This window comes from Nocardia sp. NPDC046763, from assembly GCF_040645495.1.
In the GTDB taxonomy this organism is placed as follows: domain Bacteria; phylum Actinomycetota; class Actinomycetes; order Mycobacteriales; family Mycobacteriaceae; genus Nocardia.
The window spans coordinates 1-56,797 of sequence record NZ_JBEYYI010000039.1 but is presented as its reverse complement, the minus strand read 5'-3'; the positions used below and the strand labels follow the sequence as shown (position 1 = coordinate 56,797).

At 66.7% G+C, this 56,797-nt stretch carries 54 protein-coding genes and 3 pseudogenes; 32 read left to right on the top strand and 25 right to left on the bottom strand.

The features are described 5' to 3' along the window. Positions 1 to 42 precede the first annotated feature (42 nt). Positions 43 to 330 (bottom strand): hypothetical protein, encoded by a 288-nt coding sequence (locus ABZ909_RS39465; protein WP_357010786.1) that lies wholly within the window; start codon positions 328 to 330, stop codon positions 43 to 45. Between the two features lie 187 nt (positions 331 to 517). On the opposite strand from ABZ909_RS39465, the gene ABZ909_RS39460 reads away from it, so the two are divergent. Beyond that, positions 518 to 952 carry a hypothetical protein gene (locus ABZ909_RS39460; protein WP_357010837.1) on the top strand — a complete coding sequence of 145 codons (435 nt, stop codon included), beginning with the start codon at positions 518 to 520 and terminating at the stop codon, positions 950 to 952. 3 nt (positions 953 to 955) lie between these two features. Here ABZ909_RS39460 and ABZ909_RS39455 read toward each other — a convergent pair whose 3' ends face one another. Further along, positions 956 to 2,098 (bottom strand): serine hydrolase domain-containing protein, encoded by a 1,143-nt coding sequence (locus ABZ909_RS39455; RefSeq protein ID WP_357010785.1) that lies wholly within the window; start codon positions 2,096 to 2,098, stop codon positions 956 to 958. A 66-nt stretch (positions 2,099 to 2,164) separates the two neighbouring features. Continuing rightward, positions 2,165 to 3,568, bottom strand: coding sequence for an MFS transporter (locus ABZ909_RS39450; RefSeq protein WP_357010783.1), 1,404 nt, complete (start codon positions 3,566 to 3,568; stop codon positions 2,165 to 2,167). Between the two features lie 100 nt (positions 3,569 to 3,668). Between ABZ909_RS39450 and ABZ909_RS39445 the strand changes: the two genes are divergently transcribed. Then, positions 3,669 to 4,145 (top strand): helix-turn-helix domain-containing protein, encoded by a 477-nt coding sequence (locus ABZ909_RS39445; RefSeq protein WP_357010781.1) that lies wholly within the window; start codon positions 3,669 to 3,671, stop codon positions 4,143 to 4,145. Here ABZ909_RS39445 and ABZ909_RS39440 read toward each other — a convergent pair. The 3 genes from ABZ909_RS39440 to ABZ909_RS39430 form a co-directional block, all read right to left on the bottom strand. Then, the gene (locus ABZ909_RS39440) at positions 4,078 to 4,452 is read right to left on the bottom strand and encodes a Tn3 family transposase (RefSeq protein WP_357010835.1); all 375 of its coding nucleotides are present in this window, start codon (positions 4,450 to 4,452) and stop codon (positions 4,078 to 4,080) included. The two genes, ABZ909_RS39445 and ABZ909_RS39440, sit on opposite strands and share 68 nt — an antisense overlap. 1 nt (position 4,453) lies before the next feature. Continuing rightward, a complete protein-coding gene (locus ABZ909_RS39435; protein WP_357010779.1) occupies positions 4,454 to 5,563 on the bottom strand; it encodes a winged helix DNA-binding domain-containing protein in 1,110 nt (369 codons plus the stop codon). A 249-nt stretch (positions 5,564 to 5,812) separates the two neighbouring features. Then, positions 5,813 to 6,979 (bottom strand): thiolase family protein, encoded by a 1,167-nt coding sequence (locus ABZ909_RS39430; protein WP_357010776.1) that lies wholly within the window; start codon positions 6,977 to 6,979, stop codon positions 5,813 to 5,815. Between the two features lie 186 nt (positions 6,980 to 7,165). Here ABZ909_RS39430 and ABZ909_RS39425 point away from each other — a divergent pair, with 186 nt between their 5' ends. Both ABZ909_RS39425 and ABZ909_RS39420 read left to right on the top strand, forming a co-directional pair. Further along, a complete protein-coding gene (locus tag ABZ909_RS39425; protein WP_357010833.1) occupies positions 7,166 to 7,837 on the top strand; it encodes a YoaK family protein in 672 nt (223 codons plus the stop codon). Between the two features lie 71 nt (positions 7,838 to 7,908). Beyond that, on the top strand, positions 7,909 to 8,496 hold the full coding sequence (locus ABZ909_RS39420; RefSeq protein WP_357010774.1) for an HdeD family acid-resistance protein: 588 nt from the start codon (positions 7,909 to 7,911) through the stop codon (positions 8,494 to 8,496). Positions 8,497 to 8,570: 74 nt separating this feature from the next. On the opposite strand, the gene ABZ909_RS39415 is transcribed toward ABZ909_RS39420, so the two are convergent. From ABZ909_RS39415 to ABZ909_RS39395, 5 genes are read right to left on the bottom strand one after another with little or no spacing between them, the layout of a single operon-like run. Continuing rightward, the gene (locus ABZ909_RS39415) at positions 8,571 to 9,449 is read right to left on the bottom strand and encodes a phosphoribulokinase (RefSeq protein WP_357010772.1); all 879 of its coding nucleotides are present in this window, start codon (positions 9,447 to 9,449) and stop codon (positions 8,571 to 8,573) included. A gap of 42 nt (positions 9,450 to 9,491) precedes the next feature. Then, on the bottom strand, positions 9,492 to 10,568 hold the full coding sequence (locus ABZ909_RS39410) for a class 1 fructose-bisphosphatase (RefSeq protein WP_354832763.1): 1,077 nt from the start codon (positions 10,566 to 10,568) through the stop codon (positions 9,492 to 9,494). Positions 10,569 to 10,584: 16 nt separating this feature from the next. After that, positions 10,585 to 11,679, bottom strand: a complete 1,095-nt coding sequence (locus ABZ909_RS39405) for an AAA family ATPase (RefSeq protein WP_357010770.1) — start codon at positions 11,677 to 11,679, stop codon at positions 10,585 to 10,587. Between the two features lie 25 nt (positions 11,680 to 11,704). Then, positions 11,705 to 12,127 (bottom strand): ribulose bisphosphate carboxylase small subunit, encoded by a 423-nt coding sequence (locus ABZ909_RS39400; protein ID WP_357010768.1) that lies wholly within the window; start codon positions 12,125 to 12,127, stop codon positions 11,705 to 11,707. A 16-nt stretch (positions 12,128 to 12,143) separates the two neighbouring features. Continuing rightward, positions 12,144 to 13,592, bottom strand: a complete 1,449-nt coding sequence (locus ABZ909_RS39395) for a form I ribulose bisphosphate carboxylase large subunit (RefSeq protein ID WP_357010766.1) — start codon at positions 13,590 to 13,592, stop codon at positions 12,144 to 12,146. A 123-nt stretch (positions 13,593 to 13,715) separates the two neighbouring features. Here ABZ909_RS39395 and ABZ909_RS39390 point away from each other — a divergent pair, with 123 nt between their 5' ends. Next, positions 13,716 to 14,591, top strand: a complete 876-nt coding sequence (locus ABZ909_RS39390) for a LysR substrate-binding domain-containing protein (RefSeq protein WP_357010764.1) — start codon at positions 13,716 to 13,718, stop codon at positions 14,589 to 14,591. Between the two features lie 306 nt (positions 14,592 to 14,897). Further along, entirely contained in the window at positions 14,898 to 15,845 is a 948-nt protein-coding gene (locus ABZ909_RS39385; RefSeq protein ID WP_357010831.1) for a redoxin family protein, read from the top strand. Here ABZ909_RS39385 and ABZ909_RS39380 read toward each other — a convergent pair. Further along, positions 15,800 to 16,690, bottom strand: a complete 891-nt coding sequence (locus tag ABZ909_RS39380; RefSeq protein WP_357010762.1) for an IclR family transcriptional regulator C-terminal domain-containing protein — start codon at positions 16,688 to 16,690, stop codon at positions 15,800 to 15,802. The genes ABZ909_RS39385 and ABZ909_RS39380 overlap by 46 nt on opposite strands. A 170-nt stretch (positions 16,691 to 16,860) precedes the next feature. Here ABZ909_RS39380 and ABZ909_RS39375 point away from each other — a divergent pair, with 170 nt between their 5' ends. The 3 genes from ABZ909_RS39375 to ABZ909_RS39365 all read left to right on the top strand — a co-directional run bounded on the left by ABZ909_RS39375 (position 16,861) and on the right by ABZ909_RS39365 (position 20,648). Then, entirely contained in the window at positions 16,861 to 17,853 is a 993-nt protein-coding gene (locus tag ABZ909_RS39375; protein WP_357010760.1) for a hypothetical protein, read from the top strand. Between the two features lie 566 nt (positions 17,854 to 18,419). Then, positions 18,420 to 20,186, top strand: a complete 1,767-nt coding sequence (locus ABZ909_RS39370) for an MFS transporter (RefSeq protein WP_357010758.1) — start codon at positions 18,420 to 18,422, stop codon at positions 20,184 to 20,186. Positions 20,187 to 20,285: 99 nt separating this feature from the next. Further along, positions 20,286 to 20,648, top strand: coding sequence for a MarR family transcriptional regulator (locus ABZ909_RS39365; RefSeq protein ID WP_357010756.1), 363 nt, complete (start codon positions 20,286 to 20,288; stop codon positions 20,646 to 20,648). 193 nt (positions 20,649 to 20,841) lie between these two features. Here ABZ909_RS39365 and ABZ909_RS39360 read toward each other — a convergent pair whose 3' ends face one another. Beyond that, positions 20,842 to 22,347, bottom strand: a complete 1,506-nt coding sequence (locus ABZ909_RS39360; protein WP_357010754.1) for an FAD-binding protein — start codon at positions 22,345 to 22,347, stop codon at positions 20,842 to 20,844. Positions 22,348 to 23,495: 1,148 nt separating this feature from the next. Here ABZ909_RS39360 and ABZ909_RS39355 point away from each other — a divergent pair. Beyond that, entirely contained in the window at positions 23,496 to 23,981 is a 486-nt protein-coding gene (locus tag ABZ909_RS39355) for a hypothetical protein (RefSeq protein ID WP_357010752.1), read from the top strand. A 324-nt stretch (positions 23,982 to 24,305) separates the two neighbouring features. Beyond that, positions 24,306 to 25,094 (top strand): class I SAM-dependent methyltransferase, encoded by a 789-nt coding sequence (locus tag ABZ909_RS39350; protein WP_357010750.1) that lies wholly within the window; start codon positions 24,306 to 24,308, stop codon positions 25,092 to 25,094. Between the two features lie 178 nt (positions 25,095 to 25,272). Here ABZ909_RS39350 and ABZ909_RS39345 read toward each other — a convergent pair whose 3' ends face one another. The 3 genes from ABZ909_RS39345 to ABZ909_RS39335 form a co-directional block, all read right to left on the bottom strand. Next, a complete protein-coding gene (locus ABZ909_RS39345; protein WP_357010748.1) occupies positions 25,273 to 26,103 on the bottom strand; it encodes a dienelactone hydrolase family protein in 831 nt (276 codons plus the stop codon). A gap of 81 nt (positions 26,104 to 26,184) precedes the next feature. After that, the gene (locus ABZ909_RS39340; protein ID WP_357010746.1) at positions 26,185 to 26,616 is read right to left on the bottom strand and encodes a CBS domain-containing protein; all 432 of its coding nucleotides are present in this window, start codon (positions 26,614 to 26,616) and stop codon (positions 26,185 to 26,187) included. Between the two features lie 223 nt (positions 26,617 to 26,839). Continuing rightward, entirely contained in the window at positions 26,840 to 28,021 is a 1,182-nt protein-coding gene (locus tag ABZ909_RS39335) for an FHA domain-containing protein (protein ID WP_357010744.1), read from the bottom strand. 208 nt (positions 28,022 to 28,229) lie between these two features. Between ABZ909_RS39335 and ABZ909_RS39330 the strand changes: the two genes are divergently transcribed. The 15 genes and pseudogenes from ABZ909_RS39330 (at position 28,230) to nuoN (ending at position 44,737) form a co-directional block, all read left to right on the top strand. Beyond that, positions 28,230 to 28,649, top strand: a complete 420-nt coding sequence (locus ABZ909_RS39330) for a hypothetical protein (protein WP_357010743.1) — start codon at positions 28,230 to 28,232, stop codon at positions 28,647 to 28,649. Between the two features lie 328 nt (positions 28,650 to 28,977). Beyond that, positions 28,978 to 29,358, top strand: coding sequence for an NADH-quinone oxidoreductase subunit A (locus tag ABZ909_RS39325; RefSeq protein WP_033090134.1), 381 nt, complete (start codon positions 28,978 to 28,980; stop codon positions 29,356 to 29,358). 74 nt (positions 29,359 to 29,432) lie between these two features. Next, positions 29,433 to 29,987 carry an NADH-quinone oxidoreductase subunit B family protein gene (locus ABZ909_RS39320; protein WP_326311010.1) on the top strand — a complete coding sequence of 185 codons (555 nt, stop codon included), beginning with the start codon at positions 29,433 to 29,435 and terminating at the stop codon, positions 29,985 to 29,987. Beyond that, complete coding sequence (locus ABZ909_RS39315) at positions 29,984 to 30,733, top strand: NADH-quinone oxidoreductase subunit C (protein WP_357010741.1); 750 nt, start codon at positions 29,984 to 29,986, stop codon at positions 30,731 to 30,733. Before ABZ909_RS39320 ends, ABZ909_RS39315 begins: the two co-directional genes overlap by 4 nt. Continuing rightward, positions 30,733 to 32,064 (top strand): NADH dehydrogenase (quinone) subunit D, encoded by a 1,332-nt coding sequence (gene nuoD / locus ABZ909_RS39310; protein ID WP_357010739.1) that lies wholly within the window; start codon positions 30,733 to 30,735, stop codon positions 32,062 to 32,064. The genes ABZ909_RS39315 and nuoD overlap by 1 nt, the downstream gene beginning before the upstream one ends. After that, the gene (gene nuoE / locus ABZ909_RS39305; RefSeq protein ID WP_357010737.1) at positions 32,061 to 32,777 is read left to right on the top strand and encodes an NADH-quinone oxidoreductase subunit NuoE; all 717 of its coding nucleotides are present in this window, start codon (positions 32,061 to 32,063) and stop codon (positions 32,775 to 32,777) included. Before nuoD ends, nuoE begins: the two co-directional genes overlap by 4 nt. Then, on the top strand, positions 32,774 to 34,096 hold the full coding sequence (gene nuoF, locus ABZ909_RS39300; RefSeq protein WP_357010735.1) for an NADH-quinone oxidoreductase subunit NuoF: 1,323 nt from the start codon (positions 32,774 to 32,776) through the stop codon (positions 34,094 to 34,096). Before nuoE ends, nuoF begins: the two co-directional genes overlap by 4 nt. After that, positions 34,093 to 36,564, top strand: a complete 2,472-nt coding sequence (locus ABZ909_RS39295; RefSeq protein ID WP_357010733.1) for an NADH-quinone oxidoreductase subunit G — start codon at positions 34,093 to 34,095, stop codon at positions 36,562 to 36,564. Before nuoF ends, ABZ909_RS39295 begins: the two co-directional genes overlap by 4 nt. 88 nt (positions 36,565 to 36,652) lie before the next feature. Then, a pseudogene (gene nuoH / locus ABZ909_RS39290) lies at positions 36,653 to 37,870 on the top strand (NADH-quinone oxidoreductase subunit NuoH); the annotation flags it as partial. After that, positions 37,847 to 38,422, top strand: a complete 576-nt coding sequence (gene nuoI / locus ABZ909_RS39285; protein WP_357010829.1) for an NADH-quinone oxidoreductase subunit NuoI — start codon at positions 37,847 to 37,849, stop codon at positions 38,420 to 38,422. The pseudogene nuoH and the gene nuoI, both read left to right, overlap by 24 nt. Next, positions 38,419 to 39,294: an NADH-quinone oxidoreductase subunit J gene (locus ABZ909_RS39280; RefSeq protein ID WP_357010731.1), complete on the top strand. Its 876-nt coding sequence runs from the start codon at positions 38,419 to 38,421 to the stop codon at positions 39,292 to 39,294. The genes nuoI and ABZ909_RS39280 overlap by 4 nt, the downstream gene beginning before the upstream one ends. Beyond that, positions 39,291 to 39,590 (top strand): NADH-quinone oxidoreductase subunit NuoK, encoded by a 300-nt coding sequence (nuoK, locus tag ABZ909_RS39275; protein WP_357010729.1) that lies wholly within the window; start codon positions 39,291 to 39,293, stop codon positions 39,588 to 39,590. The genes ABZ909_RS39280 and nuoK overlap by 4 nt, the downstream gene beginning before the upstream one ends. A gap of 19 nt (positions 39,591 to 39,609) precedes the next feature. Next, the gene (gene nuoL / locus ABZ909_RS39270) at positions 39,610 to 41,481 is read left to right on the top strand and encodes an NADH-quinone oxidoreductase subunit L (RefSeq protein ID WP_357010827.1); all 1,872 of its coding nucleotides are present in this window, start codon (positions 39,610 to 39,612) and stop codon (positions 41,479 to 41,481) included. A gap of 29 nt (positions 41,482 to 41,510) precedes the next feature. Next, entirely contained in the window at positions 41,511 to 43,127 is a 1,617-nt protein-coding gene (locus ABZ909_RS39265; protein ID WP_357010727.1) for an NADH-quinone oxidoreductase subunit M, read from the top strand. Next, positions 43,124 to 44,737 (top strand): NADH-quinone oxidoreductase subunit NuoN, encoded by a 1,614-nt coding sequence (gene nuoN, locus ABZ909_RS39260; protein ID WP_357010725.1) that lies wholly within the window; start codon positions 43,124 to 43,126, stop codon positions 44,735 to 44,737. The genes ABZ909_RS39265 and nuoN overlap by 4 nt, the downstream gene beginning before the upstream one ends. 49 nt (positions 44,738 to 44,786) lie before the next feature. On the opposite strand, the gene ABZ909_RS39255 is transcribed toward nuoN, so the two are convergent. The 3 genes from ABZ909_RS39255 to ABZ909_RS39245 all read right to left on the bottom strand — a co-directional run bounded on the left by ABZ909_RS39255 (position 44,787) and on the right by ABZ909_RS39245 (position 47,221). Further along, on the bottom strand, positions 44,787 to 45,332 hold the full coding sequence (locus ABZ909_RS39255) for a hypothetical protein (protein ID WP_357010723.1): 546 nt from the start codon (positions 45,330 to 45,332) through the stop codon (positions 44,787 to 44,789). A gap of 394 nt (positions 45,333 to 45,726) precedes the next feature. Next, positions 45,727 to 46,392: a peroxiredoxin-like family protein gene (locus ABZ909_RS39250; RefSeq protein WP_357010721.1), complete on the bottom strand. Its 666-nt coding sequence runs from the start codon at positions 46,390 to 46,392 to the stop codon at positions 45,727 to 45,729. A gap of 187 nt (positions 46,393 to 46,579) precedes the next feature. Continuing rightward, a complete protein-coding gene (locus ABZ909_RS39245; RefSeq protein ID WP_357010719.1) occupies positions 46,580 to 47,221 on the bottom strand; it encodes a TetR/AcrR family transcriptional regulator in 642 nt (213 codons plus the stop codon). A gap of 160 nt (positions 47,222 to 47,381) precedes the next feature. Here ABZ909_RS39245 and ABZ909_RS39240 point away from each other — a divergent pair, with 160 nt between their 5' ends. Beyond that, entirely contained in the window at positions 47,382 to 48,089 is a 708-nt protein-coding gene (locus tag ABZ909_RS39240) for a hypothetical protein (protein ID WP_357010717.1), read from the top strand. Between the two features lie 27 nt (positions 48,090 to 48,116). Here ABZ909_RS39240 and ABZ909_RS39235 read toward each other — a convergent pair whose 3' ends face one another. After that, the gene (locus tag ABZ909_RS39235) at positions 48,117 to 48,821 is read right to left on the bottom strand and encodes a VIT family protein (RefSeq protein WP_357010825.1); all 705 of its coding nucleotides are present in this window, start codon (positions 48,819 to 48,821) and stop codon (positions 48,117 to 48,119) included. Between the two features lie 260 nt (positions 48,822 to 49,081). Here ABZ909_RS39235 and ABZ909_RS39230 point away from each other — a divergent pair, with 260 nt between their 5' ends. Continuing rightward, entirely contained in the window at positions 49,082 to 49,402 is a 321-nt protein-coding gene (locus ABZ909_RS39230) for a hypothetical protein (RefSeq protein ID WP_357010715.1), read from the top strand. A gap of 478 nt (positions 49,403 to 49,880) precedes the next feature. Here ABZ909_RS39230 and ABZ909_RS39225 read toward each other — a convergent pair whose 3' ends face one another. The 3 genes from ABZ909_RS39225 to ABZ909_RS39215 form a co-directional block, all read right to left on the bottom strand. Beyond that, positions 49,881 to 50,708: an alpha/beta hydrolase gene (locus ABZ909_RS39225; protein ID WP_357010713.1), complete on the bottom strand. Its 828-nt coding sequence runs from the start codon at positions 50,706 to 50,708 to the stop codon at positions 49,881 to 49,883. A 98-nt stretch (positions 50,709 to 50,806) separates the two neighbouring features. Beyond that, entirely contained in the window at positions 50,807 to 51,358 is a 552-nt protein-coding gene (locus ABZ909_RS39220; RefSeq protein ID WP_357010711.1) for a carboxymuconolactone decarboxylase family protein, read from the bottom strand. Between the two features lie 88 nt (positions 51,359 to 51,446). After that, positions 51,447 to 51,905, bottom strand: a complete 459-nt coding sequence (locus ABZ909_RS39215; RefSeq protein ID WP_357010709.1) for a hypothetical protein — start codon at positions 51,903 to 51,905, stop codon at positions 51,447 to 51,449. Between the two features lie 15 nt (positions 51,906 to 51,920). On the opposite strand from ABZ909_RS39215, the gene ABZ909_RS39210 reads away from it, so the two are divergent. Next, positions 51,921 to 52,046, top strand: coding sequence for a heme-binding protein (locus ABZ909_RS39210; protein WP_357010707.1), 126 nt, complete (start codon positions 51,921 to 51,923; stop codon positions 52,044 to 52,046). Positions 52,047 to 52,053: 7 nt separating this feature from the next. Here ABZ909_RS39210 and ABZ909_RS39205 read toward each other — a convergent pair whose 3' ends face one another. After that, positions 52,054 to 52,536, bottom strand: a complete 483-nt coding sequence (locus tag ABZ909_RS39205; protein WP_357010705.1) for an NUDIX hydrolase — start codon at positions 52,534 to 52,536, stop codon at positions 52,054 to 52,056. 583 nt (positions 52,537 to 53,119) lie between these two features. Between ABZ909_RS39205 and ABZ909_RS39200 the strand changes: the two genes are divergently transcribed. The 3 genes and pseudogenes from ABZ909_RS39200 (at position 53,120) to ABZ909_RS39190 (ending at position 54,867) form a co-directional block, all read left to right on the top strand. Beyond that, positions 53,120 to 53,275 (top strand): hypothetical protein, encoded by a 156-nt coding sequence (locus tag ABZ909_RS39200; RefSeq protein ID WP_357010703.1) that lies wholly within the window; start codon positions 53,120 to 53,122, stop codon positions 53,273 to 53,275. A 244-nt stretch (positions 53,276 to 53,519) separates the two neighbouring features. Then, a pseudogene (locus ABZ909_RS39195) lies at positions 53,520 to 53,742 on the top strand (IS30 family transposase); the annotation flags it as partial. A gap of 26 nt (positions 53,743 to 53,768) precedes the next feature. Continuing rightward, positions 53,769 to 54,867, top strand: a pseudogene (locus ABZ909_RS39190) (ADP-ribosylglycohydrolase family protein). 524 nt (positions 54,868 to 55,391) lie between these two features. Here the strand turns inward: ABZ909_RS39190 and ABZ909_RS39185 are convergent. Continuing rightward, entirely contained in the window at positions 55,392 to 55,979 is a 588-nt protein-coding gene (locus ABZ909_RS39185) for a hypothetical protein (protein ID WP_357010701.1), read from the bottom strand. Between the last annotated feature and the right edge of the window lie 818 nt (positions 55,980 to 56,797).

Below are 56,797 nucleotides of genomic sequence, written 5' to 3'. Positions count from 1 at the left end.
CGCTGGTGAGTTTGGTGCCGCGTTCGACGCAGCGGTGGACCGTCACATCGGGGCGACGGAACGAGAAGGCCCCGTCTCGCCTCCTCCTCGTGAAATGAACGTCGACATCGATGAGACCCGCAAGCAGGGGGCGTCGGGCTTCGCCGCTTCGAGATGATTGGCAAGCCGCCGAGCGACATCGCTGTGTTCCGCACTGCCGCACTTGGAGCGTATGACGTTCCCGTCGATGATTTCGATCAGTGTGCGCAGGGTGTCCGGGAGCTCGTCGTACTGCTTCTCGGTGAGCCCCAGCGCCCCGGGATCGTCGGCCCACATGGGCAATTCGGTCACCGGCAACCTCACTCGAAACGGGATGTCAGGGCAAGGTCACCGTACGCGCCGGATCCCGGAACCCCGGGGATGCTCGGGCGCCGTACTCGGCTCATGGCGGTCGAGTCATAGTGCGACGCGTTATGGTTCTGGCCAGACACGCGGACGTGATGGAGGGAAAGTGGCGGGGCAGGTCGAGGCGGCGGCGGTGAGCGTCGGGCTCGGGATCGACACCCGGGTTACATTGGTGGCAGCGGGGTTGCTGTTCGTTTTGGCGCTGCTGCTGGGGGTGTGGAAATACCAGCAGGTCCGTGCTTCTCCGGATGCGAGTGCACATGTGTACGTTGATATCGCACATCGGGCGACACTGCTGTACTCGTTCGCAACGCTGCTCCTTGCGGTATTCACCGAGCTGAGTGCCTGGTCGACGGCGGTGAATCTGACTGCGGATCTGGTGATTATGTTCTTCTTCGTCGCGGCGATCGCGACGTACATCTATCACGGGTGGCGACGCGATACCACGAATCAGTTTCATGGACAGACCGACAAGCTCGGCACTCGAATCTCGATGGGGTTGCTGATCGTGGGTGAGGTCGGTGGATTCCTGGTGCTGTTCAGCGGGTTTCTCGCCGGGCAGTTTTGACGGCTACGGACACAGCGCATCGCCTACCAGGCCGGTGATGTCCGGCTCGGTGTCCGGGGAGTCGTTCATCGCGATGGTCACGGCGCGGCCCTCCCGGGTGGCGCCGGAAATGGTGAGGTAACCGGCGATCTCGCCGACATGGCCGAAGTACTGTGCGCCGCAGGGAAGTTGGATCGCGCCGATGCCGAGACCGTAGTCGAGGGCGCTGTCCGGGGAACGGGGCGGGATTGTCAGCATGTCGTGCAGCTGCCCGTCGGCGACGATCTTCCCGGCGAGCAGGGCCATGAAGAAGCGGTTCAGGTCATTTCCGGTGGAGATCAGTCCGCCTGCCGACCACCCCACCGACGGCTCGGAGCGGGTGACGTCGGTGGGGTGGTCGCCGACGAGGGTGTAGCCCTGCGGGTGCGGGCCGCGGAAGCCGGTCTCGCCCGGGCCGGGCAGATAGGTGTCGGCGAGCTGATTCGGCGTGGTGATGCGGCCCGCTAATTCCTCGGAATACGTTCTGCCCGTCGCCTTTTCGACCAGCATGCCCGCGACGATGAAATTGGTATTGGTGTACTTGAACCGCTCCCCCGGCGCGAACTGCGCGGGTCGGCGCAGCGCGATCGCGATCTCCTCGGCGGGAGTGAAGGTGCGGCCCCCGGCCGCGGCGCGCACTTCGTCGAGTTCGGGGTCATCGGAGAGCTCCGGCAGTCCGCTGCGGTGTTGCAGGATCTGGCGCACCGTGATCGAGCGCCCGTCCACCCCGGTGCCGCGCAGCAGTCCCGGCAGGTAGCTGTCCACGGGTTCGTCCAGGCGCAGCTTCCCCTCCGCCACCAGCTGCATGATGAGTGCCGCCGCAAAGGTTTTGGAGATACTGCCGACCCGCACCTGCTGCGGCGGGGCCATCGGAATCGGCGCCCGGCTGATGCGGTCCCCGACCCCGGCGGTGAGGGTGATGGTCTGGCCGTTCTCGGTGAGGGTCGCGATCACCCCGGTGGTCCCGGCCCGCACCAGCCCGTCGATGTCGTCGCGAATCCGCTCGACTCGCTTGGGCGACACCGCCATCGGGGTGGTGGAGACCAGCTGCGGCACCGAGGTCGTCACACTCCCGCATCCCGCGGCCCCCACCAGCGCCAGCACCGTGACCGTCAGCCCGATTCGCATATCTCGATGGTAGGGACGACCGCGGACCGGGACATCCGGACAACCCCTGAGACCGTCCCTGAGAATCTACCCGGATACCGGCGCGGCCTTCGGAATTCGCGCTGCCAAGCCCAGCACACCGGCTGCCAGCGAAGCGCCGGCGATTACGTACCAACCGTGCTGGAAGGCGTCGAGGGTCGACCGGGCGCCGGAGGGTGTACCCAGCACCGCCACCAGAACCGCCACACCCACGGCCATTCCGAGCTGCCGCGCCATGCTCAGCACCGCCGACCCGGTCGCGAACTGCTGTGACGGCAGCCCTGCCGTCCCGGCCGCCACACTGGTCGGCATGGTCAGGCCGACGCCCAGACCGGTCACCAGCATGCCGCCGAGCAGCCCGGTCGGATAGTCCGGCTGCAGCGTGATCGCCTGCGCCCACCAGACGATTCCGGCCGCGAACGACACCCCACCCAGCGCGAGCACCGGCCCGACACCGATCCGGGCGATCAGCCGGCCCGCCGACACCGCCACCAGCGGCACGATCAGCGGCCCGGGCGCGATCCCCAGCCCGGTCCGCAAGGCCGACCATCCCCACACGTTCTGCATCCACAGCACCGCCGACAGCAGCATCCCAGCGAACGCGATATTGAACAGCAGCGAATTGCCGAGCATGAGCGCGAAATTCGGCACCCGCAGCAGTCCCGGATCGACGACGGGACTGTGATGGCGGCGCGACGAGACCACGAACGCCACCGCGAACACAGCGGTCGCCGCGAATGCGCCGATGACACCGGGCGATCCCCACCCCCAGTCCTCGCCCTTGACGACGGCCAGAATCAGCGACGCCACCGAACCGATCAACATGAGCGCGCCGACCCCGTCCGGCATCGATCCGCCCGTGCCATTCGGCCGTGGCAACAGCCGCGCTCCCAGCACCAGCGCGATGATCCCCAGCGGCACATTCACCAGAAACACCCAGCGCCAATGCAGTTCGACCAGCAGTCCGCCGATCACCGGCCCCAGCGCCGCGCCCAGACCGCCGAACGCCACCCACAGTCGCACCGCCGTCGCCCGACGCTCGGCCGGTGTCGCGGCCAGCAGCAGGCCCAGCGAGGACGGTGTCAGCAATGCCGCGCCCGCCGCCTGCAGGACCCGGAAGGCCACCAGTGCACCGGTATTCCACGCCACCGCGCACAGTGCCGACCCCAGCACGAAGACGCCCAGCCCGGTCAGGAACGCGGTCTTGTTCCCGTTCCGGTCACCCAGACGTCCGGCGGGAACCAGCAGCGCCGCGAACACGATCGAATACGCGTTGAGCACCCACGACAGTCCCGTGATCCGGGCTCCCGAGAAGTCCTGCGCGATCCGCGGCAGCGCCACATTGACGATGAACAGGTCCAGGCTGGACAGCAGCACCGCCACCGCGACGATCCCGAGCACCACTCGCGGATCGACGGCCCGCCGCTCCTCCTGCACGACAGCGGTGTTCATCGTTCTTCCCCCTGCGTCCGGCCGTCGGCCCGAGTGAGTTTCTTCATGAGACGGACCATAGGCGAGTGAGTCTCTTCAAGCAACCGACTATGCTGGGGTCATGCGGCGAACCAGCTTCGAGGACATGAACTGCTCCATCGCCCAGTGCCTGGAGGTGGTGGGCGAATGGTGGACCCTGCTCATCGTCCGTGACGCCCTCTTCGGCATCACCCGCTTCGACGACTTCCGCTCCCGCCTCGGCATCGCCCGCAACGTCCTCACCCAGCGCCTGGAACACCTTGTTGCCCAAGGCATCCTGGATAAGACGCCCTACCAGGACAACCCGGTCCGCTACGACTACCTGCTCACCGACAAGGGCCGTTCCCTCTGGACGATCCTGGCCGCCATGCGCCAATGGGGCGACGAATGGGCCGCCCCCGACGGCCCCCCGATCGAATCCGTCCACAAATCCTGCGGCCACACCATGACCGTCCAACCCGTTTGCTCCGAATGCGGCGATCACCTCACCGTCAAGGACCTACGCCCCCAACTGGGCCCCGGCGCACATGACCCATCCCTGCTGCCCGGTCGTGACTGAGGCGGACTCGGTTCGGAACAGGGGAGCGAGGTTCGGTGCGTGCGCACATGCGCGATCCCGACCTGTCACCGGAATCCACCAGTACCGTGACCCGGCAGCGGCAGCCCACCGATTTTTGTCCGATTGGGGCCTGGTCATTGGCCGGTTTCAAGTCCGGCTCCCCGGCTGCGGGCCGGTACAGCTTCACCTTGTTGATCAGCTTGATCCGCGGCGGCCTCTCGAACCCCAGCAGCTTCGTGATTCCGAACTCGATCTCCGATTTACCGTGCCGGTTGTCTGAAGCCGACCACGGTGCGCCACAGTCGATCTCAGGCAGAACGGACTGTGTTCACCGGCTGGCCGGTGGCCTCGGCGATGCGGGGTAGTTCGGCGGTGATCTGGGTGATGGGGACGGGTGTGCTGTCGAACATGGACACGGTCAGGTCGCCTTTGTCGAGGTCCCAGGTTCCGGTGATCCGGCCGCCGGTCAGGACGAGTGGGGAGATCCAGCCTGCGGTGCGGCTGACCTTGGCGCGGTGGTCGCCGGGAAGGAGGGCGGTGTCGCCGGTGCCGGGGCCCAGGACGTACTGGTCGAATTGGCCGAGGAGGTGGACTGCGGAAGTTGGTTTGGTCCTGGCGAGTTCGTCGAGGTGGGCCGTGAGGAAGTAGCCGGGGCGGCCCTCGACTTCGATCTCCGTCAGCTCCTCACCGAGGTTCGAGAACCAGCGGCGCACAGTTGGTTTGCTCAGGAAGCCACGTATCAGCCAGGTATTGAAGATTTCCGGGGTGGCGGGGCCGTAGGCGCCGAGGTAGGCACGGATGATGGTGGGCGCGGCGGCATCCGGGTCGGGGATGCCGGACCAGCCGGGGATGACGTGCGCGGGATTGGTGAAGGTGACCGACGTGCCGCGGGCCGGGCCGTGGCACAGTGCGCCCTGCCAGGCCAGGGGCTTCAGCATCGAACCCCAGCCGGAGCGCAGATGGTCCTCCAGCGGCTGGAATCGCCGCTCGGCGATCAGCTCCGTGACCAGTTCGTCGCGAGTCAGCACGCGCCCGTCGAGAATGTCACCGACCGCCTTGACCAGCGCCGCCACATCATCCGGTGTCGCCCCGGAAGCCCTGGTCCACGCGGGCTTCTCCCACGTGCGTGCCGAGGCCATGAGCGACAACGCCGCGGCCCCCTGCTCCGGAGCGAGCGCGTGCAGCGTGCCACGCATGGCCCAGGTCTTCATCAGCGCGCCCTCCCCCAGCGCCGCCACCACCGCACCGGGCCCACCCGCCGAACGTCGCAGCGCCACAGCGGTTTCCGCCGCCGACGTCACCTGCGCCTGCACCCCGCACAGCCGCTCGACCACGGCCACGGCATCGCCCTTCGTCCGCGGATCCACGAACTGCCGCCGCACCCGCCAGCTGAACACCTGATCCCACGAAACCCGCACAACGCCTCCCCCGCACCCGCTCCGTACGCCAGCCGCACGACGGCCCCAGCTTACGGCCGACCCCCGACACGATCGGCCATCTCCGCTGCGCCGCCGCCCTTCCGGCGCAACGTCCTCCGAGGCCATCCTGTCGGACACGACGCGTGGGAACCGCTCAGCTGATTGCGGCCGAGCGGTCTAGGTCATCCTCGATGCTGCCGTTCGGCCGGCGGCGACAACGGGCCTGCGGCACCGATTCGGGCACGGGTCTCAGAGGCGTTCGATGATGGTGGCGTTGGCCAGCCCGCCCGCCTCGCACATGGTCATGAGGCCGTAGCGGCCGCCGGTCTGTTCGAGGTGGTTGAGCATGGTGGTGAGGATGCGGGTGCCGGAGGCGCCGAGGGGGTGGCCCAGGGCGATGGCGCCGCCGCGCGGGTTGAGCTTGGCCGGGTCGGCGCCGAGCTCGTGTGCCCAGACCAGCGGCACGGGTGCGAACGCCTCGTTCACCTCGTAGACGTCGATGTCGTTGATGGACAGTCCCGCTCGCGCCAGCGCCTTGCGGGTGGCGGGGATGACGGCGGTGAGCATGAGCAGCGGGTCGTCGCCGGTGACCGCGAAGGAGTGGAAGCGGGCGCGCGGCTTCAGGCCGAGCTGGGCGGCCTTCTCCTCACTCATGATGAGCGCCGCCGACGCGCCATCGGTGAGGGGCGAGGAGTTGCCGGGGGTGATGGACCATTCGATTTCGGGGAACCGGGCCTTGAACTCGGCATCCACGAAGGCGGGCTTCAGCCCGGCCAAGCCCTCGACGGTGGTGCTGGGCCGGATGGTCTCGTCGGCGGTGAGCGATCCCGCCGGGACCAGTTCGTTGTCGAAGCCTCCGGATGCCGCGGTGGCGGCGGCCAAATGGTGTGAGCGCGCGGCGAATTCGTCGAGCGCGGTCCGGTCGAACTTCCAGCGCGCGGAGATCACCTCGGCGGAAATGCCCTGCTGCACAAGCCCGTCCGGATATCGGTGCGCGATCGGCCCGCGGTTGGCGTCGCGGCCCTGGGCGTTGGAGAACATCGGCACCCGCGACATGGATTCCACGCCGCAGGCGATGGCGATGTCATAGGCCCCCGCGATGACGCCCTGCGCCGCGAAATGGGCGGCCTGCTGAGAGGATCCGCACTGCCGATCCACCGTCGTGGCGGGCACCGCTTCGGGGAAGCCGGCCGCGAGCACCGCGGTGCGGGAGATATTGAAGGCCTGCTCGCCACTCTGCGTGACGCAACCGCCGATCACATCGTCAACCAGCGCGGGATCGATCCCGGTGCGCTCCACCAGGCTGCCCAGTACGCCCGAGAGCAGCGTCGCCGGATGCACATCCGACAGGCCGCCACCGGTTTTCCCCTTCCCGGAGGGGGTGCGGACAGCGTCGACGATGACGGCGGAGGTCATGACTTCTCCTTGTTCCCACTGGGCATTCCAGTTGCGAATTCCGGTTAACATAAGCACTGTACCGCACCAACGGCGCGGCGTCACCGGCGCGGATTTTCACCTCCGGGCCGGCCTGTTGTGGATTGCTAGCCTGTTGCTGTGACTGCGGCAGGCAAGCAACCCCACGAGCCCTTCTGGGATCTCGAGATGCGGCTGTCGGCGGTGCTGTCGCTGCTGGCGGGATTCATCGGCGCGGCCGCGTACACCCACTCGGAGGGCTATTTCATCACCTTCATGACCGGCAATACGGAACGCGCGATTCTCGGCAACTTCGTCGGCGACTACATCCTCGCCATCGGCGCGGCCTCGATCATCGCCTGCTTCCTGGCCGGTGTGTTCATCGCCTCGATCTGCCGCCGGTACTGGTGGACCAACCATCCGCACGGCGCGACCATGCTCACCACCGGCGCTCTGCTGCTCGCGGCCATCGCGGACGCCGTGCTCGCCGAGCGCATCATCGGCTTGGTCCCGATCCTGTTCGTGTCCTTCGGCATGGGCGCGCTCAACACCTCCTTCGTCAAGAACGGCGAGGTCTCCATTCCGGTCAGCTACGTCACCGGCACCTTGGTGAAACTCGCGCAGGGCATCGAGCGGCACGTCTTCGGTGGCGGCACTGTCCGTGACTGGCTCGGCTATGCGACGCAATATGTTTCGTTCAGCACGGGCGCGCTCATCGGTGGCCTGGTGTCGCTGGTGGTGAACGGTTCCTCGATGCTCAATGCCGCGGTCGTCGGTTCGCTGCTGGTCGCCGGATATACCTGGCGGGCCGACATTCGCTGGGTGCGGCGCATCGCGCGCCTGAGCGCCGACGACGATTGAGTCATGTCACAGCCGCGCAACACTTGGCTAATTGAACGCAAACGGCACGAACTGGTCATATTCTGCTGAACATGACAACCAGCAAAGAGGGAGTTTACGAAGGGCCGGTTCATGCGCTGGCCCGCAGTGCGTGGCAGTCGATCCTGGTCACCGGCCTTCTCTCGGTGGTGCTGGGCATCCTGGTGCTGGTATGGCCCGGACCCACCCTGGTCGTCGCCGGTGTCCTGTTCGGCATCTACCTGCTCGTATCCGGTGTTTTCCAGCTGATCGCGGCCTTCGGTCTGCACATCAGCACCTGGATGCGCGTGCTGTCCTTCATTACCGCCATCCTGTCGTTCATTCTGGGTTTCTTCTGCTTCCGGAACGAGTTCCAGGCCATCGGCCTGCTGGCGCTGTGGATCGGCATCACCTGGATCTTCCGCGGCACCGCGGTACTGGTGGCCGCGATGTCCGATGCCGCCCTCCCGGCCCGCGCCTGGCAGATCCTGTTCGGCATCCTGCTCATCGTCGGTGGTGGTCTGCTGATCGTGGAGCCGTTCCGCTCGATCACAGCCCTGGTCGTGGTGGTCGGCTGCTGGCTGATCGCCATCGGCGTCTTCGAGGTGATCTCGGCCTTCCAGGTGAAGAGCCGCGCCAAGGATCTGCCCACCGCCGTCTGACCGGTTCGATCCGCGTAACCCACGGCGGTCGCCATCCCCGGGCGGCCGCCGTTTCTCGTGCGGCACAACCCGGATCAGCGCAGCCGCTTGGGCCGCTTGTCCATCAGCCGCAGGATCAGCGGCGTGAAGATGAGCTGCATCGCCAGGTCCATCTTTCCGCCCGGCACCACGATGCTGTTGGGCCGCGACATGAACGAATCGTGCAGCATGGACAGCAGATACGGGAAGTCGATGACCTTCGGATCGGCAAAGCGGATCACCACGAAACTCTCGTCCGCGGTCGGAATGGTCCGGGCGGTGAAGGGATTCGAGGTGTCCACCGTGGGCACCCGCTGGAAGTTCACATAGGTCCGCGAGAACTGCGGGCAGATGTGCTTCACGTAGTCGGGCATGCGCCGCAGAATGGTGTCGATGATGGCCTCGCTGGAGTAGCCGCGTTCGGTCTTGTCGCGGTGCACCTTCTGAATCCACTCCAGATTGATAATGGGAACAACGCCCACCAGCAGATCGGCATAGCGGGCCACGTCGACCCCATCGCCGATCGCCGCCCCGTGCAGGCCCTCGTAGAACAGCAGATCGCTGCCCGGGGACAGCTCCTCCCACGGAGTGAACGTGCCCGCCGGCTGCCCGAAGGGTTTGGCCTCGTCGTCATCGTGCAGGTAGCGCCGCACCGCGCCCACACCGGTCTCCCCGTACTCGCGGAACAGCGACTCCAGTTCGGTGAGCAGGTTCGCCTCCGGCCCGAAGTGCGAGAAGGTCAGGTTGCGCTGCTGTTCGGCCTCGGCCATGGCCAGCTTCATCTCGTTGCGGTCGTAGCGATGGAACGAATCCCCTTCCACGATGGCCGCGCTGATTCCCTCGCGGCGGAATATCTCCTGGAAGGTTCGCGTGACGCTGGTCGTCCCCGCACCGGACGACCCGGTGATCGCGACCACGGGATGTTTGACCGACATGGCACCTCCTCGATTGCCGGACAACAGCTTTCACCCGGCCGCTCAGTGCCGGGACGCGCGGAACAGGGAGCGGGAACCGAAAAGTGAAGCGTCGAAACTGGGCCCCTCCTCTGGTTCGCGGTGATAGCGCTCGATCCGCTCGACCTCGTTGCGGGAGCCGAAGATGAACGGGATTCGCTGGTGCAGCTCCTCGGGCCGCACATCGAGCACCCGCTCATGCCCGGTGCTGGCCGCGCCCCCGGCCTGTTCGACGATGAAGGCGATCGGATTGGCCCCGTACAGCAGCGAGACCCGGCCCGGGCGTTCGGGATTGCGCGTATCGCGCGGATACATGTAGAGCCCGCCGCGGGTCAGGATGTGGAAGGTGTCGGCCACCAGTGACGCGACCCAGCGCATATTGAAATCCCGTCCGCGCGGGCCGTCCACGCCTTCGAGACATTCGTGGACATAGCGGCGGACGGGGCGTTCCCAGAACCGCTCATTGGCGGCATTGATCGCGAAACCGGAAGTGTCGTCGGGGATTCGCATGCGCGGATGGGTGAGGACGAACGCGCCCACCTCGCGGTCCAGCGTGAACCCGTCCACCCCGTTGCCGGTGGTGAGCACCAGCATGGTCGCGGGCCCGTACAGCGTGAACCCGGCGCACACCTGCTGCACGCCCGGCTGCAGGAAGTCGGTGCCGGCGGCCTCGCGCCCGTCCTCCGGAGCGCGCAGCACGCTGAAGATCGTTCCCACCGGCAGATTCACGTCGATATTGCTGGATCCGTCCAGCGGATCGAAGGCCAGCAGATACTTTCCGCGCCGGTACTCGGTCGGCACCTGATGGCACTCGCGCATCTGTTCGGACACCAGCGCCGCCAGCGGTCCGGTCCACTGGCTCTCGGCCACCATGATGTCGTTGGCGATGGCATCCATCTTCCGGTGCACGGTGACCGGCAGATTCTCGGCATCGGAAGCGCCCAGGGAGCCGACGATCGCTCCCCGGGTCACTTGATTCCCGATGATCTTGGTTGCGGTGGCGAGCACGTTCAGCAGCGCCGAGAACTCCCCGGACGATCCGGGATGCCGGTGCTCCTGCTCGATGGTGTAGCGGGTGAGGGTCTTCAATCCTTCGGGCACAATCGCTCTCAATTCGTCATGGAGGGGCCCCCTCGTCGGCGAGGGCGTCCGCGAACACGCTGCTGCCGAGGACATCGCTGTCCGTCAGGGTGATCAGATCCGTGCGACCGACCGGCCGGTGCAGTTCGACCAGGCGTTTGGCCTGCCGCAGCCGGCAGCGTTCGAGGGCATTGCGCACGCTGCGGGCATTGGCGAAGCGGGGGCGGGCCATGCGCAGCTTCAGATAGCGCGAGAAAGCCTGTGCGGCTTTCGGATCGAAGCGGAAGTTCTCCTGGCGCACCATGAGTTCGGCGATGGCCATGAGCTCGTCGTGGGTGTAGTCGGGGAACTCGATGTGGTGGGCCACCCGGGAGGACAGGCCGGGGTTGGCGGAGAAGAAGGTCTCCATGCGGTCCGGGTAGCCGGCGAAGATGACAACCAGGCTGGTGCGCTCGTTCTCCATCTCCTGCAGCAGGATCTCGATGACCTCCTGCCCGTAGTCGCGCTCGTTCTCGGGGCGGAACAGGTAGTAGGCCTCGTCGATGAACAGCACTCCCCCGGCTGCCTTCGCCAGGGCCTCCTTGGTCTTGGGTGCGGTGTGACCGATGAACTGGCCGACCAGATCATCACGGGTGACGGTGTGCACCTTGGGTTTCCGGATGTACCCGAGGGCGTGCAGCATTTCGGCCATGCGCAGGGCGACCGTGGTCTTCCCGGTGCCGGGCCCGCCGGTGAAGCTCATGTGCATGGTCGGGCGGGTAGCCTGGAGCCCGAAACGCTGACGAGCGCGATCGATCAGCAGCAATGCGGCGATTTCCCGCACGCGGCGTTTGACGTTCGCCAGACCCACCAGTTCCGCGTCGAGGCGGGCGAGAGTGTCCTCGACGTCCTTGCCCGCGACATCCGTCGACAGATCCAGCAGGGCGTCGTCGGCCAGCATCTCAGGTGGGCCGGAAACGGGGCGGTGCAGGTGGTCGGCCGCCGAATCCTCCGGTCGGGGAGGACCATCGGCGGCCGTACCGCGCACCGGTGCGGGGCTCGTGACCCCGGGCCGATGCATCTGGAACCCGCCCGCCGGGCGGCCGGCTGCAGGCTGCCGGCCGCCCGGTATCGCGGGGCGTTCCGCGCTCACGATATCCTCCCGTTCCGAAAGCTGTTCAGCCGCCGTACCTTTGGCCCGGACGGTCGTCGAGTGCGTAGGCGTGGAAGCCGTAGTGCTGGCGGCGATCGTCGCACTCGGTGCGGTCGAGGCGGAAACCGGGCTCGTGGGCGGGGCGCTGTACAAGGAAGCTCAGCGCCGTGGTCTGCCGGCCATAGGAGGCGTCGTAGGCGTTCACGCGAATGTAGCAGCGCGGGAACGTGGCCCGGCAGGCGTTGATCTCAGCGAGCACCCCGTCGGGCTCGTCCAGATCGAACAGCGGCAGACCCCACATCTCCCAGTAGTTGTTACGCGGGTGCGGATCGTCGGTGTACTCGATGGACACCGGCCAGTTGTTGAGCAGGGCGTAGCGGACCTGGGCGGCGATCTCGGCGTCGTCGAGGTCCGGCAGGTGCGAGAAGGTGCCTTGGCGCAGATGCATGGGGATTCCTCGACTTTCAGCGGGAGGCCGTCGGGACGGCGTCGGGGGCGTCGGTGGAGGTGTAGTCGAAGGTGACGTCACCCCAGGTGGCGAGCGCGACATCGAGCGGGCGGCAGATCTCGGCGGCGCGGCGCAGCACGTCCGGGCCCTCCTTGAGCAGATCGCGACCCTCGTTGCGCGCCTTGACCACTGCCTCGAGAGCGACGCGGTTGGCCTCCGCGCCCGCGGCGATGCCCAGCGGATGCCCGATGGTGCCGCCGCCGAACTGGAGGATGGCGTCGTCGCCGAACAGGTCCAGCAGCTGATGCATCTGGCCGGCGTGGATGCCGCCGGAGGCGACCGGCATGACACCGGGCAGGCTGGCCCAGTCCTGGTCGAAAAAGATGCCGTTGACGGGGTTCATCGGAATGTGGTTGTCGCGCAACGTGTCATAGAAGCCCTTGACCGTGTGCGGATCACCTTCCAGCTTGCCGATGACCGTACCCGCGTGCAGGTGATCCACGCCGATCAGCCGGCACCACTTGGCCAGGACCCGGAAGCTGACGCCGTGGGTCTTCTGCCGGGTGAAGGTGGAGTGCCCGGCCCGATGCAGGTGCAGCAGCATCCCATTGCGCCGCGCCCACTTCGACATGGACTGCATGGCGGTATAGCCGACCGTCAGGTCCATCATGATGATGCAGCTGCCGAGCGATTTCGCGAATTCCGCGCGCTCGTACATGTCCTCCATCGTGGCGGCCGTGACATTGAGATAATGCCCCTTCATTTCTCCGGTTTCGGCGATGGCGCGGTTGACGCCCTCCATCGCGAACAGGTAGCGGTCGCGCCAGCGCATGAACGGCTGCGAGTTGATGTTCTCGTCGTCCTTGGTGAAATCGAGTCCACCCCGGCAGGCCTCGTACACCACGCGGCCGTAGTTGCGGGCCGACAGGCCGAGTTTCGGTTTCACCGTGGCGCCCAGCAGCGGCCGGCCGTATTTGTTCAGATGCTCCCGTTCCATGACGATTCCGTGCGGCGGACCCTGAAAGGTCTTGACATACGCCACGGGAATGCGCATATCCTCCAGCCGCAATGCCTGCAGCGGTTTGAAACCGAATACATTGCCGATGACCGAGGAGGTGAGGTTCGTGATGGAACCCTCCTCGAAGAGATCGAGATCGTAGGCGACATAGGCGAAATACTCGCCCTTGCGCCCGGGCACCTCGTCGACGCGGTAGCACTTGCCCTGGTAGCGCTCGTGCGCGGTGAGCCGGTCGGTCCAGACCACCGTCCAGGTGGCCGTGGACGATTCACCCGCCACCGCCGCGGACGCCTCCACCGGATCGACGCCCCGCTGGGGCGTCACCCGGAAGACCGCCAGGACATCGGTGTCCTTGGGCTGATAGTCGGGAGCGTAGTATCCCATCGACGCGTACGACTGCACACCCGGATCCCACCGGCTGCGCTGATCATCGACAGATCCGGCCATCATTCCTCCTGCGAACCGGGTTGGGCGACTTGTGATTCCCAGGATGACGGCGCCGTTAACGACAAACAATTCGATTGTTTCTGTTCTCGCTCAACCTTTTCGTCAAGTTTGCTACCGTTGAGTATGGGTACGGTGAGCGCGGTGCGCATGGAAACCTTTCTCGCCGTTGCCAAGCACTCCAGCATTCGCCGCGCGGCGGCACAGTTGCACATCACCGAAGCGGCGGCCTCCGCGGCCGTAGCACACATCGAGAAACAACTCGGCGCGAAACTCGTCGCCAAATCCGGGCGGGGTATCGCGCTCACCGAGGCCGGGCGGGTCTACGCCGACTACTGCCGCAGCATCCTCGGTTTGATGAAGGAGGCGCACGCCGCGGTCCAGGAAGCCGAGACCGGCCGGTTGCGTATCGGCGTGGTAGCGACCGCCGGCGAATACGTGCTGCTCCGGCTGCTCGCGTCCTTCCGCATCCGGTATCCGGACATCGAACTGGGTCTGTCCATCCAGCCCCGCGACGTGCTGTACCTCGAATTGACCCACCACGAAACCGATCTCGTGATCGCCGGCCGCCCACCCCGCGACGCCGGGCTGGTCACCCGCGCCCGCCGCCCCTGTCAGCTGGTCGTGGTCGGCGCACCCGACGCCTGGCCGGACCCCTGTGAGGCCACCTGGCTGCTCCGCGGCAAAGGCTCCGGAACCCGCGACACCACCCTCGCCCTCTTCGACCGCCTCCAGATCCGCCCGCCCTCACTGACTCTCGGCACCCACGGCGCGGCACTGGCCGCCGCCCGGGAGGGACTGGGCATCACCCTCATCCACTCCGACGCCATCGCCACGGACCTCGCCGCTGGTCACCTGGAGGTCCTGCCGGTCGACGGCACCCCGCTCAACCGTCCCTGGCACGTCGTCACTACCCGTACACCCGCGCCGGCCGCTCGCCTGTTCCTGTCCCACATCACCGATCCGGACCGGGTCGGCGACAAGGCATTTCGCGGAGTCTGACCGCTGCTTCGAGCAGGAAGTGCTGACCGCCCACAGGCGGGTCACCAACCCATGCGGCTGTTGCCGGCCCAACAGACCCGACCGTCGCCATTCCGCACGCACGATAGCCACTCCGCCCATTCCCACCGGCGCCATTCGAAGACCGTCCGCATCGTCTCCCGGTCGCACCCGTGCGAGAAGCGCCCACCGCGTGACTGGATCGCCTGGCGACCTCTGCGCTACGCCCACGCCGTCGCTCTCGACTCATGGAGGCGGTCCATCGGCGCGCTTGACCTTGTCCCCGGGGACAGGGTTTACCGTCGGCGGGTGAGAATAGGGCAGGTTGCGCAGCTGGCGAAGGTGAGTCCGAAGGCGGTTCGACGCTACGAGGCAATGGGTTTGATCACACCGGGCCGTTCCGGCAACGGCTACCGCGAGTACTCCGAGCGCGACGCGCGGCTCGTGCGTGAGATCAAGGAGTTGAGCCGACTCGGGATTCCCGTCGATGAGACGCGGCCGTTTCTCGAGTGCCTCGCCTCGGGCGGAGAGCTTGTCGATGATTGCCCGGCGTCACTGGCGGAGTACCAGCGGGCCATCGATGAAATCGACTCGCGCATCACCGCATTGACTGAACGCAGGGGCGCGCTGGCGGCTCGATTGCGCGATGCCGCCTATCGCCACAGTCGGGTCACGCCGCCGGTGACCGACCTGCGAACACTGCCCGCGGACCTGCCGGTGCCCGAGGACGACGGCGCGGCGGCACACCTGCCCGGCACGAAACTGCCGGCGCTCGTACTCGACTGCACCGACGGGACCAAGGTTGATCTGGCCGCCTTGCCTGCGGGGCGGACGATCATCTACCTGTATCCACTCACCGGCCGGCCCGATACCGACATACCGCTCGGGTGGAACGAGATCCCCGGCGCACGTGGCTGCACCCCGGAGGCGTGCGGCTTCCGCGACCATCACAGTGAATTGCTGGCCGCCAGCGTCGCCCAGGTGCTCGGGCTGTCCAGTCAGGACACCGAATATCAGCGCGAGGTCGTCGACCGCCTGAACCTTCCGTTCGGATTGCTCTCCGACACCTCTTTCCGCCTGGCAGCCGAACTATCGCTGCCCACCTTCGAGTCGGGTGGCCGCGACCTCTACAAGCGTCTGACTCTCGTGATCCGGGACGGGGTCATCGAGCATGTCTTCTACCCGGTGTTCCCGCCGGACCGGCACGCGGATCAGGTGCTGGAGTGGTTGGCCGGGGTCGCCTCCGCTCGAGGCTGAAATTTCGGGATCTGTGGCACGGTGCCGGTATAGCCGCGGGTATAGCTGCACCACCACTCGTGAGTGGCATCGCCGGACGCGCAACGTTGACGGGTACGTGATTCGTCTTCCAGCTGCTTGCTCAGGGTGTGAACGTGAGCCGCGAGGCGACGGGCGATGTCGCCGTTGTGGCCGATCAGGCCGAGTGCGCCGGTCATGTTGCCATTGGCATCGCGAACGACGGCTGCCGAGCAACTCCAGCCCTCGATGACCTGTTCGGCCTCGGTGGCCAGGCCGGTGTCGCGGGCCTGGTTCAGCAGATATCGCAACCTGTTCCGATCGGTGATCGAGTATCTGGTCAGCGGGCGACAGCCCACGCCGAGCACATACTCGGCCTGGTCGGGATGGTGTGCGATCTGCAAGCGCCCGGCCGCGGTGAGAACAAGGCTGGTACCCAGGGCGGACATCGTGGGCCACCCCGAACCGGTGATCACCGATCCGTACTCCTGGCCGAAAACCGTTCCAGTAATGACCAATTCACCGTTGTGAACGGTCGCGAACCACGCCAGTTCGCCACGTGAGCGCAGGTGCAACTCCTGCAGGTACGGCTGGACGGTAGCCACCAGACCCAGGTTCAGCGCCGCGTGCATGCCCTGCTGGATCAATCGCTTGCCCGGTAGGTAGCCCTCCGGAGTGCTTGCCAGCATCTGGCGAGCCACCAAATCGTCGGCGATGCGCCGCACGGTCGATTTCGGAACCCCGGTCCGGCGGGTGAGTGCCGCAAGGGAGATCGGAGCGCCCGCGGCCTGTGTCACGGCATCGAGAATCGCGACCGCACGCCCGATCACGGTGTGATCATCCGTCATTGCTGTCCCCGAATTCGCAGGTCAACACAGCATAACAAGTCCAGTTGTCCGACATCGCCGATTGTTGTGCCACTCAGTGGCACGACCGTGGTGCATCTGCTCCGGCTCTCGATGCATGCTGGATCGGGGGTTCGAACCGGTGCTCGGGTTCGATACACAAGGCAGAGGAAATGACCGAACCTATTAAGATCAATCCACTGGACCCGAACCTCATCGTCAAATCGTGGTCATTGGCGGGCCGCGGTGAGCTGCAGGGCTGGAGCCCGGTCGGCGACCAGCAGTCAGCCAACGGCGGAATTTGGCAGGACTTCGATGAGGGGATGATGTGGGAAAAGGGGGACAAGATCGGAATACTCAGCGGGATGATACTCGACAAATACCGGGAATCCGGCGGTCCAACGGGTTTCCTGGGATTTCCGATCGACATCCGGGAGGCACCGACGCCCGACGGTATCGGCAGTTTCGTTCATTTCGAATACGGCGGTATCTACCTATACGTCTCCAGCATCGGAAACCTCAAATTGCCCGCGGTCCACGAAGTGCACGGCGCCATCTGGAAGAAGTGGTCCGACCAGGGGTGGGAGCAGGGTGATCTGGGCTACCCGACGTCGGACGAGCAAGCCGGACCGCGCGGCATCGGCCGAGCCAGCAGCTTTCAGCACGGTTGGATCTATTGGACTCCGGCCTCCGGCGCATTCGAGACCGTCGGCGGGGCAATTCCGGACCAGATCACCATCCCTTCCCGAACGCCGGGACAAGACGCCCTCGTTTTCAAAGACAACACTCCCGTGGGCGGTTGGGCCACGGTCACGCTCAATAGTGACGGCACATTCACATTCGCCGGACACCTCCACGATTCGGGCTTCCCGGATTACCAGGTGTCAGCGTCGTGCGCGGTGATCGCAATACACACCGGCACCGCATTCGTCCTCCAGCACAGCGGTTCGGTTTCCGGGGACAGCAGCATCCTCAGCGGATCGCGCGACATGGATTGGAATGACCACGGATCGAATCCGAATCTGACGGCGGCATGGCTCGATCTCAACGGCGCTAAAGAGGTGACATGGCGTCTCGACGCGAACACAACCCTGGCGAATTGGATCGAAATTATCAAAGAGGCGTACCCGTACGTGCAAACCGCCATCACCCTGGTCGGCCTCTGAACGGGACCAGCAGAATATAGGAGATCGAAAGAGGTCCTCAGCCGCAGTGGCTGAGGACCTCTCGTCATACAGCGGGTCAGCTTCGTTCGGGACCCGTCGACAATCTTCGGCTCGGGCACGGGCTGGGCGACGGCTTCGGTGGCGGGCTGAGCGTGCAGGCATTTTCGGTGGCCGCGAACCACCCGATCGACGGTGTCAGTGAGGTTGTAGCGCAGATGAAAGCGGTCGGCGACCTGGATGGCGTCCGGCGCGCCCCACCGGGCACCATCGGCATAACCGCCCGCACGGTCGCGGCAGATTACTAGATCCGTAGCGTCGGCCCGTGGCGGTCCCCTGCTCGATGCTCAGGTCGGCCAGATGCGGCAGCAGAACCTGAAGTGGAACGAATCGGCCAGAGGCTCGAGCGTCAGCGAGCCAACCGCGCAGTGAACCCACTTCGAACATCAGTGCAGTCGACTTCGAGCATCGACACGATTCCGGCGAGTGAGCCATCACACGATTTCGTTAGTTAGCGACATGCAACTATATTTAGGCGCTGTTCGTTCGTCGACTTGCGGGAGGCTCTGATGGCTGCGGCCCCTACCACCGGTTTGGATGCCGGTGACGTCCAGACCATTCGGAGACGCCTCCGGATCGAGCATGATCACCCCAAATACAAGTGGGTGGCGTTGTCGAACACGACGCTGGGCATGCTCATGGTGACGATCAACTCGTCGATCGTGACGATCTCGCTGCCGGACATCTTCCGCGGGATCGGGCTGAATCCGCTCGAGCCGGCCAATGTCAGCTACCTGCTGTGGCTGATGATGGGGTTCCTGCTGTCCTCGGCCGTGCTGGTGGTGATGTTCGGGCGGCTCGGCGACATGGTGGGGCGCGTCAAGATCTACAACTACGGGTTCGTGGTGTTCACCATCGCGGCCGTGGCCGTGTCGTTCGATCCGTACACACACGGCGGTGGCGCGGTGTGGCTGATCGCCTGGCGTGTGATCCAGGGTGTCGGCGGCGCCATGCTGATGGCCAATGCGGCCGCGATCCTCACCGACGCGTTTCCCGCCGACCAGCGCGGATTCGCGCTGGGCATCAATCAGGTTGCGGCCGTGGCCGGTTCGTTCCTGGGTCTGCTCATCGGCGGCGTGCTGTCGCAATGGGATTGGAAGGCCATCTTCTGGGTGAGCGTGCCGTTCGGCATTCTCGGCACCATCTGGTCGTATCGCTCGCTGCACGACAATGGCCAGCGCAGCCCGGGCTCGCTGGATCTGCCGGGCACCATCACCTTCGCGCTGGGTCTGACCGCACTGCTCACCGGCATCACCTACGGCATTCAGCCGCACGGGGATTCGAAGACCGGCTGGACCAACCCGTGGGTGCTGGGCGCAGTGATCGGCGGCATCGCGCTGCTGGTGGTGTTCTGCGTGATCGAGACCAAGGTCGCCCAGCCCATGTTCAATCTGTCGCTGTTCAAGAACCGGGCGTTCGCGTTGGGCAATGTCGCCGGGCTCATGTCGTCGCTGGGTCGTGGCGGTCTGCAGTTCATGCTCATCATCTGGCTGCAGGGCATCTGGCTGCCGCTGCACGGGTTCTCCTTCGAGCAGACCCCGCTGTGGGCCGGTATCTACCTGCTGCCGCTGACCGTGGGATTCCTTGTGGCAGGACCGGTTTCGGGCAAGCTGTCGGATAAGTACGGGGCGCGGCTGTTCGCCACCGTCGGCATGCTGATCACCGGACTGACGTTCGTGCTGCTGGTGGTGTTGCCCGTCGACTTCGACTACTGGGTCTTCGCGCTGGTCATCGCCCTCAACGGCCTCGGCTCGGGCATGTTCGCCTCGCCGAACACCGCCGAGATCATGTCGGCCGTGCCCGCGGCTCAGCGCGGTGTCGCCTCGGGCATGCGCGGCACGCTGTTCAACGGCGGTATGGCGCTGTCGATCGGCCTGTTCTTTTCGCTGATGATCGTGGGTCTGTCGAATACGCTGCCGGACGCCATGAATTCGGGTCTGCAGCAGCAGGGTGTGCCCGCGCACTCGGCGCAGGCGATCGCCGACCTGCCTCCGGTGGGCAGCCTGTTCGCCGCATTCCTGGGCTACAACCCGATCAAGGAATTGCTCGGTCCCAGTGGCACTCTGAATCAGCCCGGCGTGCACGGCGATGTGCTCACCGGCCAGGAGTTCTTCCCGCACTTGATTTCCGGCCCGTTCCACTCGGGTCTGGTCGTGGTCTTCCTGGGAGCCGCGATTATGATGCTGATCGGCGCGGTGGCCTCGTGGTTCGCCGGTAGCCCCACCGTCTCGGACGAGGCTGCCGAACTGCGTGAAGCCGTCCGCGAGGGAATCTGACCGGAGGAGATCACGCTGCCCGAGCCCACGAGCGTCGCCGACCCCGACCAGCTCACCGAAGCTGCCGACCTGTACCACTCCATCGGCCGCCTCCTTCGCTTGTTGCGCCACTCCGGCGACCTCGGGGCCCTCAGCCCCGGGGCGGCCTCGGCCCTGGCCACCGTCGCCCGCTCCGGACCCCTCCGCCTCGGCGACCTGGCCAATGTCGAACGGGTCAGCGCCCCAACCATGTCCCGCATAGTGACGGGCCTGGAAAAAGGTGGCTACCTGACCCGCGACGCCGACCCGGAGGACGGCCGAGCCCAACTCCTGACCGCGACGGCCGCCGCCCACGACCTGGTCACCGGCCTCACCTCGGCCCGCATTCAGCGCTTCGCCGGCGCCCTCGAAACCCTCACCCCGGCCCAGCGCGAGTCCGTCAAATCCGGCCTCAACACCCTCATCGAGGCCCTCGACCAGTAGCGTCGTGCGACGTTCCGCCTCGGCCGATGCCGTGTCGACCGCCGCCCGTCGCCTCGGCGTGACCTGGTCGTCCTTGTGTCGGATCCCATTGGATCACCGAGCACGTCGGTGAGCTCAGCGTCGAGGGAATGGAAGCCATCGACATCCGTCTTCGCTCGACGCTGAGTCTCCGACATCGGAAGGACGGGCGTGGTCACGGTGTCAGGACGGAACGGATCCGATTGTCCGGGTCCACTCGACTGCGGAGCTCGGACAGGCGGGTGTGGTTGCCGCCGTAGTAGCGGGACAACGGATCGCCGGGCTCCAGGTAGTTGACGTACGCGCCGACCGAATCGGGGGCGAGGGTGGCGTGGGCGTCGGAGAGCCAAGCCAGTGCGGCGTCGTGCGGAATCGGTTCGTAGGCACCCCATTCCACCATGGCGGCGTGGTCGCGCCAGGGGAAAGCGGTGGCGGTGGGCGACAGGTCACGGATTGCGCCGTCGAGGGTGTTGATCTGTACCCAGCCGGTGCCGCCGACGCTGGAGAACCGGGTGACGGCCTCGAGCACCCGGCCGATGGTGTCGGGGGTGAGGTCCGAGACGATGTCGGAGCCGTTGGTGAAGGCGGCGCGCGGCTGATCGGCCGTGCCGCCTGCGAGATACAGGACGGTGTCCATGTGGCTGAGGGTGCGGGTATCGATGTCGGCGGGCACGACGCCGATCGCGTCGGTGAGCGCGGCCGTGACCGTCTCGGCCGTACCCGCCGGGCAGACCAGCTGCATCCAGCAGCGGAAGCCGCCCTCGCCGTCGGCGTCCACACTGACATCGGCCCACTGTTCGCGGTCGGCACTGCGCAGCCACTCCTGCCAGCCGCCGATGACGCGATCCGCGTTCTCACCCGAGAAGGTCAGGCGCACCACGTCTTTCGCGGTCGCGGGGATGGTGTCGAAGGTCAGCGAGGTGACGATGCCGAACAGCGAGCCGCCGCCGCGCAGCGCCCAGAACAGGTCCGGGCGGGCGGTGGCGGACACCTCGGTGATGGTGCCGTCGGGCAGGACCAGGGTGGCGGCGGTCAGCCGATCACAGGTGAGGCCGTAGGCGCGGGATTCGAAGCCGAACCCGCCGCCGAGGGTGAGACCCGCGACGCCGACGCTGGGACACATGCCCGTCGGCAGGCTCTGCCCGGACCGGTCGAGTTCCCCGTAGACCTCGTAGAGGGTGTGACCCGGTGATATGACGGCTCGTTCGGCCTCGACTCGGACTCCGCGCAGACGTCGTACGTCGACGACCAGCGTGCCCGTAGCCGTGGAGACCCCGGCGTAGGAATGCCCGCCCGCCCGCGCCGCCACCTCGAGATCGTTCTCGGCGGCGAAGCCGAAGGCGGTGGCCACATCGTCGGCATCCGCGACCTGCACAATTGCCGTGGGCGTCTCGTTGTCGAAGCGAGTGTTGAAGACCTCTTTGGCCATTGGGTATCCGAGATCGCCGGGGAGTATCACCCGGCCGCGCAGCTTGTCCTGCAACGCACGCCATTTCGGGTCGGCACTGCCGGTACCGGAGCCGGTGGCGCTGCCCGAGGAACCGGCGGTGCCGTCGGAGGAGCCCGCGGCGGGCGCCGCGTCGGAGGCGGGCAGTCGGGTGGTCCCGGCGAAACCGACACCGGCGACCGCGATTCCGAGCGCACCCCGCAGGAACACGCTTCGCGCGAAGCGGGGACTCACAACGGTCTCCCGAGGCCGATCGAGATGCGGTGCGCCGCCCGGTTATTCGCTTTCGATGTCAAAGTTCGCGACCCGCCTGTACCCATCGGACAACACAACACCACTCGATCATGGTTCACCCACTGTTCATTCGCTCAATCGAGCCCGGGTGTGTCGACGCCCCGCTACCGAGATCCCATGTCAGCCGGAGTGTCGGGCGGAATGAGCCACCGGGCGCAAGTCTGTTCCGGACTCACGATGACCACATCGGCCCGTTCCACGAGATCCCCTGGCAGCTCACCGTTCTCGAGATGCTGCGCAGGTCATAACCCAGCCGCGCAGCCAGCGCCCGAATCTGCGCTTCGTCGCGCTGCCGCCGCGACCCCGACACATCCTGCCGCAGATAGCCAATTGCCCCGGCGTTCGTTGTCCGTCGGAATCCGCGTACGCGCGTGCGCCCGCCCACGCGTACGAGAGCGCTCGCGTACGGGCGTACGCACGTCCGAGATGTTCAGGGCGTCTTCGCTTTCCGCGACAAGGCATTCCCTGGCGTCCACTGCCGGGTTTCGACGCGTCCGCGCTTGTCGACAGCCGGTGGAGGGTAGTTATTCGTGCCGTGCACCGTTCCGGCGCGATGGTGACGGGCGCGGTTGGCTTGCAGCGCGGTCCGGTCACGGAGTGGGGCAATGGTTGTCGAGACACGAAATTGCGGAGGGTCACGGATGTGGAAGCATTTCGGGCTGCGCGAGTCGCGTGATGGTTTCCGCGGGGCTCGAGTCGCTGCGACCGAAGACGGCATCGAAGTACGCCAGCGGGTTGGAGGTCGACCGATCGGCTTGCATCGATCGAGCCGATCGCGTCGTTCTTCACGTCTGCGCTCGGAAGGCCCGCCGTGGCCAGTTGTGCCACGATCACCTGTTCGTCGCAGAGGGCCATCTCGTTCGGCGTGCTCGCCGGCGGCGATGCCGGCGAGGATCTTCACCGCGATGCCCTGCTGGAGCGGATCGGTCCGCGCGATCAGGTGGGGTGCCCGGCACATGGCGGATTTACTGGGGTTCGGCCTCGGCCTGCCCTGCGTGATGGCATGCTGAGCAACGGATACGTCCCTGCTCAACTGGGTTCTGCGGGCACGCCGTTACCCGCAGACGACTCGCGGGAAGGTGAGGGCAATGAGTAAGCGCAGCCAGAAGCTTCGCGGTGAAAATGGCGGCAAGCTCGCAATTTCTGGTCACCCATATGGTTTGGCCGCGGTCGCATACGCGGCGACACGGAAGAAGTGGCCGGACAGGACGTTTGTAGTGACTGACGTCGGTCCTACCCGGGAACCTGCGTCCACCGACCGCCCGAACAAGTCGCCGTTGCCTCGGGTGGTTTCCCTCACGCCCTACGACCGACCCGGCGCCGCCTCGATGCAGGTCCTGGCGTATGTCCCGACGAACTTCAACAAACCCCTCCGCATCGGGGACACGGTGGTGACCCGTATGTCCAAACACGGCGCGCACAAAGGGCTACCGGGAGTCCACCTCCGCATCGTCGGTACAGAGCCAGCGGACGTTGCGCTGCAGAGGCACCGCCGCGAATCGGAGGACGAGTACGCGCGGACAGTCGAACAGACACCGAAGTCGCCGAAGGGAACGCTCGAGAAACGCCGGTGAGGGCCGAGCCGCCGCCATCCATTGGGAAAGCGGGTGGCGATCAGGGCCAGGTGTCCGCGTCCCGGGCTTACGCTGGAGTCAGGTTGCGGCATTGTTGCCGCAACGAAGGTGGTGTCGTGAATGGGCTGAGGTCGGTGTGCACGGGCGCTATCGACATTTGCATGCCGGCTTTCGACGATGCCGTCGCAGCCACCCGCACCGCACGCGCTGACCGATAGTTCGGCGTCGTATCGAAATAGATGTACGTGCCCATCCTCGAGGGGCGTGTTCGACCGGCATTGACCGCATTGTTCGGTGCTCGTCCCCGCCCCCGGAGATTCCGTGATGACTCGACACACCACCGATCTCGAGATGATCGATTCGATGCCTCGTGGCGGTCCGGATGCCTCCTGGCTCGACCGGCATCTACAGACCAGCAAACCGGAGTACCTCGACAGAGACGATGTGCCCAGCCGGCGCAAGCAGAAGATCGCCGCGTATCTCGACCGAGCCGGCGAACGCACCGGCCATCACGACTACAACGCGCAGCTGGTGGTCGAACAACTGTCCGACATCCCGAATCCGCGGGTGCTCGAGCTCGGCGCCGGTCACGGCGGGCTGTCGGCACGGGTACTCGATCTGCACCCCACCGCGGAGATGACAGTCACCGATCTGGACCCGGCATCGGTCGCCGATATCGAAGCCGGCCCCCTCGGCCGGTGCCCTCGTGCCACCGCCGAGGTCGTCGATGCCACAGCCATCGACGCACCCGATGACAGCTACGACCTGGTCGTGTTCGCGATGTCCTTCCACCATCTCCCGCCGAGCGCGGCTTACCGGGCCATCGCCGAAGGCACCCGCGTCGGGAAGAAATTGCTCGTCATCGACCTGAAGCGGCCGCCGGCGATCATGGTGGTGCTCGCGTTTCTGATGGTCGTGCCCGCTGCCCTGTTCTTGTTGACCCAATCCCCACCTTCCGCGGTCGCTCCCGTCCTGCACGACGCCTACATCAGCTTGCTGCGCTCCTACAGCCCGTCCGCGTTCATCGTTCTTGCCGCCGCGGCCGACCCCACGATCACCGTCGAATTCCTGGCGGCGAGACGGCAGGCGGCCGTGGTCTACACCAAACTGTGAAACGGACAGCTCACCGGCTTCGTGTTCGCCGGGCTGATGACGGCATTGCTGTCGGTGCTGGGTGACGGCCCATGACCCGCCATGACGCCATCGACTGCCGCGCGCCAGCACCCACTGAAGAACGCCGACCTACGCCGCTTCGGCCAGCGGGGTTGGATACTTCGGCAGCTGCCGGAGGCTACGCGGCCGGTTCGGGCTGGAGGCGGGTGCGGAGGTAGGCGAGGATTTCGTCTCGGGCCTGGAGGGTGGGGTGGCCTTGTTCGTCGACCAGGTGGGCGGTGACAACGCTGTGGGGGGTTTGGACGATGTGCTGGAAGAACGGTGGAGGGTTGGGGTTGGCGTGGGCGCCGGAGAGGACTCGGCCGTCGAAGCGATCGCCGAGGAGTTGGGTGTAGGCGGCGAAACGCTGTCCGGTGCACCATTTGTCGTTGTCGAAGCGGTAGGCGAGGGCGCGGAGGTCGTCGCGTTCGAAGCGGGCGGCGATGGCGGTGGCGTCCTCCGCGGAGAGCTCGAGGCCCGCGGGGTCGTCGAGCGGAAGGGACGGGTGGTTGATGACGGGGGCGATGACCGCAGGTTCGAGAGTCATGGTGAGTGCGAAGTTTCCGGTGAAGCACATGCCCACCGCACCCACGCCGGGCCCGCCGGATTCGGCGTGGGCCAGGCGGGCCAGGGCGCGCAACCACACGGCGACGGGGCTGGTGCCGCCGCCGGCGAAGGCGCGGAACTCCTTGCTGACACAGGCCTTCCGTGCGATCGGGTCACCCAGCTCGACCGTCGGGTACGCGCCGTCCACGCCGAACAGTGAAGGTACGTAGACGGTGAAGCCCGCGTCGCGGACCCACCGTGCGAAGCGCAGCACGTCGGGGCTGATGCCGGGCATCTCCGGCATGACGATCACCGCCGGCCCGCTCCCCGCCACGTAGACGGTCTTGTCCACACCCTCCAGTGCAATGGTGCGCTTGGTGAAATCGCCCAGAGTGTCGTCAGGCGTTGGGTTTTCGGGCTGCACGGGCGCAAGGCCTTCCTCGATACGACGAATCGATTCGATCGTATCGGGCGGGCGGGCGGGCGAAGCGAGTGTGTTTACCCGTCAGCCGTGCTGCAGGTACTTGACCAGGGCTTCGCGCTCGGTTTCGAGTTCGGAGATCTGGCTTTTGACGACGTCTCCGATACTGACTATGCCGATCATCCGGCCTTCGCGGAGGACCGGGAGGTGGCGGATCCGGTGCTCGGTCATGGTGGCGTTGAGGGTTTCCACGCGGTCGTCGGGCGAGCAGGTGTGCACGGCGGCGGTCATGATCGAGGAGACGGAGGCGTCGAGGAGTGCGGCGCCTTGGTCATTGAGTCGGCGCACGATGTCTCGTTCGGAGACGATGCCCGACATGGCGGCACCGTCTCGGGAGACGATCACCGCGCCCACATTGTGGGTCGCCAGGACTCTGAGCAGTTCACGCACTGATGCATCAGGTGCAATCGTGACCACGCCGCTGCCCTTCCGGCGCAGTATTTCGGAGATTCGCATGTGTCCACCGCCCAACGCTCGGGACTGTCCGTGGTTACCAGGATGCCGCTGATAACCGGGCGTGAACAGCAAAGATTGCGATTCGATGCCTAACCGGATGCGCGGGTATCGGGACCCGCGTGCTATTTGCCCGCAAAAGAGTTAACCAAACGGTTGCCATAGGGCGTGATTTGCCGTAGTCGCTGCGCCGAAGGGCCGTCAGGTCGGGCTGCATCCTCCGCCCTTACTCGCGCGAATGACTCGGACTGATCGGGGAATTGAAGGTGAAGACCCGTCCGCCCAGAAGTAGCTGACTGTCCGGTTTCAGGACGGTCGGCTGCCCTGGCGCCGCGCGCACCCAATCCGGGCGGCCCGGCGGGCGAATGTGGGTGCCGTTGGCCGAGCCGCGGTCCATCACCAGCACGTCCCATCCCACGAGCCGGATCTCGGCGTGCACCCGCGACATACCGCCGGAGGTGTCGGGGATACGAATCGCCTGCGCGCCTCGCCGCACCTGGTCGGATCGTTCCGGCTCCCGCCCGATCACCAGATCGCTGTCGAGTACATACGAGGTCCCGTCGTCGAGCAGCAGCACCCCCAGTGGCGGCCGGATGCCCTCGGTGAGCACGCAGGCCATCGGCTCCATCCGGATGCCGCACGCCGCGCAGAGGGACGCGCGCGGATCGTTGAGATGCCCACGCGCGCAATCGTATCCGTGCACGACAACCCCGGCCGGTATGGCATGCGAGGCATTCTTGCCCACACTGCCGGACGTGATGGCCCCCGACCTGCCCGACTCGCTCGCCGGCTGCCCATTGCGTCGCGGTTGCCGCACGCGACGGTCAGGATTCGTGCGCCCCAGGGAATTGCGCGCCCCCGCCGCCACTGCACCGACCGGTGTATCGGGTGCGTCCTCCCGCCACATCACCGCCCCGCACCCGGGCACCCGCCCATTGCGCAGCACGAAGACACCCGGCGGCGGCAGCGTCGCGCGGGGCTCGCCGTCGTCCACGAACACCGCCGCAGCCCGCGCGGGCGCCGGGCTGACCACCCGGTCGACACTGAATCCCGCGTCACGCCCGTGCAGTACCTCGCGCCGCTGCTCGCCTTCCAGGATCGCGGTGACCCGCCCGTGCAGGAATACGGCCAGCCCGCGGGTGCCCGGCGTGAGCACCCCGAATTCGACGTTCTCCTCGTCTTCGCGAGCCATCAGCCAGGTGCTGACCAGCCGGGCGAAGGTCCGCCCGGTCCGCCGGGTCTCTCGCGACGACGCCTCGGCGACCAGATCCAGCAGCTTGTCCAGCACCGCCACGGCGTCGGATTCGGCGGTCAGCGGCCGCGAATCCCGGTGTGCGACAACCACGACCACGCCGTCCACACTGGCCACCAGGTGGCTGCCCGACACCACCTCGACCCGCGCGCTCATCTCACCCGGTCCCCGCTTGCCCCACCAACCCGTGAGTCCACACGTCGGTTTCGATGAGGCGCTGCGTGATGTCTCCCCTCATTCGCTGGATGGTACCGGTCGCGAATTACGAACAATCGGCCATCGGCATAGTGCGCGACAGACGATTCCGCGACGCGCGCGCGACTTCGGGCGAAGCTGCCCCACGCTCCCCCACCACGGACGTAGCATGCGGAACGTGGCCGATGCGAAACGTCCCGCCGCGGTGCGGGTCCTCGTCTACAGCAATGACGCCGATACCCGGAGCCAGGTGATGCTGGCGCTGGGCAGACGGCCGCACCCGGATCTGCCACCCATCGAATACCTCGAGGTGGCGACCGGGCCGGTCGTCCTCCAGCGCATGGAGGCGGGCGATCTGGATCTGCTGATCCTCGATGGCGAGTCGGCGCCGGAGGGCGGCCTCGGCCTGGCGAAGCAGCTCAAGGACGAAATCGCGGACTGCCCACCGATCGTCGTGCTGACCGGCCGCCCGGACGATGCCTGGCTGGCCAATTGGTCGCGCGCCGAGGCCGCGGTATCCCACCCCATCGATCCCATCCGGCTCACCGACGCTGTCCTGGGTTTGCTCGGTAATAGCTTCGCGGCCTGATCTTCGTTCGCCCTCGTGATCAGGGCAAACCCATGTCACGTGACATTCGTGATTGCGTCCAATCGGTCATAAAAGACCGTTCCGAATTCGATCAAACGCGATCGCAAATCGTGATGTATCTTCTCTTCCGAGTTGTAGGCTGTGCCGTAGCTCACACGAGCGCGGGCATCGGTATCAATGAAGCCGTCGCCTCACTCCCCGTAGGTCCGTGCCGTCGCTGAGCGGTGCCCGGGGAACGAGACTGGCCGGCGGACGACGATGTCAGCCCGCGCCTCGGCAGCTGCCGTCCGTATTGCGTCGTCCAGCTCGCAGGAGGGGTAGTGCTGTTGTGAATATCGAGGTACCGACCCTGGTTCTCGGCGCGGTGGCCGCCGCGTTCGGGGTGTTCTCCATCTTCTTGGCGGCCCTGATCGGCCCCAAACGCTATAACCGAGCAAAGCTCGAAGCCTATGAATGCGGTATCGAACCCACCCCCCACGCGGTCGCGGGCGGGCCGGGAAATGCTGCGGGCCAGCGCTTTCCGGTGAAGTACTACCTCACCGCCATGCTGTTCATCATCTTCGACATCGAGATCGTGTTCCTCTACCCGTGGGCCGTGCACTTCGACGCGCTCGGAGTGTTCGGACTGGCCGCCATGGCGTTGTTCATCTTCAACGTCTCGGTCGCCTACGCCTACGAGTGGCGGCGCGGCGGCCTCAGCTGGGATTGATTGGCGCACAGGGGATTTCCAATGACACACCCCGTGTGAGACGGGGTGTCCCGATCCGGGAGATGTAGTCCGACATGGGTCTCGAGGAGAAGCTGCCCAGCGGGTTCCTGCTGAGCACGGTGGAAGATTTGGCCGGCTATCTGCGCAAGAGTTCGCTCTGGCCGGCGACGTTCGGCTTGGCGTGCTGCGCGATCGAGATGATGGCCACCGGCGGCGGGCGATTCGATATCGCCCGATTCGGCATGGAGGCGTTCCGCGCCTCGCCGCGCCAGGCCGATCTGATGATCGTCGCGGGCCGGGTGAGCCAGAAGATGGCCCCGGTGCTGCGCCAGGTCTACGACCAGATGACCGAACCGAAATGGGTGCTGGCCATGGGTGTCTGCGCATCCTCGGGCGGCATGTTCAACAATTACGCCATCGTGCAGGGCGTCGACCACATCGTGCCGGTCGACATCTACCTGCCCGGCTGCCCGCCGCGGCCGGAGATGCTGTTGAACGCGATCCTGAAGCTGCACGAGAAGATTCAGGAGATGCCGCTCGGCGTCAATCGCGAGGAAGCCGTGCGCGAGGCCGAGCGCGCCGCGCTCGCCAGCACCCCGACCATTCAGTTGAAGGGGCTGCTGCGATGACCTTTGATGCTCCTACCGGCACGGAGGGCCCCCCGGAGGCGGCGGTGGAATCCACCGAGAACATCCCGGAGACACCCGAAGCCGCCGAGCCCGCCGACGAGGTGATCGGCGTCCGCAAGGGCATGTTCGGCGTCTCCGGCACCGGCGACACCTCCGGCTATGGCCGGTTGGTCCGCACCGTCTCCATGCCGGGCGGCACGCCCGCGCCCTACGGTCCCGTCTTCGACGAGATCATCGCGAATCTGCGCCTGGCACTGGCGAAGACCTTCGACGAGGCCGTGGAGAAGATCGTCGTCTTCCGCGGCGAGCTGACCCTGCACATCCGCCGCGAGCACCTGGTGCTGGTGGCGAAGACGCTGCGCGACACCGAAGCCCTGCGCTTCGAGTTGTGCCTGGGTGCCAGTGGTGCGCACTACCCCGAGGAAACCGGGCGCGAGTTGCACGCGCTGTATCACCTCAACTCCATCACCCACAACCGCCGGGTGCGGCTGGAAGTCTCGGTGCCGGACAACGATCCGCACCTGCCCTCGCTGTACCCGGTCTATCCGACCGTGGACTGGCACGAGCGGGAGACCTACGACTTCTTCGGCATCCTGTTCGACGGTCACCCCTCGCTGACCCGCATCGCCATGCCCGACGACTGGCGTGGCCACCCGCAGCGCAAGGACTATCCGCTCGGCGGAATCCCGGTCGAATACAAGGGCGCGCGCATCCCGCCGCCCGACGAGCGGAGGACGTACAGCTGATGAACGACATCGACACCAAGTCCCGTCGCAACACCGAGGAACGACCCGAACGCACGGTCACCGTGGTGGGCAACGACTGGGACGAGATCTCCGCTGCCCTCAACGGGGTCGCCGAGGAGCGCATCGTCGTGAACATGGGCCCGCAGCACCCCTCCACGCACGGGGTGCTGCGGCTCATTCTCGAAATCGAGGGTGAGACCGTCACCGAGGCCCGCTGCGGCATCGGTTACCTGCACACCGGCATCGAGAAGAACCTCGAGTACCGCAGCTGGGTGCAGGGCACCACCTTCGTGACCCGCATGGACTACCTGTCGCCGTTCTTCAACGAGACGGCGTACTGCCTGGCGGTCGAGAAGCTGCTGGACATCACCGACGACATCCCCGAGCGCGCCAATGTCATCCGGGTCATGCTCATGGAACTCAACCGCATCTCCTCGCATCTGGTCGCGCTGGCGACCGGCGGCATGGAGCTGGGTGCGCTCACCCCCATGCTGTTCGGCTTCCGGGAACGCGAGCTGATCCTGGACGTGTTCGAGACCATCACCGGTCTGCGCATGAACCACGCCTTCATCCGGCCCGGCGGTATCGCCCAGGATCTGCCCGACGACGGCGTGCAGAAGGTGCGCGAACTGCTGGACCTGCTGCCGAAGCGCCTGCGGGACATGGAGCTTCTGCTCAACCAGAACCCCATCTGGAAGGCCCGCACCCGCAATGTCGGCTACCTGGACCTGACCGGCTGTATGGCGCTGGGCATCACGGGCCCGGTGCTGCGCGCCACCGGCCTGCCGCACGATCTGCGCAAGTCCCAGCCCTACTGCGGGTACGAGAACTACGAGTTCGACGTCCAGGTCGACACCGGCTGTGACTGTTACGGCCGCTACCTCATCCGCGTCAACGAGATGAAGGAGTCGGTCAAGATCGTGGAGCAGTGCCTCGACAAGCTGCGGCCGGGCCCGGTCATGGTGGAGGACAAGAAGATTGCGTGGCCTGCCGATCTGCAGCTCGGGCCGGACGGCCTCGGCAATTCGCCCCAGTACATCGGCAAGATCATGGGCACCTCCATGGAGGCGCTCATCCACCACTTCAAACTGGTGACCGAGGGCCTGCGCGTCCCGCCGGGCCAGGTGTACGTGGCGGTCGAATCCCCGCGCGGTGAGCTGGGCGTGCACATGGTCAGCGACGGCGGCACCCGGCCCTACCGGGTCCACTACCGCGACCCCTCCTTCACGAATCTGCAAGCGGTGGCGGCGATGTGCGAGGGCGGCCTGGTCGCCGACGTGATCGCGTCCGTCGCCTCCCTCGACCCGGTGATGGGTGGTGTCGACCGTTGACCGAGATCCTGCTCAACCTGACCACGCGGCCGATTCCCTACCCGGAGAAGGTGCGTGAGGGTCTGCGACTCGAGGCCCAGGAGATCATCGAGCGGTACCCCCACCCCCGTTCTGCACTGCTTCCCCTTCTGCATCTGGTGCAATCGGTGGAGGGGTACGTCTCCGGGACCGGCATCGAATTCTGTGCCGAGCAGCTGGGATTGACCGATGCCGAGGTCACCGCGGTGGCCACGTTCTACTCGATGTACCGGCGCACGCCGACCGGCGACTATCACGTCGGTGTCTGCACGAACACCCTGTGTGCGGTCATGGGCGGCGATCAGATCCTCGCGGAGCTGAAGCATCACCTGGGAATCGCGCACGGGGAGACCACCGCCGACGGCGCGGTCACCCTCGAGCACATCGAGTGCAATGCAGCCTGCGATTACGCGCCGGTCGTCATGGTCAACTGGGAGTTCTTCGACAACCAGACCCCGGAATCGGCCAGGAGACTGGTGGATTCGCTGCGGCGCGGGGAACCGGTGACCGGATCGCGCAGCGGCATCCCGCTGTGCACCTTCCGCGAGACCGCCCGCATTCTCGCCGGATACGAGGACCAGCGGCCCGGGGCCACCGACGGCGCCGCCGGGCCGGCCACCCTCGCGGGCCTGCATGTCGCCGAACGGGATCTGCATGTCGCGGAACAGAAGTCGACCGACGGAGGCGCGCAGTGACGACCGCTCTGACTCCCGTCCTCTCCAAGCACTGGGCGGACCCGGAGGGCTGGACCCTGGCGGCCTACCGCGGCCAGGGCGGGTACCGCGCACTGCCGAAGGCGTTGCGCATGAACCCGGACGAGGTCATCGCCACGGTGAAGGACTCCGGCCTGCGCGGCCGCGGTGGCGCGGGCTTCCCCACCGGCATGAAGTGGGGCTTCATCCCGCAGGGCCCCGGACCCGACGGCACCACCAAGCCGCACTACCTGGTGGTCAACGCCGATGAGTCGGAACCCGGTACCTGCAAGGATATTCCGCTCATGCTGGCGAGCCCGCACGCCCTGGTCGAGGGCGTCATCATCGCCGCCTACGCCATTCGCGCCTCGCACGCGTTCATCTACGTGCGCGGCGAGGTGGTGACGGTGCTGCGCCGCCTGCAGGCGGCGGTCCAGCAGGCCTATGCCGCAGGCTATCTCGGCCGCAATATCCAGGGCTCCGGCTTCGACCTCGAAGTCGTGGTGCACGCCGGTGCGGGCGCCTACATCTGCGGTGAGGAGACCGCACTGCTGGATTCGCTCGAGGGTCGCCGCGGCCAGCCGCGCCTGCGTCCCCCGTTCCCGGCCGTGGCCGGTCTCTACGCCTGCCCGACGGTGGTCAACAATGTGGAATCCATTGCGTCCGTGCCGTCCATCATCGCCAATGGCGTGGACTGGTTCCGGTCGTTCGGCACCGAGAAGTCGCCGGGCTTCACGATCTACTCGCTCTCCGGACACGTGAAGCGACCAGGGCAGTACGAAGCTCCCCTCGGAATCACCTTGCGGGAGTTGCTGACCTACGCGGGCGGCATCCGCGCCGGCCACACCCTGAAGTTCTGGACCCCGGGCGGCTCGTCCACCCCGATCTTCACCGACGAGCACCTCGACGTCGCCCTCGACTACGAGGGCGTCTCGGCCGCGGGCTCCATGCTCGGCACCAAGGCCCTCCAGATCTTCGACGACACCACGTGTGTCGTACGGGCGGTGCTGCGCTGGACCGAGTTCTACGCCCACGAATCCTGCGGTAAGTGCACCCCCTGCCGCGAGGGCACCTACTGGCTGGTCCAGCTGCTGCAGCGGCTGGAGAACGGCCGGGGCCACGAGACCGATCTGGACAAGCTCGCCGACATCGCCGACAACATCAACGGCAAGTCCTTCTGCGCCCTCGGCGACGGCGCGGCCAGCCCGATCTTCTCCTCCCTGAAGTACTTCCGCGACGAGTACGCCGAGCACATCCGCCTCGGCGCCTGCCCGTTCGACCCGGCCCGGGCCACGGCCTGGGCCGCGCAAGGAGCGCGATGACCTCGACAGTGAGCTCCACGACCGGCGACGGGGTGACACCCACCGACATGGTGACCGTAACCATCGACGGCACAACGGTTTCCGTGCCCGCCGGGACCCTGGTGATCCGGGCCGCCGAACTCATCGGCACCCAGATCCCGCGTTTCTGCGACCACCCACTACTCGATCCCGTCGGCGCCTGCCGGCAATGCCTGGTCGAGATCGAGGGACAGCGCAAGCCCGTCGCCTCCTGCACCCAGACGGTGGCCGAGGGCATGGTGATCCATACCCAGCTGTCCTCCCCCGCCGCTGCCAAGGCCCAGGAGGGAGTGATGGAGCTGCTGCTCATCAACCACCCCCTCGACTGCCCGGTCTGCGACAAGGGCGGCGAATGCCCGCTGCAGAACCAGGCCATGTCCACCGGCCGCGCCGAATCCCGCTTCGACGGCGAGAAGCGCACCTATCCCAAGCCGATTCCACTCTCGGCGGCCATCCTGCTGGACCGGGAACGCTGCGTGCTGTGCGCGCGCTGCACCCGGTTCTCCCAGCAGGTGGCCGGTGACCCGTTCATCGAACTGATGGAGCGCGGTGCGCTGCAACAGGTCGGCATCGCCGCCGGGGAGCCCATGGACTCCTACTTCTCCGGCAACACCGTGCAGATCTGCCCGGTCGGCGCGCTCACCGGCTCCACCTACCGCTTCCGCGCCCGGCCCTTCGACCTGGTATCCAGCCCGGCGGTGTGCGAGCACTGCGCCTCGGGTTGCGCCCAGCGCACCGACCACCGCCGAGGCAAGGTCATGCGGCGCCTCGCCGGTGACGACCCGCAGGTCAACGAGGAATGGAACTGCGACAAGGGCCGTTTCGCCTTCGCGTACGCCACCGAACCGGACCGGCTCACCACGCCCATGGTGCGCAGCTGGAAGGACGGGACGCTGCGGCCCGCCTCCTGGTCCGAGGCGATCACCGTCGCGGCGCGCGGACTGGCGTCGGCACGCGGCAATGCCGGTGTGCTCATCGGCGGTCGCGTCACGCTCGAGGACGCCTACGCGTACTCCAAGTTCGCGCGAGTCGTGTTGAACACCAACGACATCGACTTCCGCGCCCGCGAGCACTCCGGTGAGGAGGCCGACTTCCTATCGGCTCGCATTGCGGGACAGGGCATCACGGTCGACTACGCGGCGCTCGAACGCGCCCCGTTCGTGTTGCTCGTCGGCTTCGAGGCCGAAGAGGAATCGCCGATGGTGTACCTGCGGCTGCGCAAGGCGGCCCGTAGGAACGGCACCCCGATCTACTCGCTGGCCCCCTTTGTGACCCGCGGCCTGCAGCGCATGTCCGGCACCCTGATGCTCACCGCGCCCGGCGCGGAACCGCATGTGCTCGAGGCCGTCCGCACCGGTGAGGCCGATGCCGTCACCGCCGGATACCCGCGCCTGCGCGAGGTCGCGGACCTACTGCGCGCGCCTGGTGCGCTGATCCTGGTCGGCGAACGTCTCGCTGGCATTCCGGGTGGCCTGTCCGCGGCCGCCCGACTGGCCGACGAGACCGGCGCCACCCTGGCCTGGATCCCACGCCGTGCCGGTGAGCGCGGCGCGTTGGAGGCCGGCGCGCTTCCGGTGCTCCTGCCGGGCGGGCGGCCCGTCGCGGATTCCGCGGCGCGCCAGCAGGTCCGGAATGCGTGGAATGTCAACGATCTGCCCGCGGCGCCGGGCCGCGACACCAACGCGATCCTGGCCGCCGCCCCGACGCTGGGTGCGCTGCTCATCGCGGGGGTGGAGGTCGGCGACCTGCCCGACCCGCATGCGGCCCTGTCGGCCATCGACGCCGCGAGTTTCGTGGTGTCGATGGAACTGCGCCGCAGCGATATCAGTGACCGCGCCGACGTCGTCTTCCCCGTCGCCTCGGCCATGGAGAAGCCGGGCACCTTCCTCACCTGGGAGGGCCGCCACCGCCAGTTCGACGCCGCACTGCGCGACGCCACCGTGCGCCGCGAGGCCGCGCCGATGCCCGAATACCGGGTGCTCGACGCCATCGCCGCGGACATGGGGATCCGGCTCGGCCTGCCCGACGCGGCCAGTGCCCGAGCCGAATTGGCGGATCTGGGCGCCTGGGACGGCCAGCCCGCCGCGACCCCGGTGCACCGCCCGCACCCCATCGCCCAGCCGCATGCGGGCACCGCGGTGCTCGCCTCGTGGCGCATGCTCATCGACCGCGGCCGCCTCCAGGACGGCGAACCCAACCTGGCCGGCACCGCCCGCACCCCGGTGGTGCGGCTCTCGCCGCACACGGCCGCCGAGATCGGCGCCACCACCGGCGATCCGGTGACGGTCGGCAACAATCACGGCCGCATCACGCTGCCCCTGGTCATCACCGAGATGCCCGACCGCGTGGTGTGGCTGCCCATGAATTCCCCCGGCTCCGACGTGCTGGTGCAGCTCGGCACCACACCCGGCCACCTCGTGCGCATTCGACGGGAGGACCACCGTGAGTGACTTGGCTCTGCCGATTTTGGCGGCCACGGGCCCCTCCGTGGTGACGCAAGCAAGCGCTGGGAGGTGGAGCGACGCCTACGGGACTGACGTGACCGCCGTGTTCGGCCACGACCCCTGGTGGCTGGTGCTGGTCAAATCGATCGGCATCTTCGTCTTCCTGCTGCTGATACCGATGCTCGCGGTGTACGCCGAACGCAAGATCGTGGCCTTCATGCAGATGCGCGTCGGCCCCAACCGGGTCGGCCCGCGCGGCAGCCTGCAGTCCATCGCCGACGGCGTCAAGATGCTCCTCAAGGAGGACATCGTCCCGGCCATCGTCGACAAGCCCATCTTCATTCTCGCACCGGTGATTTCGCTCATCCCGGCCGTGATGGCGTTCGCGGTGATCCCGTTCGGGCCGCAGGTCAGCATGTTCGGGCACCGCACGGCGCTGCAGCTGACCGATATGCCGGTGGGCGTGCTCTACATCCTGGCCATGGCCTCGGTGGGCGTGTACGGCATCGTGCTGGCGGGCTGGGCGTCGGGCTCCACCTACCCGCTGCTGGGCGGTCTGCGCTCCACCGCGCAGGTCATCTCCTACGAGATCGCCATGGCACTGTGCTTCGCGGCGGTGTTCCTGCTCTCGGGCACCATGGCCACCTCGGGAATCGTCAAGGCGCAGAACGGAACCTGGTACGTCTTCCTCCTGCTGCCGTCGTTCCTGATCTACGCGGTGTCCATGGTCGGCGAGACCAACCGTGCGCCCTTCGACCTCCCCGAGGCCGAGGGCGAGCTGGTCGGCGGCTTCCACACCGAGTACTCCTCGCTCAAGTTCGCCATGTTCATGATGGCCGAGTACATCAATATGGCCACCGTGTCCGCGCTGGCCACCACGCTGTTCTTCGGCGGCTGGCACGCGCCGTTCCCGATCAGCCTGTGGGCGGGCGCGAACTCGGGCTGGTGGCCCATACTGTGGTTCACCGCCAAGGTGTGGACGTTCCTGTTCGTGTTCATCTGGCTGCGCGGCACCCTGCCGCGACTGCGCTACGACCAGTTCATGAACCTGGGCTGGAAGCTGCTCATCCCGGTGTCGCTGGCCTGGGTCATGTACGTGGCCACCCTGAAGGTGCTGCAGGACAACGGGACCCACATCCAGACCCCGGGCATGGTGATCGGCGGGATCGTGGTCGCGGTCGTGCTGCTCGCGCTGGTCCTTCGGGCCGGGCACGCGGGTGGCGACCGCACCAAGGCTTCACCGGATCCGGACTCCACCCGGGCCTACTCGGACTTCCCGGTGCCGCCGATGCCGGCCGAACCCCCGGCGGCCACCGAGAAAGCCGGCCTGCTGGATCCGCTCAGCGGCTTCCTGGTCACGGCCTCGACCATGTTCAAGAAGCCGAACACCGAGCTGTACCCCGAGGTCAAAACCCCGACCGCGCCGCGCTATCACGGCCGGCACCAGCTCAACCGGCACCCGGACGGTCTCGAGAAGTGCATCGGCTGCGAGCTCTGCGCGTGGGCCTGCCCGGCCGACGCCATCTACGTCGAGGGCGCGGACAACACCGACACCGAACGCTTCTCTCCCGGTGAGCGTTACGGCCGGGTCTACCAGATCAACTACCTGCGCTGCATCGGCTGCGGCCTGTGCATCGAGGCCTGCCCGACCCGGGCGCTGACCATGACCAACGAATACGAGCTCGCCGACGACAATCGGGCCGACCTCATCTACGAGAAGCAGGACCTCCTCGCGCCGATGGAGCCGGGCATGATCGCCCCGCCGCACGCCATGTATCCCGGCGCGGACGAGGGCTCCTACTACCGCGGTGAAGTCCCCGGCGCCGCAGGCGAACTCGCCGGAGCGGAAGGGACGCAGCAATGATCGACCACCTCTCCCAACCGGCGCAGCAGATCGTCACCCACACCTCCACCGGTGAGGCGGTGCAGTTCTGGATCCTCGCCGTGGTCGCGGTGCTGGGCGCGCTCGGCATGGTGTGCGCGCGCAAGGCCGTGCACTCGGCACTGTGCCTGGCCGCCACCATGATCACACTGTCCGCGTTCTACATCGCCCAGAGCGCACTGTTCCTGGGCATCGTGCAGATCGTCGTCTACACCGGCGCGGTCATGATGCTGTTCCTGTTCGTGCTCATGCTCGTCGGCGTGGATTCCGCCGAGTCACTGCGGGAGACGCTGCGCGGGCAGCGGCTCGCGGTCATCGTGGTGGGCATCGGCTTCGGCATGCTGCTCATCGGCGGCATCGCGCACGGGATGTCCGGCAAGAGCGTCGCCGAGACCGGGCCCGGTCTGGGCGGCAACTACAGCATCGGGGCGCTGGCCGAACTCATCTTCGTGCGCTACGTGTGGGCGTTCGAGCTGACCGGCTCGCTGCTGATCACCGCCACCATCGGCGCCATGGTGCTCGCGCACCGCGAGAAGTTCGGGCCGCCGACCGATCAGCGCACCCTGTCGAAGGAACGCTTCCGCCGGGGCACCCGGGTCACGCCGCTGCCGACGCCGGGCGTATACGCCCGCCACAATGCCGTCGACGCCCCCGCGCGACTGCCGGACGGCTCCTTCGAGGAGCTCTCGGTCAGCACTATCCTGCGGCACCGGCGCAACCGGGCCCACACCGAAGCCGTGGTGCGCACCGTCGGCAACGGCAGTGACACTCACCGGAACGGCAACGGCCACAACGGCACCGACGCGCACGGCGGCAAGAACGGCAACGACTCCCACGAGGAAGGCTTGCGGTGAATCCGGACAACTATCTGTATCTCTCGGCCCTGCTCTTCACCATCGGCGCGGCCGGAGTCCTGGTGCGGCGCAACGCCATCGTGGTGTTCATGTGCATCGAGCTCATGCTCAACGCGGTGAATCTGGCCTTCGTCACCTTCGCCCGCACCCACGGCAACCTCGACGGCCAGGTGTTCGCCTTCTTCACCATGGTGGTCGCCGCCGCCGAGGTCGTGGTCGGCCTGGCCATCATCATGAGCATCTTCCGTGCCCGGCGTTCGACCTCGGTCGACGACGCGAACCTGCTGCGGTATTGACATGGATACCGCACAGATGATGCTGTGGCTGCTGCCGGCCCTCCCGCTCGCCGGCGCCGTGATCCTGTTGCTGCTCGGCAGGGTCAGCGACACGTGGGGGCACATCCTGGGCACCCTCATGGCGCTGGCGTCGTTCGGGGTGGCGGCCTGGGCGTTCAGCGACATGCTGGACCGGTCGAATGATCAACGGGCCGTGCACTACAGCCTGTTCGAGTGGCTGCCGGTGACCGGGCTGAAGGTGGACTTCGCCCTGCAACTGGATCAGCTGTCGATGTGCTTCGCACTGCTGATCACCGGTGTGGGCTCGCTGATCCACGTCTACTCGGTCGGCTACATGGCCCACGATCCGGGACGGCGGCGATTCTTCGCCTACCTCAACCTGTTCCTGGCCGCCATGCTGGTGCTGGTCCTCGCCGACAACTACCTGGTGCTGTACCTGGGCTGGGAAGGCGTCGGCCTGGCGTCCTACCTGCTGATCGGGTTCTGGTACGAGAAGCCTTCCGCCGCAACGGCGGCCAAGAAGGCGTTCGTGGTCAACCGCGTCGGCGACATGGGACTGGCCATCGCGCTCATGGTCATGTTCGCGACCTTCGGGAGCATCGACTTCGGAACGGTGTTCGGGGCGGCCGGGCAGGCCGGCACCGGAACCCTCACGGCCATCGGGCTGCTGCTGCTCCTGGGGGCCTGCGGCAAGTCCGCGCAGGTGCCGCTGCAGTCCTGGCTCGGGGACGCAATGGAGGGCCCGACACCCGTGTCGGCGCTCATCCACGCGGCCACCATGGTCACCGCCGGTGTCTACCTCATCGCCCGCTCGAACCCGATCTTCGATCTGGCTCCCGGCGCGCAGGCCGCCGTGATGGCAGTCGGCGCAATCACTTTGCTGTTCGGCGCCATCATCGGTTGCGCCAAGGACGACATCAAGAAGGCGCTCGCGGCCTCGACCATGAGCCAGATCGGCTACATGGTTCTCGCCGCGGGGCTCGGCCCGGTCGGCTACGCGGCGGCCATCATGCACCTGCTCACGCACGGCTTCTTCAAGGCTGGGCTGTTCCTCGGCGCGGGCTCGGTCATGCACGCCATGGACGACGAGACCGACATGCGCCGTTACGGTGGGCTGCGTAAACTGCTGCCCGTCACCTACGTGACCTTCGGGCTGGGATACCTTGCCATTCTGGGTGTTCCGCCCTTCGCCGGGTTCTGGTCCAAGGACCGGATCATCGAGGCGGCGTTCGCGCACGGCGGATTCGGCGGCATCGTCACCGGCTTCGCCGCACTGTGCGGCGCGGGCATCACCGCCTTCTACATGACTCGCGTCATGATCCTCACGTTCTTCGGCGAACGCCGCTGGCGTGCCGGCGTGCACCCGCACGAGGCGCCCGTCTCCATGACCGGGCCGATGATCCTGCTGGCCTTCGGCTCAGCGTTCTCCGGCATGCTCTTCGCCTACGGCTCCTCGCTCACCAACTGGCTGGCCCCGGTCGTCGGTGAGCACCACGCCGAACCGTTCATCCCGTCCTGGGCGATCACCTTCTTCGCACTCGCGGTGGTGGCGGCCGGCATCTGGGTGGCCTACGACCAGTACGCCCACGCCGAGATCCCCGAAACCGCTCCTGCCGCAGGCCCGCTCGTCGAGGCCGCCCGCCGCGACCTCTACGGCGACGCCGCCAACGAGGCCGCGTTCATGCGCCCCGGCCAGCACCTGACCCGGTCGCTGGTGTTCGTCGACAACCGCGGTATCGACGGCCTGGTCAACACCACGGCCGCCGTCGTCGGCGGCCTGTCGGCCCGGATCCGGCGCGTGCAAACCGGTTTCGTGCGCTCCTACGCCCTGTCCATGTTCACCGGCGCGGCCCTGGTGGTCGCCGCCCTGCTGGCGGTGAGGTTCCTGTGAACGACCTTGCTAGTTCATCGTTGGGCGCCGTGCGGGAATTCCCCTGGCTCACCACGCTGTGGGCCGTGCCCCTTGCCGGAGCCGCACTCGCACTGCTGTTTCCGGCGGGCCGGCGCACCGGGGTGCGGGTCTTCGCGCTGCTGGTCTCGCTGGGCACCCTCGGCATCGCCATCTGGCTGGCCACCCGGTTCGAAACCGGTGGCGCGCAATACCAGTTCGTCGAGAAGCAGCAGTGGATCCCGGCCTTCGGGGCGGGCTACACGCTCGGTATGGACGGCATCGCGCTGGTCCTGGTTCTGCTGACCACCGGGCTGGTGCCGCTGCTGTTGCTCGCCGGATGGCAGGACGAGCGGGAGGTAGGCACCGGCCCGCGGGTCACGCACTTCTACGTGGCACTCACCCTCGTCGTCGAATCCATGGTGCTGATCTCGTTCACCGCGTTGGACATTCTGCTGTTCTACGTGTTCTTCGAGGTCATGCTCATCCCGATGTACTTCCTCATCGGCGGCTTCGGGCCGCGGACCGGGGATGCGGCGGTGCGGCAGCAGCGGTCGCGGGCCGCGGTGAAGTTCCTGCTGTACAACCTGTTCGGCGGGCTCATCATGCTGGCGGCGGTCATCGGGCTGTACGTCATCACCGCACGCGACAAGCTCGGCAGCAATGGCGGCGGCACCTTCGACTTCCGGACGGTCATGGAGGCGGCCAACTCCGGCCACCTCGGTGCGACGCCCGCGGTGTTGAACGCGCTGTTCCTGGGCTTCATGTTCGCATTCGCGGTGAAGGCCCCGCTGTGGCCGCTGCACACCTGGCTGCCGGACGCCGCGGTGTCGGCCACCCCGGCCAGCGCGGTGCTCATGATGGCGGTGGTCGACAAGGTCGGCACCTTCGGCATGCTGCGCTACTGCCTGCTGCTGTTCCCTTCGGCCACTTCGACTTACGCGCCGCTGATCAGCTTGCTCGCGGTGATCGGAATCATCTACGGCGCGCTGCTGGCCGTCGGCCAGACCGACGTCATGCGACTGATCGCCTACACCTCGATATCGCACTTCGGGTTCATCATCCTCGGCATCTTCGCGCTCACCACCCAGGGCGGCACCGGCGCGACGCTGTACATGGTCAACCACGGCATCTCGACCGCAGCGCTGTTCCTGATCGCCGGATTCCTGGTGTCGCGCCGGGGAACCCGGCTCATCGCCGCGTTCGGCGGTGTCCAGAAGGTCGCACCCATCCTGGCGGGCACCTTCCTCATCTCCGGCCTGGCCACCCTCTCGCTGCCCGGTCTCGCACCGTTCATCAGCGAATTCCTGGTTCTGATCGGCACATTCACCCGGTACCCGGTGGCGGCCGTCCTCGCGGCCTCCGCACTGGTGCTGGCGGCGCTGTACGTGCTGTGGATGTACCAGCGCATGATGACCGGCCCGGTGAAGGAGGGCAACGAGCGGCTCTACGACCTGCTCCCCCGCGAAATGGTGGTCGTGGTCCCGCTCATCCTCGCCCTGCTGTTCCTGGGCGCGTACCCGAAACCGGCGCTGGACCGGATCGATCCGGCCGTCGCCCGCACCCTCACCACCATCGGACAGCACAATCCGGCGCCGGCCGTGCAGCCGGAAGCCGCCCAGACGACCACCGGAGGTGCCCACAAATGAGTGGAGGTCTGCTGCTCGCCGCGACAGTCCCGGCACCGAGCATCGAATACCGAGACCTGTCCCCGATGCTGATCGTGTTCGGCGTCGCCGTCGCGGGCGTCCTGGTGGAAGCCTTCGCGCCCAGGCGATCCCGCTATGGGGTCCAGCTGGTGCTCGGCCTGGGCGGCCTGGCCGTCGCGCTCGGCGCGGTGATCGGACTGCGCGATGTCCGCGAGACGGCTGTCGTGGGCGCCGTTGCCATCGACGGGGTTTCCCTGTTCCTGCAGGGCACCATCCTGGTGGTCGGCATCCTCGGACTGCTGTTCATCGCCGAACGCCACGCCGACCGCATGCCGGTGCGGCGGGAAGGGCCCGGCACCTGGAGCCTGACCGCCTCGCGCGGCGGGGTGGACGGATTCACCCCGCAGGCGGCGGCCACGCCAGGCAGTGTCGACGAAATCGCCGCCACCAAAGCCGGAGTCGCCACCACCGAGGTCTTCCCCCTCACCCTGTTCGCGCTCGCCGGCCTCATGCTGTTCCCGGCCTCGAACGACCTGCTCACCATGTTCGTGGCGCTGGAAGTGCTGTCGCTGCCGCTGTACCTGCTGTGCGGGCTGGCGCGGCGTCGCCGGCTGCTGTCGCAGGAGGCCGCGCTGAAATACTTCCTGCTGGGTGCGTTCTCATCGGCCTTCTTCCTCTACGGCATGGCGCTGCTGTATGGCTACGCCGGCACCATCCGCCTGGCAGGCATTGCCGAAGCCGTCACCCGCGATGCCGGAAATTCGCACACCCTGGCCATTCTCGGCATCGCCCTGCTGGCGGTCGGCCTGTTGTTCAAGATCGGCGCGGTCCCGTTCCAGTCCTGGGTGCCCGACGTTTACCAGGGTGCGCCGACCTCGATCACCGCATTCATGGCCGCCGCCACCAAGATCTCCGCAGTCGGTGCATTGCTGCGCGTGCTGTACGTTGCGGTCCCCGACCTGCGCAACGACTGGCGGCCGGTGCTCGCGGCGGTCGCCATCGCCACCATGGTCGTCGGCGCGATCCTCGCCGTCACCCAGACCGATATGAAGCGCATGCTCGCGTATTCCTCGGTGGCGCATGCCGGTTTCATTCTGACCGCCCTGGTGGCGGCGACCACCGCGGGCGTCTCGTCCGTCCTGTTCTACCTCGCTGTCTACGGCCTCGGCACTCTCGGGGGCTTCGCCGTGGTCAGCCTGGTCCGTGACGAAAACGGTGACGAGGCAACGGCGTTGCCCGCCTGGGCCGGCATGGGTCGCCGCTCCCCCTGGCTGGCGACCATCTTCTCCTTGTTCCTGCTGTCCTTCGCCGGTATCCCGCTCACCAGCGGCTTCATCGCCAAGTTCGGCGTGTTCGCCGCGGCCACCGGCGGCGATGCCGCGACCCTGGTCATCGTCGGTGTCATCTCCAGCGCCATCGCGGCCTTCTTCTACCTCCGCGTGATCGTCCTGATGTTCTTCACCGACCCGCCGGCCACCCCGCCCACCGTCGTCTACCCCACCCTGACCAGCACCGTCATCGCCCTCACCGCCGCGGCCACCCTGGTCCTCGGCATCTTCCCCCAGCCCCTGCTCGATCTGGCCAAGAACGCCTCGACGTTCGCCCGCTGAGCCTCGGCCAATCGATCGGGCCCGCCGCGACATTCGCGGCGGGCCCGATTCATGCTGTCGCCCGGTATGACGATGTCGGGTCGGTGGCGATCCAGGTCAGGTATTTGTCCTGCACACCGTGGTACAGATCGGTGAGGATGCCATCGGGTGTTGCGGCGGGTCCCTGAGGGCGGCCTTGCGCAATGGCGATCTCGATAGCGCTGTGTGGTGCGATGCAGGTGAGGTAACAGCTGCAGCGCACCATCGGCCAGACCTGCACGCCGGGCGGTGCGTTGTCGAGCACGTTGCGCCACGATCCGTCGAACTGACGCACGAACACTTCCCCGACGAACCGTCCGAACCGATCGATCAGGGCGCGATTCTCAGGGGCGAGGATGCCAGGACAATCTACGATCCGCGTACGCGCCACCCGCACGGCAGCCTGCAGCCCCTGCAAGGTCCAGGGGTCGTCGAGCGCGCCCACAGTCGGCGCGTCCTGCGCGAAGAACAACTCCAGCGCAGCGGAATGTCCGGCCACCCAGGCACCATAATCGTCCAGCAGCGATTCGGCCGGCAACGAAACCTGTTGCACAACAACATCATCGAGAATCATCACGACCCTACCCCTTTCGGAATTCGGGCTGCCACCAGACCCGCCGAGCTCACCGGCAGCCCTACCGCCGACAAAACAACCCCAAGACCACTACGCCCGGTCCTTGTATCCGACACCGACCGCCGTACAGCAAACCGTGAGCACCCTCCGAGCTCATTCTCGAATCCTTGCGATCGAATACGGCTCAAATGGGAAGATCACCGTAGCCCGACGCATGAACAAACAGCCCACCCCGAGACCGAACGGATACCAATCCCGACAGCAGCTACCTTTTGGTGATCTGGCCGGGGATTGTTCGCCGAACCTGAGCATCCCGCGAGACCGGCGCTGGCGGGTGGGCAGCGCTCGTTCGAGCCGAGCCTCAGCCTTTTCCCTGTCGGCTCGGGGGCGCCGGTGGTCAGTCGAGAAGGCCGAGTGCGGTGAGGATATCGGTGGTTTCGGTGCGGGTGGCGTAGTTGGGGTGGACATCGATCCAGCGGATCGTTTTGTCGCTGTCGATAACCAGCACGGTCGGCATCGGCAGGCCGTATCCGTTGTCGGCGTTGAGCGTTGGCAGATCGAGGCCCAGGCTTCGCTGGGCTTCGCGGACCTGGTCGGTGGGTGCGGTGAGGACGCCGAGTGCCCGGGCGATCTGGTTCCCGGGATCGGAGAGCACGGTGAAGGTCAGATCGTTCTTCTCCGCCATGGTCAGCGAGCCGTCGGGCTTCTGCGGACTGAGCGCGATCAAACCGATGCCGCGCTCGATCAGGGCCGGCGCCAGCTGCTCTTGGTATGCCCGTAGAGCCAGGTTGCAGTAGGGGCACCAGGCGCCGCGGTAGATGACGAGGACCGCCGGCTTCCCGGCGAGGGCCGCGTACAGGCTGGTGGGGTTGCCGTGCACGTCGAGGAGGTCGGCGTCCGGAATCGCAGTTCCCGCCTGCGCGACGCCCTCTGGGATCCCGTCGCCGGCGAGGCCGGCCTGCTCGGCGCCGAAGGCGGCCAAGGCGATCTCGGGGATCTGGTCGGCCATGGACTGGTGCATGAGCTCGACGCGCTGGGCGATGGTGGTGTTCGTGCTGGTCACATCCGTCCCTTTCCATGCAGTGGAAGCGAGGAGGCAAGCACCCGACCCACGCGGCCCGGTGCTCGGCGAAAATGGATTCGCTCCTCCAGTCCTACCGAGAAGAAATTGGAATATCAATTCCATTTTCCTGATATCGCCATCCACCGGCCGAACCAGCTCGAGCGGGAGTCACCACACGGAAGCGCGGTCAGGAGACGAAGGCGCTGTCCGGTGCGGACCGGGTGCGGGACGCGATGTGGTCGATCATCGTGTCCAGGGCGATTTCCAGCGGCGCGGTGTCGCGTTGCAGCTGGGTCAGCAGCAGCGCCCCCTGCAGTGCGGCCAGGGTGGTGGTGGCAAGTTTGTCCGGGTCGGCGGCGGGGTCGAGGCGACCGGACTCGGCCATTGATCGCAGCCCGGACCGAACCCCGGATTCCCAGCGGCGGAACGCGGTGGCGACATCGGCGCGGGCGGTGGGATTGATCTCGGCCAGTTCGCTACCCAGGGACCCCAGGGGGCAGCCGCCCCGGCAGTGCATCCGGCGCTGGTGCGCGACGAGGAAATCGCGCCAGGCCCGGAAGCCTTCGATCGTGTCCAGGCGGGTGAACATGGGTTCCTGCCCGCCGACGACGGTGTCGCTCTGATAGGCGATCACCGCGCGGATCAGCGCGTTCTTGTCGGTGAAGTAGTGGTAGACCTGCGAGTTGCTCACCCCGGCGGCATCGCGTACGCCCTCGACGGTGGTCGCGGCGACACCCTGCTCGAACATCAACTGGGCTGCCGCCATCACGATCCGTTGCCGCGTCTGCTCCCCCTTCGGCGTCAGGCGCCGCGGCTTTGTGCTGCTCATAACCTTCACGATAGCGCATTTTCTGGCATTAATATTCCATTTTTGTCGGAACACTATTGGCTGAATCAAGCCAGATTCCTGGCGCCGGGTCAGCCTCGCCAACTGTTTTCGCTATGGCCAGCGCGCGGCGTCACCGAAGCGGTCGGTAGGTTCGGGTGTTGTGGATGCGCAGCTGGGGCGACGGTCATTGTTGGCACTGGGCTCGGCGGCCGCGCTGGGGGCGCTGACCGGATGCGGCGGCGGCAAGAAGCATGACAAGCCGGTCGAGACGACGGGCCCGGCCGGGCCGCCGCCCGCCGCCGGGGCGCTGCCGGACGCGGTCATGATCATCCGGCACGCGGAGAAGCCGACAGGTTCGGGAAAGCCGTATGGGATCACCGAGGATGGCGAGCATGACGAGGAATCGCTGACCGTGCGCGGCTGGGCGCGCGCGGGTGCGCTGGTCGGGCTGTTCGATCCGCGCGGTGCCGATGGCTCTCCCTCCGCCCTCCGTCCCGGACTTGCCAGGCCCGCAACGATTTTCGCCTCCGATCCGGGCAGCCACGGCAGTAAGCGGCCGCAGCAGACCGTGACGCCGCTGGCCGCCGCGCTCAACGTGCGGATCGACGGCCGCTTCCCGAAAGGGCAGGAGGCGCAGCTGGTCTCGGCGCTGGCCGGTGCGACCGGACCGGCGCTGATCAGCTGGCAGCACGAGAACATCGGCGCGATCATCGCTCAGCTCGGCGGCATTGCTCCCGCACCGCCCAAATCCTGGCCCGACGATCGCTTCGACCTCGTCTATGTCTTCACCCGCACCGGCACCGGATGGACGTTCACGCAGGTCCCGCAACTCCTGCTGGCCGGGGACTCGCCCACCCCGATCGCGTGAGACCTGGTCGGCCGCAGCGATTCCCGATCAGATCGCGACGCCGACCAGGTGTCCGATCACATAGGTGGTGATCATGGCGAGCGCGCCGCCCGCGAGCACCCGCACGGTCGCTCGCGCCACCGGCGCCTGGCCGAGCCGGGCGCCCACAGCCCCGGTCAGGGCCAGTGCGGCGAGTACCGCCGCCATGGTGAGTGGCACCCGGATCGCCTGCGGCGTCAGGATCGCCAGCAGGGGCAGCAGCGCGCCCAGCGTGAACGACAGCGCCGAGGACAGTGCGGCGTGCAGCGGATTGGTCAGCTCGTCCGGGTCGATGCCGAGCTCGGCCTCCGCGTGCGCGGTGAACGCGTCCCGGGCCGTGAGTTCTTCCGCCACAGCCTGAGCCGTGGCCGCCGAGAGGCCCTTCGCCTGATAGATGGCCGCGAGCTCGGCCAATTCGGCCTCCGGCTGCTCGGCCAATTCGCGTCGCTCGGTTTCGAGTAGCGCGCGCTCGCTGTCGCGCTGGGTGCTCACCGAGACATACTCGCCCAAGGCCATCGAGACCGCGCCGGCCGCGAGTCCGGCCACGCCCGCGGTGACGATCGCGGCGCTGTTGCTGGTGGCCGCCGCCACCCCGACCACAATGCCTGCTACGGAGACGATTCCATCGTTGGCTCCCAATACGCCGGCGCGCAGCCAATTCAGGCGCGTCGCCAATCCCACCGCATGTGGTTCGGTCGCCTGCGCGACCGCCACCGAACCCTCGAAATCGTCCCTCACGAGGGGAACGGTAATGCTCGAGAGGGTTGCCCGCCAGCAAAGAGAGGCTCACCGAAATTAGGTAATGCATTGCATACCAAGGATTTTCGGCGGTAGACGCGGCGGCGCCGGCGCGGACACTCCGATCGCGACACGTTTGCGACGAGCAGTTTCTCGGCGGATCACCCTATGTGCGGCGCAGGTTAGCCGTAGCGTTGACACCGGCGCCCAGCGGATCAGTTCAAGAGAGCGGCGAGATGCGGCCACAACCATCAGCGATCGGATTCCTCCGGCACGATGTGTCGGGGGCACAGCAACAGTGGGACGAGGCTCAGATCCAGCATCTGGCTCGCCGGCTCGGCTACGACCTGTGCAAGACCCTGGTCTTCGGCCCCGAGACCGATCGCCCGTTCGTGCGCGTACGCACGCTGATCTCCCGCCTCGAGGCCGATGCGGTGATCGTCCCCAGCCTCGCGCATTTCGGCGGCCTGATACCCGACGATATCGTGCAGATCGCCGACATCATCACCGTGAATCCCGAAAACACCTACGCGCGCTGGGCAATTCGTCCCGACTGAATCCGTGTCAGGAAGTCGGAGCGCATTGTGTCGCGCCCCCGTTCACTTCACCCGGGAGCCATGATTCCCCGGTCGCCATGCCGCCATTGTCGGAACAATGCACCGTGTAGTTGTCCGAGCGCCTCGTGATATCGAAAGCGCCGGTGATCAATCCCATGGCAGGTGCTCCGCCGCCCGCGGATACGCAATTCCCGGTCCCGAGCCCGTGCCCGTCCATCGTCACCTGCACCTGATCACACACGTAGCGCTGTCCGTCGGCTCGAGCCGCCGGCGGGACCGCCACGGCGCCCGCGAATATCGCGAGCCCCACCACCCCGAATCCCACACCCCGAACCATTCGAATCCTCATAGTCCACACCTCCGCGCCCTCGGATCAGTGTGTCCTCAGCCTAATCCACGCGTTTACCGGCAACCATGCATTGCCGCAGGCAAAACCCGGGAGGCGCCGCCGCCCATGCATGGTCGTCGACAAAATCGGTCAGCTGTCGTGCAGGACTTCCCGCAGGCGCTTGGCGAAGGCGTCGGGCTGTTCCATGAAACCGCCGTGGCCGCCGGGGAAGAGTGTCGGCTCGAGGCCGAGCTCGGTGCCGAGCGCGCGGGAGGTGTGGTCGCAGAACTTGTCGGCGGATTCGTCGCCGATACCGATGATGATCTTCGTCGGGGTGGCGCGGAGGGCGTCGAGGGAGGGCTGCCAGCCGGAGGTGGTGTGCAGCTCGTGGCGGTAGAAGAAATCGTCGGAGGCGATCGACTGCGGATCCCGCTCGCCGCCGAACATCTGCTGCAGCACTTCCTCGGGCATGAACAGGCCGGTCATGGCGAAGAACTTGCGGACCGCGCCGAGCACATCGCCGGACTCGTAGACGGTCTGGACCTCATCGGTCCGAGCACGCAGCTCGTCGCGATTGGGCAGCAATTCGCGCAGCGGCGGCTCGTGTGCAATGAGGGTCGGGACGAGATCGGGCCGGGCGATGGCCAGCGCGAGACCGGTTATGGCCCCGCCGCTGGACCCGAGCACGGTGGCCGGGCCCAGGTCGACATGGGTGATCACGCGGGCCAGGTCGTCGGCACGCAGTTCCGGCGTCGAGTCCTTGTCGGTGTCGTCGACCGGGCTTCGGCCGTGGCCCCGCGGGTCGCTGCACAGCACGGTGTAGTCGGGGGCGAGCAGTTCGGCCAGCGCGCCGAACGGTCCGGAATCCATCGGCGCGCCGATCAGGGCGATCAGTGGGCCGCTGCCGCGGACTTCGTAGTAGATGGTGCCGTCCGGCACGGCGACGGTTCCGGAGGTGACGGGTGCGGTCGAGGTCATGGTTGCTCCGAGTGGTCAGTACATGGACACCGGATATGACGGTACGACCGCGCCGAATTCATTGCTGCGCGAATGGAAAAGGTGTGAACCTGAAGATGTCAGCCGACCTGGCGGGGTTCGGGTAGCGCACAGGTCATGCCTTCGGCCATACCGGCCGGGCGCACGCCGAGCGCCTGGTTGACGCGGGCACGCTGGTTCTCCCACCCGATGGCCGCGGCCAGTTCGGCGAGCTGGGCCTTGCTCACGTGGGTCAGCAGCTGGCCGCGAATCTCACTCAGATCGAGCGTGGTCGGTGTGAGAGTCATGGCCTCGGCGTAGGACAGGACGAGCTTCTCCAGATCGCTGTACGCGTCGCTGTCCCGATACTTCGGCAGCTCGGTGACCTGCGCTTCGGTGAGTCCGCCGTAGTGGGCCAACGTCGAACCGATGTCGAGGCAGAACTGGCAGTTCACCAGAGCGGCGGCCTTGAGCTCGGCCAGGTCCTTCAGGTGCGGGTCGACCCGGTTGGAGAGCAGCAGCATCGTCTCCTGGATCATGGTGCTGACCAGGAGCTGCGGCCGCCGGATGAGCCAGCCGACGAGATCTGTCCGATTACGGCGGGCCCGCCGCATCGCCTTGACGTAGTTCAGGATTCGGGTGATTGCTCGCATGCGCTGCACTCCTCTTCGAGTTTCGCAGATGCCCCCTTGGAAACATCCTAAGCCGAAAACGACGGGACGTAGTAGATATTGCTCCAGGTTATGGTCCGGTCTCGATCGGTTCGGGGCACAGCACCGGAGCGGCGGCGTTCCAGGAGCCCAGGATGCGCAGCGCCTCGTGACTGGGCGAGCCCTCCAGGGCCGTGTACGTGACCAGCGTCTGCTCCGAGGCTGTAAGTACCTGCAGCACTTGCCAATCCAGCTCCAGCGCACCGACCGTCGGTTGGCGTAGCCGCTTGCGCCCACCGGCCATGGTCCGCACTCCGTGCCCGGCCCACCACCGCCGGAAATCGGCGTCGTGCACCGACAACTCCCCCACCAGCTGCGTCAGTCGCGGATCTCCGGGCATGCGGGCGGCGGCCATGCGCAGACGGTCGACGACCTCGGCGGCGACCTGCTCCCAGTTCACGAACAACCCGCGCACGCGGGGCTCCAGAAAGACCAGCCGGACCAGCGCCCGGTGCGCCACCGGGATTTCAGCGAGATCCAGGAACAGCACAGTCGCACCGGGCTGATGTCCTTCGGCGGCGGGTTGCCCATCACCGACGCCGCGGGACACGTCATCGGGGCGGTCGGCGTGTCCGGCGGCACCGCCGACCAGGACGTCGAGGTCGCCCGGGCCTGCCTGGCCGCGTTCTGATTGCGCGTCAACCGATCTCGAAGCCATCCTCCAGATAGACCGTGATCCCCGCCGTTCTGGCCCAGTGCGCTCCTGCCACGCGCCGGGCCAGCACCGCGGGCAGCAGTCGCGTCGCCGCCTCGCTGTCACACCACGCCCAGCTCCGAAGTTCGGCCGCCGGAAGGGTTATCGCGGCGACCTGCTCGGCGGGCAGCAGCCCGCCGTCGTACACCATCATCACCCCGTCGTCGGGATACAGGCCGGCGGGCACCCAGTCGACCGCCAGCAGCCGCCCGACCGGCAGACTCAGCCCCAGCTCCTCGCGAATCTCCCGCACGGCCGCACGGTAGGGCGATTCACCGGCCTCGACGACCCCGCCGGGCACCTCCCAGTACGGCTTGTAGGTCGGTTCGACCAGCAGCACCCGATCCAGCTCGTCGACGAACAGCGCACCCGCACCCATGCGCTTGCGAGGCAGTCCGGCGACATACTCGTTCAGTTCAGAACCCATGCGGCACAACAGTAACCGGCACTTTCCGGCCTCGGTCGAGCTTGACCGAGCGGGTTGTGGACCGGCGGAACGAGTGAGTTCCCGTGGTTCACGAAGGTGGTGTCGAGAGGCGCGGGTCGCGGGAGCGCATTAGGGATCGGCCCGGAGGGCCAGTGGCGACAAAAGTCGCGCTCAGCTCCCGCAGCGCGCTTTCTATTCCGAGATGCCGTGTGCGGCAGCCGGTTTCTTGTCGGTGGCTGGCTTCGCCAGCCCAATTCCGTGAAAAGTCTCGGTAAGGAGTTGCCGCAGACAATGACGCATTATCTGTGGAAGCTCGCATATTTCATCCAATGAATGATCCTGGTGATCAACGGATTTGGGTGCTGAGCTGCTCGTAGTTGGCCTGGTGCGGGCTTCTTCGAAGTAGCGAGTAGCGACCTTCTCGATTTCGCAACCGGCAGCTTCGTCGCATTCATATCATCTGATGAACGAATCCTTCGGCAGATGTTGAGGTAATCGGTGGCGGGAACGCGGAAGTTCGAGGTTGCTGGGGCGGCGCATCGAGTCGTGGCCGCGGGGTACCTCTGCTACAGCCGGAGCGCAAGTGTTCGAGGCGATGCTGGAGGGATGGCGGCAGCAGCAGCTGAGCCGGAATCTGGCGTTCGGCACGGTCGATGCGCGACTGGACCTGCTGCGACGGTTTCAGCAGCACTCCGGTGAGTTCCCGTGGCATTGGACGCCACAGCAATTGGACGAGTAGTCGACCGATTTGCGGGCGGTGCGCGGCGCCGCGCAATCGACCGTGCGCGCCTATCAGCTGGCAGTTCGCGGATTTCTCGCCTACGTCCGCGAGCCGGTCTATGGCTGGGATGCTGAGTGCGAGAGACGATTCGGGTCTCATCCGGTTCAGATCAGCTACGAATGGAACAGTGCAAGACACGTTCTGGACGCAGAGGGACGTCCGCAGCGGCGAGCACTGACCCGGACCGAGCTGCAGCAGTTGTTCGACTGTCCCGGTCTATTTCTGCGATCCGAAAGAGTCCGTGGCAGCGCGGCAGCAACGAAAACACGAATGGTCTTCTGCGCCAATACCTTCCCCGTCACCTGGATTTGCGCACCTACAGCCAAGCCGACCTCGACGCGATCGCTGACGAGCTCAACGGACGCCCTCGACAAACCCTCGGATTCCGCACACCATCAGAAGCACTCGAAGAGGTGTTGCGATGACCGCCTGAGCCCGCACCGAATTGAGCATGTGCTGGCAGGTGATGGGTTGTCGGCCGGTTGCAGATGCCGATCACGGTTGGCAGTATGGCCCGGGTATGCCGCATCTATCCGATATCGCTCGTGACAGCCTCGACGGTCTGTCTGTGGGGGACGCACTCGGCGCCCAGTTCTTCGTGCCCGGCAGCTCGATTCCCGACCTTCTCGCCGGACGGCCACCCGTTGGACCGTGGCCCTGGACCGACGACACCGAGATGGCTTGCTCGGTGCACACAGAGATCCGCACCCGTGGCGGCATCGATCGCGACGCACTCGCGACCGCGTTCGCCGACCGTTGTGAGCCCTACCGTGGTTACGGTGCTGGCACAGTCGTTGTGCTGCATCAGATCCGTGACGGGCGTCGCTGGGGCGAAGCGGCTGCGGCCGCATTCGACGGACTTGGTTCCTGGGGCAACGGTGCGGCCATGCGTTGCCCCACTCGGAGCCCATTTTGCCGGCAACCCGGACCAGGCCGCCACTCAAGCGGCCTTCTCGGCCGAGATCACTCACCGCCATCCCGAGGCGATCCTGGGCGCCATGGCCGTGGCCGTCGCGGCCAGCCACGCCGCGGCCACTCGTGAAACGGGCTGCACACCAGCAGAACTGCTCGCCGCAGTCGACCCGTACCTGATCGACGGACACACCACCGCGGGTATCCGCCGAGCCCGGGAACTGCTGGGCCACACGGTCGCCGAGGCCGCCTACGAGCTCGGGAACGGTGCCCGCGTCAGCGCCCAAGACACAGTTCCTTTCACCCTCTGGGTTGCGGCCACCTACCTGCACGACTACCCCGCCGCCATCACCGCCTGCATCCAAGCAGGCGGTGACGCGGACACCACCGCCGCCGTCGCCGGCGGCATCGTGGCCGCGCATACCGGCATCGGAAACCGGGCCGATGTCAGAGGAGTACCGCAAGAATGGCTTTCCGCCAGAGAGCCTCTCCCCCGTGGGCGATCCTCTGAACAGATTCCACTGCTTCGTAGCGATCGAGTGATCCACCGTACGGGAACGCACTCATCTGCCGCATACCGCGCTGACCGAACCGGCCAGCGCGGGTATGTGGAAGATCAACGGGCAGGGGCCACCTGAGCCGGCCGACCGGATGTCGTCAGTGCGCGCTCATGCCGATGAGCGTGTCTACGACATCCACACTGAGGTCTCCGCCCGGTCGGCCGTCGGCCGAGCTTGCGATCATCGAGGATGAAATGCCAAGAGTCTCTGCGCCCAATCGACGATCCCAACGGCAACGAGGAAGGATTCGACGCCACACCGGACACACTGTCAGAAGGTGACGCTGGGCTCCTACTCGGCTACCTCGGCACTTACCCGCTACCGCGCGACACCGGGCCACCGGATAGTTCCAGCGAAACCACCGCGCGAGAGCTGCCGACACGACCTACCGGTGATCGGTGCTCCCGCCCTTCCCAGCGGGTTCCTCACTCCACAGTCGGCCTCGCCCCGCGCCGACTCTACGGCGGGGCGAGGACGATCACCGTTCGGGCCCAACCCAACTCGAGTCCAGCTCGATAATCGGATGGCTCGCCTGGCTGCGGTCCCCTGAAGCCACCCACTGCTGCGTCGGGCTGGTCCTCCGGATCCACGCCCGAGCGTGATCACGCCAAGATCTCCGCTTTCAGATCCGGCCTACCCCGCTCTTCCGCGAACACCAGTCCGCGCTCGCACAGTAGGTCCACGAAGTACGCATACGGGCTGTCGTCGCTGTCCACGGCCATCATGAACAGCAACACCAGAAGGTCGTTCGTCGACTCCTGCGACCATCGGTAGCCAACCGCAGGACCGTACTGGTCGAAGATCGGCGCACCGTTCTCAGGTGAGTTGAACCAGACACCCTCGACGCGTCGCACCATCCACTCGCCGATATAGGTGATGAATTGGTCCGCGAGATAATCGTTTTCGGGCGCATACCGTCCATCCTCGCCACGTGCAGCGGCATCGATCAGGGAAACGATCCTGTCGAACGCGGCGGCGCTGAATCGGTCATCGAGCGATGGGCGGCCCTCGCTGCCCCGTACCGCTTCCAGCCGGGGCAGCGTCTCAGTGAACAACCTCTCGATGCGGGCATCGATCGCAGCTGGGTCGCTCCACGCGAGCCAGGCCGCGGACTGCTGGGCGTCGGCGTCGAAGAATCCGGGGTCTAGATCGCTATCTGCCGGAGTGGCCCGTCTCGCGTCGGTTCTCACGTTCCCTCGTATGCGTGTATGCCGTTGATAGTGGCGAATGTTAGACGATCTCGCGCTGCCACAAGGGTAGTGCCGCCGAGATGCTTTTCGAGATTGTCGATAGCCGGACAGCGATACGAGCGCGGCCGGCGCGGTGCGGGGCTTCGACGGGGTGAGCGACGGCGCGCGCTGAGCCCCAACAGCAAAGGCAAGTTCGAGGTCGCCTACTACCTGTACTTCGGCCCGCACCGTTGCAGGTTGGTGGATTCGGCCTCCCCGGCGGGTCGCGCCGCCATGCCGAGGATGCGTCTCAGCAGGCTGAGAGCGAGGCGGGGCTCGATCACTACCAGGGTCCATACCTTTCGGGCCCGGTATGCCCGCATCACCCGGTCGATGTTTGCCTGTCCGGCTCGCGGCATCGAAAATCATTGCAGCAAAAGGGGACTCACCGACAGTCACGAGGACCATTACCGGAGGTCCGCCGCCTGCTGTTAGCACTCATACTCACTTCGAACTACACCTCCGACCACACCTGGCCCTGGTCGCGACGGGGGCGACGCCGCCAGCACCAAGCCCGCCTCAGCCACTACCGCATGCGGTGCCACCCACTCATCTGACCACCGAGTGCCGTTGCAGTACCCCCCGCGACTTCAGCGCTGTCGGCACGGCATGGCAGGGACCGCACTATTCTGCCGCATACCGCGCTGACCGAACCGGCCAGCGCGGCACGCCGAAGATCAACCGGCCGTGCCGATCTGAGCGCCGCGCGGACGCCCGCTAGTGCCGAATTTCGTGCACAACTGGAGGGTGAAACTAGCGGTGTCGACCTTTTGCCGCCT

Coding starts and splice junctions, on each gene's coding strand:
- ABZ909_RS39455 (WP_357010785.1), bottom strand. CDS start 2,098: ATGCGAATCGGGCTGACGGTCACGGTGCTGGCGCTGGTGGGGGCCGCG.
- ABZ909_RS39450 (WP_357010783.1), bottom strand. CDS start 3,568: ATGAACACCGCTGTCGTGCAGGAGGAGCGGCGGGCCGTCGATCCGCGA.
- ABZ909_RS39445 (WP_357010781.1), top strand. CDS start 3,669: ATGCGGCGAACCAGCTTCGAGGACATGAACTGCTCCATCGCCCAGTGC.
- ABZ909_RS39430 (WP_357010776.1), bottom strand. CDS start 6,979: ATGACCTCCGCCGTCATCGTCGACGCTGTCCGCACCCCCTCCGGGAAG.
- ABZ909_RS39425 (WP_357010833.1), top strand. CDS start 7,166: ATGCGGCTGTCGGCGGTGCTGTCGCTGCTGGCGGGATTCATCGGCGCG.
- ABZ909_RS39420 (WP_357010774.1), top strand. CDS start 7,909: ATGACAACCAGCAAAGAGGGAGTTTACGAAGGGCCGGTTCATGCGCTG.
- ABZ909_RS39415 (WP_357010772.1), bottom strand. CDS start 9,449: ATGTCGGTCAAACATCCCGTGGTCGCGATCACCGGGTCGTCCGGTGCG.
- ABZ909_RS39400 (WP_357010768.1), bottom strand. CDS start 12,127: ATGCATCTGCGCCAAGGCACCTTCTCGCACCTGCCGGACCTCGACGAC.
- ABZ909_RS39395 (WP_357010766.1), bottom strand. CDS start 13,592: ATGGCCGGATCTGTCGATGATCAGCGCAGCCGGTGGGATCCGGGTGTG.
- ABZ909_RS39390 (WP_357010764.1), top strand. CDS start 13,716: ATGGGTACGGTGAGCGCGGTGCGCATGGAAACCTTTCTCGCCGTTGCC.
- ABZ909_RS39380 (WP_357010762.1), bottom strand. CDS start 16,690: ATGACGGATGATCACACCGTGATCGGGCGTGCGGTCGCGATTCTCGAT.
- ABZ909_RS39375 (WP_357010760.1), top strand. CDS start 16,861: ATGACCGAACCTATTAAGATCAATCCACTGGACCCGAACCTCATCGTC.
- ABZ909_RS39370 (WP_357010758.1), top strand. CDS start 18,420: ATGGCTGCGGCCCCTACCACCGGTTTGGATGCCGGTGACGTCCAGACC.
- ABZ909_RS39355 (WP_357010752.1), top strand. CDS start 23,496: ATGAGTAAGCGCAGCCAGAAGCTTCGCGGTGAAAATGGCGGCAAGCTC.
- ABZ909_RS39350 (WP_357010750.1), top strand. CDS start 24,306: ATGACTCGACACACCACCGATCTCGAGATGATCGATTCGATGCCTCGT.
- ABZ909_RS39340 (WP_357010746.1), bottom strand. CDS start 26,616: ATGCGAATCTCCGAAATACTGCGCCGGAAGGGCAGCGGCGTGGTCACG.
- ABZ909_RS39335 (WP_357010744.1), bottom strand. CDS start 28,021: ATGAGCGCGCGGGTCGAGGTGGTGTCGGGCAGCCACCTGGTGGCCAGT.
- ABZ909_RS39330 (WP_357010743.1), top strand. CDS start 28,230: ATGCGGAACGTGGCCGATGCGAAACGTCCCGCCGCGGTGCGGGTCCTC.
- ABZ909_RS39320 (WP_326311010.1), top strand. CDS start 29,433: ATGGGTCTCGAGGAGAAGCTGCCCAGCGGGTTCCTGCTGAGCACGGTG.
- ABZ909_RS39315 (WP_357010741.1), top strand. CDS start 29,984: ATGACCTTTGATGCTCCTACCGGCACGGAGGGCCCCCCGGAGGCGGCG.
- nuoD (WP_357010739.1), top strand. CDS start 30,733: ATGAACGACATCGACACCAAGTCCCGTCGCAACACCGAGGAACGACCC.
- ABZ909_RS39295 (WP_357010733.1), top strand. CDS start 34,093: ATGACCTCGACAGTGAGCTCCACGACCGGCGACGGGGTGACACCCACC.
- nuoI (WP_357010829.1), top strand. CDS start 37,847: ATGCCGGCCGAACCCCCGGCGGCCACCGAGAAAGCCGGCCTGCTGGAT.
- ABZ909_RS39280 (WP_357010731.1), top strand. CDS start 38,419: ATGATCGACCACCTCTCCCAACCGGCGCAGCAGATCGTCACCCACACC.
- nuoL (WP_357010827.1), top strand. CDS start 39,610: ATGCTGTGGCTGCTGCCGGCCCTCCCGCTCGCCGGCGCCGTGATCCTG.
- nuoN (WP_357010725.1), top strand. CDS start 43,124: ATGAGTGGAGGTCTGCTGCTCGCCGCGACAGTCCCGGCACCGAGCATC.
- ABZ909_RS39245 (WP_357010719.1), bottom strand. CDS start 47,221: ATGAGCAGCACAAAGCCGCGGCGCCTGACGCCGAAGGGGGAGCAGACG.
- ABZ909_RS39230 (WP_357010715.1), top strand. CDS start 49,082: ATGCGGCCACAACCATCAGCGATCGGATTCCTCCGGCACGATGTGTCG.
- ABZ909_RS39225 (WP_357010713.1), bottom strand. CDS start 50,708: ATGACCTCGACCGCACCCGTCACCTCCGGAACCGTCGCCGTGCCGGAC.
- ABZ909_RS39220 (WP_357010711.1), bottom strand. CDS start 51,358: ATGCGAGCAATCACCCGAATCCTGAACTACGTCAAGGCGATGCGGCGG.
- ABZ909_RS39210 (WP_357010707.1), top strand. CDS start 51,921: ATGTCCTTCGGCGGCGGGTTGCCCATCACCGACGCCGCGGGACACGTC.
- ABZ909_RS39205 (WP_357010705.1), bottom strand. CDS start 52,536: ATGGGTTCTGAACTGAACGAGTATGTCGCCGGACTGCCTCGCAAGCGC.